The 55,866-nt window shown below is 66.3% G+C and carries 53 protein-coding genes (1 of these 53 running past the window's edge); 27 read left to right on the forward strand and 26 right to left on the reverse strand.

All coding sequences use genetic code 11. The features are described from left to right. Positions 1-18: 18 nt before the first annotated feature. The 3 genes from VSR71_RS03680 to VSR71_RS03690 form a co-directional block, all read right to left on the reverse strand. Entirely contained in the window at positions 19-1,218 is a 1,200-nt protein-coding gene (locus VSR71_RS03680) for a branched-chain amino acid ABC transporter substrate-binding protein (protein WP_342912553.1), read from the reverse strand. 588 nt (positions 1,219-1,806) lie between these two features. Beyond that, a complete protein-coding gene (gene ispH, locus VSR71_RS03685; protein WP_342912554.1) occupies positions 1,807-2,772 on the reverse strand; it encodes a 4-hydroxy-3-methylbut-2-enyl diphosphate reductase in 966 nt (321 codons plus the stop codon). A 37-nt stretch (positions 2,773-2,809) separates the two neighbouring features. After that, positions 2,810-3,298, reverse strand: a complete 489-nt coding sequence (locus VSR71_RS03690) for an FKBP-type peptidyl-prolyl cis-trans isomerase (RefSeq protein WP_029045996.1) — start codon at positions 3,296-3,298, stop codon at positions 2,810-2,812. Positions 3,299-3,418: 120 nt separating this feature from the next. Here VSR71_RS03690 and radC point away from each other — a divergent pair, with 120 nt between their 5' ends. The 4 genes from radC to nadB all read left to right on the forward strand — a co-directional run bounded on the left by radC (position 3,419) and on the right by nadB (position 6,583). Beyond that, positions 3,419-4,105 (forward strand): RadC family protein, encoded by a 687-nt coding sequence (gene radC / locus VSR71_RS03695; RefSeq protein WP_342912555.1) that lies wholly within the window; start codon positions 3,419-3,421, stop codon positions 4,103-4,105. A 190-nt stretch (positions 4,106-4,295) separates the two neighbouring features. Then, positions 4,296-4,529, forward strand: a complete 234-nt coding sequence (gene rpmB / locus VSR71_RS03700; RefSeq protein WP_006575661.1) for a 50S ribosomal protein L28 — start codon at positions 4,296-4,298, stop codon at positions 4,527-4,529. Positions 4,530-4,542: 13 nt separating this feature from the next. Next, complete coding sequence (rpmG, locus tag VSR71_RS03705) at positions 4,543-4,713, forward strand: 50S ribosomal protein L33 (protein ID WP_010814980.1); 171 nt, start codon at positions 4,543-4,545, stop codon at positions 4,711-4,713. Between the two features lie 277 nt (positions 4,714-4,990). After that, the gene (gene nadB, locus VSR71_RS03710; protein WP_342912556.1) at positions 4,991-6,583 is read left to right on the forward strand and encodes an L-aspartate oxidase; all 1,593 of its coding nucleotides are present in this window, start codon (positions 4,991-4,993) and stop codon (positions 6,581-6,583) included. 78 nt (positions 6,584-6,661) lie between these two features. Here nadB and nadC read toward each other — a convergent pair whose 3' ends face one another. The 6 genes from nadC to purN form a co-directional block, all read right to left on the reverse strand. Continuing rightward, positions 6,662-7,525 carry a carboxylating nicotinate-nucleotide diphosphorylase gene (gene nadC / locus VSR71_RS03715; RefSeq protein WP_342912557.1) on the reverse strand — a complete coding sequence of 288 codons (864 nt, stop codon included), beginning with the start codon at positions 7,523-7,525 and terminating at the stop codon, positions 6,662-6,664. After that, positions 7,522-8,676, reverse strand: coding sequence for a quinolinate synthase NadA (gene nadA, locus VSR71_RS03720; RefSeq protein WP_342912558.1), 1,155 nt, complete (start codon positions 8,674-8,676; stop codon positions 7,522-7,524). Before nadA ends, nadC begins: the two co-directional genes overlap by 4 nt. A 125-nt stretch (positions 8,677-8,801) precedes the next feature. Then, positions 8,802-9,992 carry a DesA family fatty acid desaturase gene (locus tag VSR71_RS03725; RefSeq protein ID WP_342912559.1) on the reverse strand — a complete coding sequence of 397 codons (1,191 nt, stop codon included), beginning with the start codon at positions 9,990-9,992 and terminating at the stop codon, positions 8,802-8,804. A gap of 391 nt (positions 9,993-10,383) precedes the next feature. Then, positions 10,384-11,775: a mechanosensitive ion channel family protein gene (locus VSR71_RS03730; protein ID WP_342912560.1), complete on the reverse strand. Its 1,392-nt coding sequence runs from the start codon at positions 11,773-11,775 to the stop codon at positions 10,384-10,386. A gap of 59 nt (positions 11,776-11,834) precedes the next feature. Beyond that, on the reverse strand, positions 11,835-13,253 hold the full coding sequence (locus tag VSR71_RS03735; RefSeq protein ID WP_342912561.1) for an RsmB/NOP family class I SAM-dependent RNA methyltransferase: 1,419 nt from the start codon (positions 13,251-13,253) through the stop codon (positions 11,835-11,837). Next, positions 13,250-13,918 carry a phosphoribosylglycinamide formyltransferase gene (gene purN, locus VSR71_RS03740; protein WP_342912562.1) on the reverse strand — a complete coding sequence of 223 codons (669 nt, stop codon included), beginning with the start codon at positions 13,916-13,918 and terminating at the stop codon, positions 13,250-13,252. The genes VSR71_RS03735 and purN overlap by 4 nt, the downstream gene beginning before the upstream one ends. 266 nt (positions 13,919-14,184) lie before the next feature. Between purN and VSR71_RS03745 the strand changes: the two genes are divergently transcribed. After that, on the forward strand, positions 14,185-14,844 hold the full coding sequence (locus VSR71_RS03745; protein ID WP_011615962.1) for a response regulator: 660 nt from the start codon (positions 14,185-14,187) through the stop codon (positions 14,842-14,844). Between the two features lie 24 nt (positions 14,845-14,868). Here the strand turns inward: VSR71_RS03745 and VSR71_RS03750 are convergent, their stop codons facing one another. Beyond that, on the reverse strand, positions 14,869-16,683 hold the full coding sequence (locus tag VSR71_RS03750) for a hybrid sensor histidine kinase/response regulator (RefSeq protein ID WP_342912563.1): 1,815 nt from the start codon (positions 16,681-16,683) through the stop codon (positions 14,869-14,871). Between the two features lie 263 nt (positions 16,684-16,946). Here VSR71_RS03750 and VSR71_RS03755 point away from each other — a divergent pair, with 263 nt between their 5' ends. From VSR71_RS03755 to dut, 6 genes are all read left to right on the forward strand, one after another. Continuing rightward, positions 16,947-17,942: a bifunctional riboflavin kinase/FAD synthetase gene (locus VSR71_RS03755; RefSeq protein WP_342912564.1), complete on the forward strand. Its 996-nt coding sequence runs from the start codon at positions 16,947-16,949 to the stop codon at positions 17,940-17,942. A 114-nt stretch (positions 17,943-18,056) separates the two neighbouring features. Then, complete coding sequence (gene ileS / locus VSR71_RS03760; RefSeq protein WP_342912565.1) at positions 18,057-20,948, forward strand: isoleucine--tRNA ligase; 2,892 nt, start codon at positions 18,057-18,059, stop codon at positions 20,946-20,948. Further along, positions 20,948-21,478, forward strand: a complete 531-nt coding sequence (lspA, locus tag VSR71_RS03765) for a signal peptidase II (RefSeq protein WP_342912566.1) — start codon at positions 20,948-20,950, stop codon at positions 21,476-21,478. The genes ileS and lspA overlap by 1 nt, the downstream gene beginning before the upstream one ends. Positions 21,479-21,701: 223 nt before the next feature. Next, positions 21,702-22,904, forward strand: coding sequence for a bifunctional phosphopantothenoylcysteine decarboxylase/phosphopantothenate--cysteine ligase CoaBC (gene coaBC / locus VSR71_RS03770; RefSeq protein WP_342912567.1), 1,203 nt, complete (start codon positions 21,702-21,704; stop codon positions 22,902-22,904). 16 nt (positions 22,905-22,920) lie between these two features. After that, positions 22,921-23,940 (forward strand): LLM class flavin-dependent oxidoreductase, encoded by a 1,020-nt coding sequence (locus VSR71_RS03775; protein ID WP_342912568.1) that lies wholly within the window; start codon positions 22,921-22,923, stop codon positions 23,938-23,940. 69 nt (positions 23,941-24,009) lie between these two features. Then, positions 24,010-24,510: a dUTP diphosphatase gene (gene dut / locus VSR71_RS03780; protein ID WP_342912569.1), complete on the forward strand. Its 501-nt coding sequence runs from the start codon at positions 24,010-24,012 to the stop codon at positions 24,508-24,510. Between the two features lie 55 nt (positions 24,511-24,565). Here dut and VSR71_RS03785 read toward each other — a convergent pair whose 3' ends face one another. The 4 genes from VSR71_RS03785 to clpS form a co-directional block, all read right to left on the reverse strand. After that, a complete protein-coding gene (locus tag VSR71_RS03785; protein ID WP_342912570.1) occupies positions 24,566-25,414 on the reverse strand; it encodes a VOC family protein in 849 nt (282 codons plus the stop codon). 46 nt (positions 25,415-25,460) lie between these two features. Then, entirely contained in the window at positions 25,461-26,459 is a 999-nt protein-coding gene (locus tag VSR71_RS03790) for a tripartite tricarboxylate transporter substrate binding protein (protein ID WP_342912571.1), read from the reverse strand. Between the two features lie 178 nt (positions 26,460-26,637). Continuing rightward, positions 26,638-28,932 carry an ATP-dependent Clp protease ATP-binding subunit ClpA gene (gene clpA, locus VSR71_RS03795; RefSeq protein ID WP_342912572.1) on the reverse strand — a complete coding sequence of 765 codons (2,295 nt, stop codon included), beginning with the start codon at positions 28,930-28,932 and terminating at the stop codon, positions 26,638-26,640. Next, on the reverse strand, positions 28,929-29,255 hold the full coding sequence (gene clpS / locus VSR71_RS03800) for an ATP-dependent Clp protease adapter ClpS (protein ID WP_010814998.1): 327 nt from the start codon (positions 29,253-29,255) through the stop codon (positions 28,929-28,931). Before clpS ends, clpA begins: the two co-directional genes overlap by 4 nt. A gap of 531 nt (positions 29,256-29,786) precedes the next feature. On the opposite strand from clpS, the gene VSR71_RS03805 reads away from it, so the two are divergent. Next, positions 29,787-29,993 carry a cold-shock protein gene (locus VSR71_RS03805; protein ID WP_010814999.1) on the forward strand — a complete coding sequence of 69 codons (207 nt, stop codon included), beginning with the start codon at positions 29,787-29,789 and terminating at the stop codon, positions 29,991-29,993. Positions 29,994-30,215: 222 nt separating this feature from the next. Here VSR71_RS03805 and VSR71_RS03810 read toward each other — a convergent pair whose 3' ends face one another. Then, positions 30,216-30,677, reverse strand: coding sequence for a VOC family protein (locus VSR71_RS03810; RefSeq protein ID WP_342912573.1), 462 nt, complete (start codon positions 30,675-30,677; stop codon positions 30,216-30,218). Between the two features lie 149 nt (positions 30,678-30,826). Continuing rightward, a complete protein-coding gene (gene icd, locus VSR71_RS03815; RefSeq protein WP_342912574.1) occupies positions 30,827-32,077 on the reverse strand; it encodes an NADP-dependent isocitrate dehydrogenase in 1,251 nt (416 codons plus the stop codon). A 240-nt stretch (positions 32,078-32,317) separates the two neighbouring features. On the opposite strand from icd, the gene VSR71_RS03820 reads away from it, so the two are divergent. The 3 genes from VSR71_RS03820 to VSR71_RS03830 all read left to right on the forward strand — a co-directional run bounded on the left by VSR71_RS03820 (position 32,318) and on the right by VSR71_RS03830 (position 33,873). Beyond that, positions 32,318-32,959, forward strand: a complete 642-nt coding sequence (locus VSR71_RS03820) for a pseudouridine synthase (RefSeq protein WP_342912575.1) — start codon at positions 32,318-32,320, stop codon at positions 32,957-32,959. A gap of 104 nt (positions 32,960-33,063) precedes the next feature. Further along, the gene (locus VSR71_RS03825; protein WP_342912576.1) at positions 33,064-33,258 is read left to right on the forward strand and encodes a hypothetical protein; all 195 of its coding nucleotides are present in this window, start codon (positions 33,064-33,066) and stop codon (positions 33,256-33,258) included. Positions 33,259-33,411: 153 nt separating this feature from the next. Beyond that, positions 33,412-33,873 carry a DUF192 domain-containing protein gene (locus VSR71_RS03830; protein ID WP_342912577.1) on the forward strand — a complete coding sequence of 154 codons (462 nt, stop codon included), beginning with the start codon at positions 33,412-33,414 and terminating at the stop codon, positions 33,871-33,873. Between the two features lie 54 nt (positions 33,874-33,927). Here the strand turns inward: VSR71_RS03830 and VSR71_RS03835 are convergent, their stop codons facing one another. Then, positions 33,928-34,413: a YajQ family cyclic di-GMP-binding protein gene (locus VSR71_RS03835; RefSeq protein ID WP_342912578.1), complete on the reverse strand. Its 486-nt coding sequence runs from the start codon at positions 34,411-34,413 to the stop codon at positions 33,928-33,930. A gap of 131 nt (positions 34,414-34,544) precedes the next feature. Between VSR71_RS03835 and murB the strand changes: the two genes are divergently transcribed. Next, positions 34,545-35,555, forward strand: coding sequence for a UDP-N-acetylmuramate dehydrogenase (gene murB / locus VSR71_RS03840; protein WP_342912579.1), 1,011 nt, complete (start codon positions 34,545-34,547; stop codon positions 35,553-35,555). A gap of 18 nt (positions 35,556-35,573) precedes the next feature. Here murB and VSR71_RS03845 read toward each other — a convergent pair whose 3' ends face one another. Both VSR71_RS03845 and argF read right to left on the reverse strand, forming a co-directional pair. Next, complete coding sequence (locus VSR71_RS03845; protein WP_133092239.1) at positions 35,574-35,885, reverse strand: pyrimidine/purine nucleoside phosphorylase; 312 nt, start codon at positions 35,883-35,885, stop codon at positions 35,574-35,576. Positions 35,886-35,964: 79 nt separating this feature from the next. After that, the gene (gene argF / locus VSR71_RS03850; RefSeq protein ID WP_342912580.1) at positions 35,965-36,888 is read right to left on the reverse strand and encodes an ornithine carbamoyltransferase; all 924 of its coding nucleotides are present in this window, start codon (positions 36,886-36,888) and stop codon (positions 35,965-35,967) included. Positions 36,889-37,315: 427 nt separating this feature from the next. Between argF and VSR71_RS03855 the strand changes: the two genes are divergently transcribed. Further along, positions 37,316-37,615 (forward strand): DUF3579 domain-containing protein, encoded by a 300-nt coding sequence (locus VSR71_RS03855; RefSeq protein ID WP_010815009.1) that lies wholly within the window; start codon positions 37,316-37,318, stop codon positions 37,613-37,615. A gap of 134 nt (positions 37,616-37,749) precedes the next feature. On the opposite strand, the gene rpsT is transcribed toward VSR71_RS03855, so the two are convergent. Then, positions 37,750-38,016, reverse strand: a complete 267-nt coding sequence (rpsT, locus tag VSR71_RS03860; protein WP_006579059.1) for a 30S ribosomal protein S20 — start codon at positions 38,014-38,016, stop codon at positions 37,750-37,752. Between the two features lie 353 nt (positions 38,017-38,369). Between rpsT and murJ the strand changes: the two genes are divergently transcribed. Together murJ and VSR71_RS03870 are read left to right on the forward strand one after the other, a co-directional pair. After that, positions 38,370-39,920, forward strand: coding sequence for a murein biosynthesis integral membrane protein MurJ (gene murJ / locus VSR71_RS03865; protein WP_342912581.1), 1,551 nt, complete (start codon positions 38,370-38,372; stop codon positions 39,918-39,920). Between the two features lie 52 nt (positions 39,921-39,972). After that, positions 39,973-40,821: a SirB1 family protein gene (locus VSR71_RS03870; protein ID WP_342912582.1), complete on the forward strand. Its 849-nt coding sequence runs from the start codon at positions 39,973-39,975 to the stop codon at positions 40,819-40,821. Positions 40,822-40,849: 28 nt separating this feature from the next. Here the strand turns inward: VSR71_RS03870 and VSR71_RS03875 are convergent, their stop codons facing one another. After that, positions 40,850-41,503: a VTT domain-containing protein gene (locus tag VSR71_RS03875; protein ID WP_209759199.1), complete on the reverse strand. Its 654-nt coding sequence runs from the start codon at positions 41,501-41,503 to the stop codon at positions 40,850-40,852. 164 nt (positions 41,504-41,667) lie between these two features. Here VSR71_RS03875 and mutL point away from each other — a divergent pair, with 164 nt between their 5' ends. The 4 genes from mutL (at position 41,668) to VSR71_RS03895 (ending at position 46,057) form a co-directional block, all read left to right on the forward strand. Then, positions 41,668-43,629, forward strand: coding sequence for a DNA mismatch repair endonuclease MutL (gene mutL, locus VSR71_RS03880; protein WP_342912583.1), 1,962 nt, complete (start codon positions 41,668-41,670; stop codon positions 43,627-43,629). A gap of 30 nt (positions 43,630-43,659) precedes the next feature. Beyond that, positions 43,660-44,628: a tRNA (adenosine(37)-N6)-dimethylallyltransferase MiaA gene (gene miaA / locus VSR71_RS03885; protein WP_342912584.1), complete on the forward strand. Its 969-nt coding sequence runs from the start codon at positions 43,660-43,662 to the stop codon at positions 44,626-44,628. A 56-nt stretch (positions 44,629-44,684) separates the two neighbouring features. Then, the gene (locus tag VSR71_RS03890; RefSeq protein ID WP_342912585.1) at positions 44,685-45,200 is read left to right on the forward strand and encodes a GNAT family N-acetyltransferase; all 516 of its coding nucleotides are present in this window, start codon (positions 44,685-44,687) and stop codon (positions 45,198-45,200) included. Positions 45,201-45,310: 110 nt separating this feature from the next. Continuing rightward, the gene (locus VSR71_RS03895; RefSeq protein WP_342912586.1) at positions 45,311-46,057 is read left to right on the forward strand and encodes a GntR family transcriptional regulator; all 747 of its coding nucleotides are present in this window, start codon (positions 45,311-45,313) and stop codon (positions 46,055-46,057) included. Between the two features lie 61 nt (positions 46,058-46,118). Here VSR71_RS03895 and VSR71_RS03900 read toward each other — a convergent pair whose 3' ends face one another. From VSR71_RS03900 to purM, 5 genes are all read right to left on the reverse strand, one after another. Beyond that, the gene (locus tag VSR71_RS03900; protein WP_029045961.1) at positions 46,119-46,862 is read right to left on the reverse strand and encodes an aspartate/glutamate racemase family protein; all 744 of its coding nucleotides are present in this window, start codon (positions 46,860-46,862) and stop codon (positions 46,119-46,121) included. A gap of 43 nt (positions 46,863-46,905) precedes the next feature. Next, positions 46,906-48,303, reverse strand: a complete 1,398-nt coding sequence (locus VSR71_RS03905; RefSeq protein WP_342912587.1) for an amidase — start codon at positions 48,301-48,303, stop codon at positions 46,906-46,908. A gap of 40 nt (positions 48,304-48,343) precedes the next feature. Further along, positions 48,344-49,780: a dihydropyrimidinase gene (gene hydA, locus VSR71_RS03910; RefSeq protein ID WP_342912588.1), complete on the reverse strand. Its 1,437-nt coding sequence runs from the start codon at positions 49,778-49,780 to the stop codon at positions 48,344-48,346. Between the two features lie 54 nt (positions 49,781-49,834). Further along, positions 49,835-51,166 carry an MFS transporter gene (locus tag VSR71_RS03915; protein WP_342912589.1) on the reverse strand — a complete coding sequence of 444 codons (1,332 nt, stop codon included), beginning with the start codon at positions 51,164-51,166 and terminating at the stop codon, positions 49,835-49,837. Between the two features lie 332 nt (positions 51,167-51,498). Next, entirely contained in the window at positions 51,499-52,551 is a 1,053-nt protein-coding gene (purM, locus tag VSR71_RS03920; RefSeq protein WP_342912590.1) for a phosphoribosylformylglycinamidine cyclo-ligase, read from the reverse strand. 206 nt (positions 52,552-52,757) lie between these two features. Between purM and VSR71_RS03925 the strand changes: the two genes are divergently transcribed. The 4 genes from VSR71_RS03925 to pcnB all read left to right on the forward strand — a co-directional run. After that, the gene (locus VSR71_RS03925) at positions 52,758-53,828 is read left to right on the forward strand and encodes an AI-2E family transporter (RefSeq protein WP_342912591.1); all 1,071 of its coding nucleotides are present in this window, start codon (positions 52,758-52,760) and stop codon (positions 53,826-53,828) included. A gap of 57 nt (positions 53,829-53,885) precedes the next feature. After that, entirely contained in the window at positions 53,886-54,596 is a 711-nt protein-coding gene (gene hda / locus VSR71_RS03930; protein WP_133092253.1) for a DnaA regulatory inactivator Hda, read from the forward strand. Between the two features lie 61 nt (positions 54,597-54,657). Next, entirely contained in the window at positions 54,658-55,332 is a 675-nt protein-coding gene (locus tag VSR71_RS03935; protein WP_342912592.1) for an HAD family hydrolase, read from the forward strand. Position 55,333: 1 nt separating this feature from the next. Further along, positions 55,334-55,866: the beginning of a polynucleotide adenylyltransferase PcnB gene (gene pcnB / locus VSR71_RS03940; RefSeq protein WP_342912593.1), read on the forward strand. 1,009 nt of this gene lie beyond the right edge of the window; only the first 533 of its 1,542 coding nucleotides appear in the window; the start codon lies at positions 55,334-55,336; the stop codon falls past the right edge of the window.

Consider the following 55,866-nt stretch of genomic DNA (forward strand, 5'->3'; position numbering starts at 1 on the left):
TGGGCCGGTAAGCCCAGATTACATCTTCACCACGTCGAGGACGGACTTCTTCTTGTCCTTGTACTCGTACAGCGTGATGGTGCCTTCCTTCATGTCGCCCTTATCGTCGAAGGCGATGTTGCCGATCACGCCCTTGTAGTTGGTCTTGGGCATTTCGGCCAGGATGGCTGCCGGTTCGGTCGAGTTGGCGCGCTTCATGGCATCGACGATGACCATCACCGCGTCATACGTGAATGGCGCGTAGATCTGCACCGGGGCGTTGAAGCGCGCCTGGTAGCGTTTGGAGAAGTCCGCGCCCTGCTCCATCTTCGACAGTGCCAGGCCGGCCTCGGAGCAGATGATGTTGGTCACGGCATCGCCCGCCAGCTCGGCCACCTTGTCGGTACAGACGCCGTCGCCGCCGACGATCTTGGCGCCGATGCCCAGTTCCTTGGCCTGCTTGGCGAACGGGCCGCCCGTGGCATCCATGCCGCCGTACATGATCACGTCCGGCTTCTTGCCCTTGATCTTGGTCAGAATGGCCTTGAAGTCGGTGGCCTTGTCGTTGGTGGCTTCGCGCGCCACCACGTTCACGCCGGCGGCCTTGGCGGTCTTCTCGAACTCGTCGGCCAGACCCTTGCCGTAAGCGGTGGCATCGTCGACGATCGCCACGCTCTTGGCATGCAGGGTCTTGCTGGCATAGTTGGCCAGTGCCGGGCCCTGCTGGGCGTCAGTGGCCACCACGCGGTAGGTGGTCTTGAAGCCCTGCTTGGTGTAGTCCGGGTTGGTGGACGAGGGCGAGATCTGCACGATGCCGGCATCGCTATAGATCTTGGAGGCCGGGATCGACGTGCCCGAGTTCAGGTGGCCGACCACGGCCACGACCTTGGCGTCGACCAGCTTCTGCGCCACGGAGGTGCCGGTCTTCGGATCGGCGGCGTCGTCTTCACCGACCAGTTCCAGCTTGATCTTCTTGCCACCGACCTCGAGGCCGGCCTTGTTGACTTCTTCCACGGCCAGGCGGGCGCCGTTTTCGTTGTCCTTGCCAAGGTGCGCGATACCGCCGGTCAGCGGGGCCGCGTGGCCGATCTTGACGACGGTCTCGCCACCGCCCGCGGCAGGGGCTGCTGCGGCCGGCGCCGAGGCCGCATCCGCCGGCTTCTCTTCCTTCTTGCCGCAAGCTGCTACCAGCGCCACTGCGGCCGCGATCGGCAGAATCTTGGCAAACGTGATTTGCATGAGTGATCTCCTAGGATTCACAAAAACAGGGATTTGCAACGCCTCCCGGACGTTTCCCTGGACCGCCGTTGTTTAGTTTCAATTTGAAACGCGCGCATTGTATCCCCTTTCTTTGCAGATGCAATACGCGACGCAACAAGTCGACCGATTTACCCTTCAAATGAGCTAGGGAATTTCCCCAATGCACAAATTGGGGCAATTCCCGCTCACAAGGCGGGACCGTCTCACATACTCACAAGAATCGTGCCCGCACCGCCTTGGCAGCAGGATTAGGCGCGCGGTGCGCCACTATAATAGGCCCTAATTAATTAGGTATTTCATTTCAAATGCAACTCACCGATCTCTAATGTGCAGAATGTAGCGCCGCACCATAATAGGGAAAACCCCAGTTACGGGGATTACCCCTATTTGTCGGTTCGCCAAACACGCAGGTTATACAGCACCAATGGCATTGCACCGATAATGTGCATTGCGCGTCATAAGCTCCCAAGTCGTCGCCGCGCGGGCAAACGCAAAAAAAAAGCGCCGCATTGCGCGGCGCCTTTGTCATTGGCGTATGGAGGCTCGGGCCTGGCCCGCTGTCGCAGCTCAGGCGGCGACGCTGGCTGGCATCAATCCCCGCGGCAGGGGGAACGCCATGTTTTCCTCGATGCCCTCCAGCGCCCGCACCTGGCGGGCACCGAGCGCGCGCAGGCGGTCGACGATCGACTGCGCCAGCGCCTCGGGCGCCGAGGCCCCGGCGGTCAGGCCGATGCGGCGCTTGCCGGCGATCCATTCGGGGCGCACCTGCTCCGGCGCATCGACCATGTAGGCCGGCACGCCCAGGCGCTGCGCCAGTTCACGCAGGCGGTTGGAGTTGGAGCTGTTGGGGCTGCCGACCACGATCACCACCTCGACCTGCGGCGCCATGAACTTGACCGCGTCCTGGCGGTTCTGCGTGGCATAGCAGATATCCTGCTTCTTCGGCTCGCGGATCTGCGGATAGCGCGCCTTCAGCGCGGCGACGATCTCGCGGGTCTCGTCCACCGACAGCGTGGTCTGGGTCACGTAGGCGAGCCGCGCCGGGTCAGCGATCTGCAGCGTGGCGACGTCGTCGACCGTCTCGACCAGCACCATGCCGCCGTTGGCCTGGCCCATGGTGCCTTCGACCTCGGGGTGGCCGCGATGGCCGATCATCACGATCTCGCAGCCTTCCGCACGCATCTTGCCGACTTCGACATGCACCTTGGTCACCAGCGGGCAGGTTGCATCGAACACGTGCAGGCCGCGCGCGGCGGCGTCGTCGCGCACTTCGCGCGACACGCCATGCGCACTGAAGATGACGGTGGCGCCGGCTGGCACTTCGTCCAGCTCGCGCACGAAGACCGCGCCCTTGCTGCGCAGGTCGGCCACCACGTAGGCGTTGTGCACGATTTCGTGGCGCACGTAGATCGGCGCGCCAAAGCGCGCGAGCGCACGTTCGACGATCTCGATGGCGCGATCCACGCCGGCGCAGAAGCCGCGTGGCTGGGCCATCAGGATTTCGGCGTCGGGTGCGGTGGTCAGGTCAGGCATGCTGCGTATCTGGACGGGAGTCGGCACGTTGGCGCAATCAGAGGATGCCGATCAGCTGCACGTCGAACAGGATGGTCTGTCCGGCCAGCGGATGGTTGAAGTCGAACAGCGCCGCGGTCTCGCCGATTTCCTTCAGCACGCCCGCGTACTTGCCGCCGCCGGGCGCATTGAACTCGACCAGGTCGCCCGGGTTGTAGTCCTCCTCGAACGAGCTGTTCTCGCGCAGCGTGGCCAGCGACACCCATTGCAGCAGTTCGGGATTGCGCGGCCCGAACGCGTGCTCCGGCGCGAGACGGTAAGTCATGCGCTCGCCTTCCGGCATGCCCAGCAGCGCCTGCTCCAGCGTGGGCGCGAGCTGGCCCTGGCCGAGCAGCAGCGTGGCGGGCTTGTCGTCGAAGGTGCTGACGACCTCGGTGCCGTTCTCCAGCGAGATGCTGTAGTGCAGGGTCAGGAAGGAGTCGGCCAGGACAGTCTTGCGGCCAGCCGTGCCGCCGTCGGCTTCCGACGCGAAAGTTTGCAAATTCATGGGTGATCAACCGAGGAACAACCCGTATTGTATTCGACTGGCCCATCGCTCGCCGTGCCGAAGCCGTATACCCCTTCTACCCTTCCAGTTCTCCGGCCGGCGGTCCAACCCCGAATGCCCATGACCATAGCCAATTGGCCTGCCTGCGAGCGGCCGCGCGAAAAATTGCTGGAATGCGGCCCCGCCGCCCTGTCCGACGCCGAACTGCTGGCGGTGTTCCTGCGCGTCGGCGCGGCCGGCAAAAGTGCGGTCGACCTCGCCCGGGAGCTGATGCACCGCTTTGGCTCGCTGACTGCCTTGTTCGCGTCCGAACCCGGTGCGCTAACCGGCATCAAGGGCATGGGCGCAGCCAAGTACGCACAGCTGCAAGCCATTCCCGAACTGGCGCGGCGCGCGCTGGCCGAATCACTCCGGCTGCCGACCGGCTTCGACTCGCGCGCGGCCGTGCACAACTACCTGCGCCTGACGCTGGCATCGCTGCCGCATGAAGTATTCCTGTGCCTGTTCCTCGATCCGCGCAACCGCATGATTGCCTGCGAGGAACTGTTCCGGGGCACCCTGACGCGCACCGTCGTATATCCGCGCGAAGTCGCGCGCCAGGCGCTGGTGCACAATGCCGCCGGCGTGATCGTGGCGCACAACCATCCCTCCGGCACCACTGCGCCCAGCCAGAGCGACGTGCACCTGACCCGCGAGCTGGCACGGACGCTCGAACTGATCGACGTGCATCTGCTCGACCATTTCATCGTGGCCGGCCAGGAAATCCGGTCGCTGGCCGATGGTTGCGAATGCCTGCCAGGACTGTGACGCCTGCCGCACAGTGCTGCACGAGACACAACACACGACCCGTCAGCGCACGGAAGGCATTGATTCGCCGGAGGATTCCGGTCTATAATTTACGTTTCACTGAAGTCCCATCCGCTGCAGTCCGGGCCCGCGCGCCTTTTGTTGATCTGTTGCGAACATTGTCCACGAAAAGAAGATTTAGGAGTGCTTCATGGCACGCGTCTGTCAAGTGACCGGGAAAGCGCCGATGGTCGGCAACAACGTTTCCCACGCAAACAACAAGACCAAGCGCCGTTTTCTGCCCAACCTGCAGAATCGTCGTTTCTTCGTTGAATCCGAAAACCGCTGGGTGAGCCTGCGCGTCTCGAACGCCGGCCTGCGCCTGATCGACAAGAAAGGCATCGACTCCGTGCTCGCCGACCTGCGCGCACGTGGCGAAGTCTAATTAGGAGCACATCATGGCAAGCAAGGGCGGCCGCGACAAGATCAAGCTGGAATCGACCGCAGGTACCGGTCACTTCTACACCACGACCAAGAACAAGCGCACCATGCCCGAGAAGATGGAGATCATGAAGTTCGATCCCGTCGCTCGCAAGCACGTCGCTTACAAGGAAACCAAGATCAAGTAATTGATCCGGTATCCCGACAGAAAGCCCCGCCTGGTTGCGGGGCTTTTTGTTGTCCGCTCGATTTGCAGCTCGTTTTGCCTGTGGCCCTGCACGCGCAACGTTGACGCCCGCAGACGGCAAGAAGCGCGCCGTACGGCACACCACGGCGGGCGTCGCGCCCTTCCGGCGCGATCACCGCCCATCCCGCCCGGCGCATTGGGCCACGGTATGGCGCGCACGGTGTAGACTTTCCTGTTTCCCCCATCAGCATGGCGCCCTGCAGCGCTCTCTCCGCATCATGAATTTCGACGTCGCCATCGTCGGCAGCGGGCTGGCCGGCCTTACGGTCGCGCTGCAACTGGCCGACACCCACCGGGTTGTCATCCTCAGCAAGCGCGCCATGACGCAGGGCGCCAGCGATTGGGCGCAGGGCGGCATCGCCGCCGTGCTGGATTCCGGCGACAGCCATGACGACCACACGCAGGACACGCTCGTCGCCGGCGCCGGACTGTGCGACGAAGAGGCGACCCGCTTTATCGTGGAGCACGGGCGCGAAGCGATCCAGTGGCTGATCGACCGCGGCGTGCCGTTCACGCGCGACGAGCAGGCCGAACTGGGCTTCCACCTGACCCGCGAAGGCGGCCACAGCCGCCGGCGCATCATCCACGCGGCCGATGCCACCGGACACGCGGTGGTCAGCACGCTGCTGCAGCAGGCCACGCAGCATCCGAACATCACCATCCTGGAAGACCATTTCGCGATCGACCTGATCACGTCGCGCAAGATGGGGCTGCCGGGCAACCGGTGCTATGGCCTTTACGTGCTCGACGACAACACCGGCGCGGTGCACACCCTCACCGCCACGCACACGGTGCTGGCCGCGGGCGGCGCGGGCAAGGTCTACCTGTACACCACCAACCCTGACACCGCCACCGGCGACGGCATTGCCATGGCGTGGCGCGCGGGCTGCCGGGTGTCGAACATGGAATTCATCCAGTTCCACCCGACCTGCCTGTACCACCCCTATGCCAAGTCGTTCCTGATTTCCGAGGCGGTGCGCGGTGAAGGCGGGCTGCTCAAGCTGCCCGACGGCACCCGCTTCATGCCCGAGCACGACGAGCGTGCCGAACTGGCGCCGCGCGACGTGGTCGCACGCGCCATTGACTTCGAGATGAAGAAGCGCGGCCTGGACTGCGTCTACCTGGACGTCAGCCACCAGCCCGAAGCCTTCCTGAAGGAACACTTCCCGACGATCTACGCGCGCTGCCTGGAACTGGGCATCGACATCACGCGCGAGCCGATCCCGGTCGTCCCGGCTGCTCACTACACCTGCGGCGGCGTGGTCACCGATACCGCGGGCCGCACCGATATCGGCAACCTGTACGCAGTGGGCGAGTCTGCCTGCACCGGCCTGCATGGCGCCAACCGGCTGGCCTCCAATTCGCTGCTCGAATGCATGGTGATCGGCCGCGCCGCGGCGGAAGACATCGCCTCGAAGGACAAGGCCGGCGCGCCCAACATCACGCTGCCGGCGTGGGACGAGAGCCGCGTGTCCGATGCCGACGAGGAAGTCGTGGTGTCCCACAACTGGGATGAACTGCGCCGCATGATGTGGAACTACGTCGGCATCGTGCGCACCAGCAAGCGGCTGGAACGCGCGCAGCACCGCATCGGCCTGCTGCGCGAGGAAATCGCCGAGTACTACGCCAACTTTCGAGTCACGCGCGACCTGCTGGAACTGCGCAACCTGGTGGAGGTGGCCTCGCTGATCGTTGACAGCGCGTACTCGCGGCATGAAAGCCGCGGGCTCCATTTCAGCCGTGACTATCCGGATTCGCTGCCAAAGGCGCTGCCTACGGTGATGCAGCCGCCCGCCGGCCGCAAGCGCTGAGCGCCGTCCGGTAAAAAAAAACGGGGTGCGAGCCAGATGGCTCCACCCCGTTTTCTTTGACTTCGTGCTGGCGATGCGTCAGCCGATGATACGCAGCGAGTAGTCCGTCGCGCGCACATCCTTGGTCAATGCGCCCACCGAGATACGGTCCACGCCGGTCTCGGCGAAAGTGCGGATGGTCTCGGCATTGACGCCGCCCGACACTTCCAGCAGCGCCCTGCCCTGGTTGATCTTCACCGCGTCCTGCATCATCGGCACGGTGAAGTTATCGATCAGTACCGACTTCGCGCCCGCGGCCAGGGCTTCTTCCAGCTCAGCCAGCGACTCCACCTCGACCTGCACCGACGCATCGGTATCGAGCGCCTGCGCCGCCTGCAGCGCCGCGGTGATGCTGCCTGCCGCGGCGATATGGTTTTCCTTGATCAGGATGCCGTCGTACAGCGCCAGCCGCTGGTTCTCGCCACCACCGATGCGCACCGCGTACTTCTGCGCCAGGCGCAGGCCCGGCAGCGTCTTGCGCGTATCCAGGACGCGCGCGCGGGTGCCGGCGATCAGGTCGGCATAGCGGCGCGTCACGGTGGCCACGCCGGACATCAGTTGCAGGAAGTTCAGCGACGGGCGTTCGGCAGTCAGCAGCGAGCGCGCCGGGCCGGTGATTTCGCACACCACCGAGTCCGGCGCCATCCGCGCACCCTCTTCCTGCAGCCAGCGCACTTCCAGCGCCGGGTCGACCGCTCGCATGCAGGCATCGAACCACGGCTGTCCGCACAGCACCGCCGCTTCGCGCACGATCACGCGCGCGTGCGCGGCCTTGCCCGCTGGCACCAGCAGCCCGGTCAGGTCGCCGCTGCCGACATCCTCGGCGATGGCGGCCTGCACGTTGGCCTGCAGCGCTGCTTGCAGCGCGGCGCCGTAGCTGTCGAAAATCGGATTCACGCTCATGCCGGACCGATCCCCTGGAACAGCGCCTGTTCCTTCGCCAGGTCGGACGACGGACGGACATTGCGCTTCTGCGCCGCGGCAAAATCGAGCATGCGGTTGATGCAGGTCACCGCCTTGGCGCCGATGGCCGGGTCGACGTGGATCTCGTTGCGCCCGGTCTCCAGCACCTCGGCCAGGTTGGTCAGCGCGTTCATCGCCATCCACGGGCAGTGCGCGCAGCTCTTGCAGGTTGCGCTGTTGCCGGCAGTCGGCGCCTCGATGAAGTGCTTGCCAGGCGCGGCCATGCGCATCTTGTGCAGGATGCCGTTGTCGGTGGCGACGATAAACTCGGTCGCGTCCAGCTTCTGCGCCGCTTCGATCAGTTGCGAGGTGGAGCCGACCACGTCGGCCTGCGCCACCACGTTTTCGGGCGATTCCGGATGCACCAGGATCTTGGCGTTGGGGAATTCGCGGCGCAGCAGGTCCAGCTCGATGCCCTTGAACTCGTCGTGCACCAGGCACGAGCCCTGCCACAGCAGCATGTCGGCGCCGGTCTGCTTCTGGATATAGCTGCCCAGGTGCTTGTCGGGTGCCCACAGGATCTTCTTGCCCTGCGCGTGCAGGTGCTCGACGATCTTCAGCCCGATGCTCGACGTGACCATCCAGTCCGCACGTGCCTTCACCGCCGCGCTGGTGTTCGCGTAGACCACCACGGTGCGGTCCGGGTGCGCGTCGCAGAAGGCGGCGAATTCGTCGGCCGGGCAACCCAGGTCGAGCGAGCAGGTCGCATCCAGATCCGGCATCAGCACGGTCTTTTCGGGACTGAGGATCTTGGCGGTCTCGCCCATGAAGCGCACGCCGGCCACCACCAGGGTCTTGGCTTCGTGGTCGCGGCCGAAGCGGGCCATTTCGAGCGAGTCGGAGACGCAGCCCCCGGTTTCTTCGGCGAGGTCCTGCAGGTCGGCGTCGACGTAGTAGTGGGCCACCAGCACCGCGTTGCGTTCCTTCAGCAAGCGGCGGATACGCGCCTTCAGCGACTGCCGCTCATCGGGCGACAACACCGGCGGCACCTTGGCCCAGGCATGGGCCACGCAGCTGCCACCAGTGGCGTTTTCGGCACCCGCGAGGTTCGGCTTCTCGAACTCGACGGTCTTGATCGATTGTGGGGTCATCTCCGGTACTCCTCTAGACCTCCGCCAACAGGGTGCGGCCGGCCAGAACATGGGGGAGTTTATCTAAAACAAAAGCCCCGCCATGGGCGGGGCTTTGTCAAACCATACGGCGCGGCCGAATTGTATCAGGCGTAGCGGCGCAGGCGCAGCGAGAAATCGTGCAGCGCCTGGATACCGCTGGCCTCGGCACGGTGGCACCAGGCCTGCAGCTGCTGCAGCAGCTGCTCGCGCGTCAGGTTGGAACGGCCCCAGATGGCGGCCAGTTCACGGCGCATTTCGACGAAGGTCTGCAGCGCCTTGTTCTGCTCGACGATGCTCGCCAGCTGCTCGCGCTGCTGCGCGGCCAGCTTGGTCTCCTCGCGGTGGAACCACTTGCTGGCGGGCTTGAAGCTGCGGTACTCGGCCACGCCGCCTTCCTTGAGCTTGTCCAGTTCCTGGCGGAACGCGCCCTTGACGGCCTTGGCGTAGCGCGCCATCACGTCATAGCGGTTGGCGATGATGGCTTCCAGCGTGTTGTGGTCGACCGGACGGGCTTCCACCAGGCGCGCCTTGGGCGGGGTCTTCTTGACCTTGGCCAGGCCGACCGCCTGCATCGCGCGGATATAGCCCCAGCCCACATCGAATTCATACCACTTGATCGAGAACTTGGCCGAGGTCGGGTAGGTGTGGTGGTTGTTGTGCAGCTCTTCACCGCCGATGATCAGGCCCCACGGCGACACATTGGTCGACGCGTCTTCGCAATCGTAGTTGCGGTAGCCCCACCAGTGGCCCAGGCCATTGATGATGCCGGCGGCATGGATCGGGATCCACAGCATCTGCACCGCCCACACCGACATGCCGATCACGCCGAACAGCGCCAGGTCGATGATCAGCATCAGGCCAACGCCCTGCCAGGTGAAGCGCGAGTACACATTGCGCTCGACCCAGTCGTTCGGGCAGCCATGGCCGAACTTGGAAACGGTTTCCTTGTTCTTGGCCTCGGCGCGATAGAGTTCAGCGCCCTCCAGCAGCACCTTGCGGATGCCGCGGGTCTGCGGGCTGTGCGGATCATCCTCGGTCTCGCACTTGGCGTGGTGCTTGCGATGGATCGCGGTCCACTCCTTGGTGACCATGCCGGTGGTCAGCCACAGCCAGAAGCGGAAGAAATGCTGGGCGATCGGGTGCAGGTCCAGCGACCGGTGCGCCATGCAGCGGTGCAGGAAGATGGTGACGCCAGCGATGGTGATGTGCGTCATCACCAGCGTGTAGATGACGATCTCCCACCAGGCCCAATTGGCAAGGCCGTTGGCGGCCCAGTCAAGAATAGTGTCGAACAAACTGTTCTCCGTCGGTTAAACAGGGACTTCCCGTGCAGGCCGGCGGGGCCGGTGCACACAACGCGCAGAAAAAATAGCTGCGAATCTATTGATTGCGATAGCTGTCTGGCGCTTGCCTCGGGACCCGAAGTCGCTCCGGGCTCCCTGGCACGCGAGTCTGGCGCCGGCCATGGCAGGCGGGACAAGGTACGAGCCGCTGCAATCTGGCGGCTGTCTGATGTGGGAGCGGGATGTCTCAACCCGCGACAACCCGGCATTCTACCGGATTGGCGAGGGCGCAAGCATACGCTATTTCCCGGATTTGGACGGGGTCCAACGGTTTTCGTTCCGTGGGTGCCGAACTCGCCGCCTGGCTGGCATCCGCACGGTCTAGTGACGCCTACGTGACAGTCTAGGTGGCGTTGGCGGCTTCCGGCAAGGTACTCGCCTTGGGGGCACCTGGCCCGGGCATTGGCGTCTCGTGCAACACACGCAGCTCACGCTGGGGATAGGGGATCGAAATGTCGTGATCGCGCAGCGTGCGCCAGATGGCGCGGTTCATCGCCGATTGCACCCCAAGCTTGCCGTTCTGCGGATCGGCGACGTAGACCGCGACTTCGTACTCGATGCCGCTGTCGGCGAACAGCACCAGGAAGGCCGCAGGCTCCGGATCCGTCAGCACGCGCGGCAAGTCGCGCACGCATTCGGTCAGCAGTGCGATCACGGTCTCGGGATCGGCGCTGTAGTCGGCCTGCACGCGCGTCGCCACGCGCACATTGGTATTCGAGAACGAATGGTTCTGCACCGCCTGCGCCACCAGCTGCTCGTTCGGCACCAGCGTCTCGCCGTCGCCATTGCGCACCACGGTGTAGCGGGTGCGGATCTGCGACACGATGCCGGTGTACTTGTCCACCGTGATCTGGTCGCCCAGCTTGACCGAACGGTCCAGCAGAATGATGAAGCCCGAGATGTAGTTGCTCGCGATCTTCTGCAGACCCAGGCCCAGGCCCACGCCCAGCGCGCCGCCGAACACCGACAGCACGGTCAGGTCGATGCCGACCAGCGACAGGCTCAGCAGCAGCGACACCAGCAACAGCAAGGCCTTGGAGATGCGGGTCAGCACCACCTTGAGGTTGACGTCGAGGTTGGCGGAGCGCATCAGCCGCTCTTCCAGCCAGGATCCGAACCACATTGCCACCAGCACGGTCAGCAGGATCCAGACCCCCGCCATCAGCGTGTCGGCGAGACTGATCTTCTGCTTGCCGCCGATCGAGAAGCGCACATTCTGCATCCACCCGACCACGTCCGACAGCACCCCCACCACATAGAGCGCCATGCCGAGCCACACCAGCGTGGTCAGCACCTTCTCCACCAGCAGCAGCATGCCGTGCAGCTGCCCGCTGCCGGACATGACCCGCCGCAGGATATAGAAGACGACATTCAGCGCAGTGATGCCGAACAGCGGCACCAGCGCCAGCCGCAGCACGCTGATCGGGATCAGCGGCTCCAGCGCGAAGCGCGCGATCATCACCAGCACCCAACCTGCCAGCGGGAACATGGCCCGCTCCAGGCTGGCCGCGGCAAAGCGCAGCGAGAAGCTGGAACTGGCATAGCGCGCCTCGAGCCTGCGCACCACGTAGCGCCCCAGCGGCCACGCCACCGCGAGGCAGCCGGCCAGCACCAGCAGTTGCCAGAAAAAGCCCGGGCCGCCGGCATCGCGGATCAGGTCGTCCAGCATCCTGCCGAACATCGAATGGGAGGCCTTCAGCTCGCCGCCGAGGCCGGACAGGGTTTCACCGTTCATCGGGGAGACTCAGGGTTGGACCGCCAGCCAGCTGCATGCGCCAGCGGCGGCCACAGGCGTCAACTGGTGCGTTCCAGCACTGCGGCGAAGAAGCCGTCGGTCTGGTGCAGATGCGGATACAGCGCGAACATGCCGCTATCCTGGGGCAATGCGGGCACTTCGATCTTCTGGTCGGCCAGCGCCTCGCTGGCCGGAACCAGGCGGAAATTGGGATGCGCGGCGAGGAAATCGCGCACGATGGCCTCGTTCTCGGCTTCGAGCACGGAGCACGTGGCGTAGACCACGCGGCCGCCGCCCTTGACCAGGCGCGCCGCCGATTCAAGGATCGCGCTCTGCTTGGCGGTCAGTTCCAGCACCGACTCCGGCGTCTGGCGCCACTTCAGGTCGGGGTTGCGCCGCAGCGTTCCCAGCCCGCTGCACGGCGCGTCCACCAGCACCCGGTCGACCTTGCCGGCCAGGCGCTTGATCTTGGCGTCTCGTTCGGAGTCGATCAGGACCGGATGGACGTTGGACAGGCCGCTGCGCGCCAGGCGAGGCTTCAGGTTGGCCAGGCGCTTTTCCGACACGTCGAAGGCGTACAAGCGGCCCGTGGAGCGCATCGCGGCGCCCAGCGCCAGCGTCTTGCCGCCCGCGCCGGCGCAGAAGTCGACCACCATCTCGCCACGCTTGGGCGCCACCAGGTTGCACAGCAGCTGGCTGCCTTCGTCCTGCACCTCTACCAGCCCGTTGACGAAGATCGGCAGCTGGTTCAGCGCGGGCTTGCCAGCCATGCGGATGCCGGCGGGCGCCATCGGCGTCGGCTCGGCGCCCAGGCCGGCTGACTGCAGCTCGGCCAGCGCTGCGTCGCGGCTGGTCTTGCCAAGGTTGACGCGCAGGTCAAGCGGCGCCGGGCGCAGCCAGGCATCGCCCAGCGCCGCGGTAAATTCTTCACCATGGCGGCGCACCAGCTCGTCGTACAGCCATTCGGGCAGATTGGTGCGTACGCGCGGGGCCAGGCTGGAACGTTCGATCGTGGTCAGGCGGTCCAGCCATTCGGCCTCTTCGGGGTGCAGGAACGGCGTCAGCACGTCGCGTCCCAGGGTGGCCGCCAGGCCCAGCAGCGCCAGGCGGCGCGAGCTTGCGCCGGTGCCGCTTTCGGCAAACTGCGCGAACTCTACGCGCCGGCGCAGCACCGCATAGATGGCCTCGGCGATGATGCCGCGCTCGCGATGGCCCAGCTTGCTGTTCTCGCGGAAGTAATAGCTCACCACGGCATCGGCCGGGCGCGCGAACAGCATGACCTTCCCGAGCAGGCGGTCGATATGCTGGATATGCGCGGCATGCAGCCCGCCGTGCATGCGCGGCGCGCCGTCGTGGCCGGCATTGCCGTTGGCGGGCCTGCGGATGGGGCTGCCCTTGCCCTTGCCCTTGCTCTTGCCGCGCGGAGGCGCGTGGCCCTCGCTGCGGGTGGGACGGGTTCCTGCCTGGTTGCGGCTCATGCCTTGACTCCTGCCGCCAGGGTATTGGCGGAGATGGCCATCAGCAATTGCGGCTCGGCCGGGTTGATAACGTTGACCACGCCGTCCTGCAGTTGCAGGCGGTCCTCGACGAACCAGCGTACGGCGCGGGGATAGATCTGGTGCTCGCAGTCGAGCAGGCGCTCGGCCAGGCTTTCAGGCGTGTCGGACGGCAGCACGTCAAGTGCCGCCTGGATCACGATCGGACCATGGTCGAGTTCCGGGGTAACGAAATGCACAGTGGCGCCGTGCAGCTTGACGCCGGCGTCCAGCGCCTGCTTGTGGGTGTTCAGCCCCGGGAAGCACGGCAGCAGCGACGGGTGGATATTCAGCAACCGGCCCGCATAGCGGTCGACGAAAGCCGGCGTCAGGATGCGCATGAAGCCGGCCAGCACCACCAGGTCGGGCGCGTGGGCATCGATGGCCTCGGCCATCGCGACGTCAAACGAGGCGCGGTCGGGGAACTGGCGATGGTCGACCACGCCCGTGGCAATGCCTTGCTGCTGCGCGAACTGCAGCCCGGCGGCATCGGGCCGGTTCGACAGCACCGCTGCCACGCGGGCCGGCCAGCCGCCTCCCGCGCAGGCCCGGACGATGGCTTCCATGTTGGAGCCACGCCCGGAAATCAAGATGACAATTTTTTTCATCGCGCAATTCTACCAAGGCGAGGCACTAAACTCCGGTAAAGCGAACCCATTAGGTGCTTAATTCACTAGATCGGGACAGGGCGCAATGTCTCTAACATGTGACGGTGGTGCCGTATACCCCCGATTGATGGATTGTGACGCTTCGCCCCCTCTGCTAGAGTGGGCGCTACGTCCACGCGCCAATCCTGTGCAGGGTTTCAACGACACAGTGCTCCGAGCGAGCGGGTGACAACAAGGACGAAACGGGAAATTAGACGGGAATTCGCATGTCGAACGCTGCACCGACGTTGTTGGTGGTCGATGATCATCCTATGGCCTTGTCAGGCACCACGGCCTTCCTTGCCGAAGTCATGCCGGATGTCGCGGTACACGCCGCCGGCAGTGCCCGCGAAGCCCTGACGAGCCTTCAGCAGGGGCTGCGCCCCGATATCGTGCTGCTCGATATCTGGCTGAATGACGGCACCGGCTTCGATGCCATGCAGTCGTTCAAGACCGTCATCCCCGGGGCGCGCTTTATCTTTATGTCCGCGGAAGCCACGCCCGAAATCGTCGGCCGCGCCCGTGCGCTGTCGGCATGCGGCTTCGTCGGCAAGCATCTCGATGCCAATGCCTTCACTGCCGCGGTGCGCAAGGTGCTGGCGGGCGACACCTCCTTCCCTACCGATGAAGCCCTGAACGGGCGGGCCCAGTCCTTTGGCCCCGCGCACGGCATCCCGGTTACGCCGGCCGAGTTGGGCCTGACGCCGCGCCAGGGGTCCGTGCTGGCCCTGGTGCTCGAAGGCCTGCCGAACAAGGTGATCGCGCGCCGGCTTGGGCTGACCGAGAACACGGTCAAGGAGCACGTCTCGGCGATCCTGCAACGCCTGGGCGTGCGTACCCGGATGCAGGTGATGTCCCGGATGGAACGGTTCCGTCTGCGCCAGTAAGGCGCAGCGCTTGACCTCCCCAGCCTAAGCCGGGCGCAGCCAGCGCCGCAGCAGCAGCCGCAGCGATGCCGGGTCCACCGGCTTGGGCAGCACGAAATACCCCGCCTCTTCCGCCGCCGCCAGCGCGGCCGATTTCAGGTCGCCGGTCAGCAGCGCGCTGCGTGCCTGCGGCTGCGTGTTCTGCCAGCGCTCCAGCAGGTCCAGGCCGTTCTCGCTGCCGGGCAGCCGCAGGTCGCAGAAGATGATGTCCGGGCGCAGGCCCTTGGCAAACAGCTTGTCGGCCTCGGCGCCGTGCGCGGCGCAGGCCACGTGGATGCCCCACGCTTCCATCAGCGCGATCCACGCCTTGCGGATCTGGCTGTCGTCGTCGACCACCAGCACCGTGCCCTGCAGCCGGTCAGGCTTGGCTTCCTGGGCCTGCGCCATGGCGCGCATCTCGCGCACGCTGGCGACCGTCTCGGCCGGCACCGGGGCCAATGCAAACCAGAACACCGAACCCTTGCCCGGCACCGAGCGCACGCCATAGGTGCCGCGCATCAGCCGCACGCATTCCTTGAAGATCGCCAGGCCAAGGCCAAGGCCCTGAGACGGATCGCGCTGCGGGTTGTTGACCTGGTAGTAGGGCGAGAAGATTTCGGGCAGGTGCTCGGGCGTGACGCCGGCGCCGGTGTCCCACACCTCCAGCCGCACGTGCTTGCGGCGCTGGCGCGCGGTCACCAGCACGCCGCCGCGCTGGGTATAGCGCAGCGCGTTCTGCACCAGGTTGAACAGCGCGCGGCGAAGCAGCACCGGCTCGGCCATCGCGTACAGCTCGTCGGGCACGCGCGGGGTCAGCATCAGGCCGCTTTCGCGGGCGTCGGCGGCAAACTGGCTCATCACGTCGCGGATCAGGGCACCGAGCTCGCACGGCTCCAGCGTCGGCAGGACCTTGCGGCCCTCGAGCTTGGACAGGTCCAGCAGCGAGCGGAACAGCAGGTCGATGGTCTGCGTGCCCGCGGCCACCTGCTCCACCAGCGGATGAAGCGCCGACGACTGGTTGCGCGCGCGCAGCGCCTCCACCAGCATCACCAGCGCATGTACCGGCTGGCGCAGGTCATGGCTGGCGGCGGCGAGGAAGCGCGATTTCTCTTCGCTGGCATGCAGCGCGCGCTCCTTTTCTTCCTGGAACTGCTTGGCCAGGCGGCGGCTGTCACCCTCGAGCTGGATCGCGCGCACCAGCGTGACCTGCAGGTTGAAGGCATGGCGCGACAGCATCAGCGCGTAGATCACCAGCAGGCCCTGTACATAAGCGCCATGCCCGGGGAAGGCAAACTCCGCCATCAGGATGCTGGGCACCAGGATCGGCACGCCGGCGTACACCAGGTTGGACGGCACCGGCGCCTGCGATACCGCGCCGCCGGCCAGCACGCCCAGCGTCAGCAGGTACAGCACGCTGGAGAAGACCACCGAGTCCGTATACAAATGCAGCAGTGCCGAGGTGCCCCAGGTCACCCCGGTCAGCATCGCCAGCACGCGCATGTTGTTCCACCATTTGCGCGTATGCGCGGAACGGCTCATCGAAGCGCCGTCGCGCTGATAGCCGAAATGGAACCACAGCCCGCCCGCGGTCAGCAGCAGCATGATCCCGCACCAGCCCAGCAGCGCCGCGTGGCTGACATCGCCCCAGAATCCCAGCGTGGTCAGCGCCGGCAGCAGCACGGCAGCGACGATGGCGGTCGGCGCGTTCTTGTGCACGATGGCCATCAGCTTGGCGCGGGTCTCGACGTCAAGCTCGCCGCTGGATTGCGGCAGGAAACGGGGGAGAAGCCGGGACAGGAACCGGTTGGGCAGCGCGTTCAAATGTGGCTGGATTGAGATAACGGATGCAATGGAGAGAAAAGCGGCAAAAAATGTCGCGTCCCGCGCGTTTTAGCTTCATGTGACGCCGGCGTGACACCCAAGTCGTGCATATCATGCCGCCTTTTGCCGCATCGCGCCATGCCGGGCTGGCCGGCTGCGGCACAAAAACAGCAGCTTAATGCACATGGGGGCGCCGGCAGCGGCAAGCCGACCCATTCGCCTTATAATGCTCGCTTTACCCGAAACATTTCCCCGCCGTCCCCGTGAAAGTCTTCCGCGGCCTGCCCAACGCCGAGAGCCGGGCGCCCTGCGCGCTCACCATCGGCAATTTCGACGGTGTGCATCGCGGCCACCAGTCGCTGCTCGCCCGTGCGCGCGCGGCGGCAGACGCGCGCGGCCTGCCGCTGTGCGTGATGACCTTTGAGCCGCATCCGCGCGAGTTCTTCACACCGGACAAGGCGCCTACCCGCATCGCGCTGCTGCGCGACAAGCTGGAAAGCCTGCGCCGCAACGGCGTGGACCGCGTCGTGGTCGAGCACTTCAACGCCCACTTTGCCGGCCAGTCTCCGCAGGAATTCGTTGAAAACGTGTTGTGGCACGGCCTGCACACGCGCTGGCTGCTGGTCGGCGACGACTTCCGCTTCGGCGCCAGGCGCGCCGGCGACTTTGCCTACCTGCAGGACGCCGGGCGCCGCTTCGGCTTCGATGTCGAGCAGATGGGCTCGGTCTCCGAAGGCGGCATCCGCATTTCCAGTTCGGCGGTGCGCCAGGCCCTGGCCGATGGCGACCTCGAGCACGCGCGGCGCCTGCTAGGCCACGGCTATGCCATCAGCGGCCATGTGATCCACGGCCGCAAGCTCGGCCGCGACCTGGGCTTCCCGACGCTGAACCTGCGCATCTCGCACAAGCGCCCCGCGGTCAACGGCATCTTTGTGGTGCAGGTGCACGGCATCGCCGACCACCCGCTGCCCGGCGTGGCCAGCATCGGCGTGCGCCCGACCATCGAGGACGCCGGCCGCGTGCTGCTGGAAGTCCACCTCTTTGACTTCAACGAAAACCTGTACGGCAAGCTGGTACGGGTCGAGTTCATGAAGAAGCTGCGCGACGAAGCGCGCTTCGACAACCTGGAAGACCTGACCGCGGCGATCGCCAAGGACAGCGCCGACGCGCGCGGGTTCTTCGGCCTGACCGCGCCTGGCGCTGCCGATGGCACCGGTGGCCGCGACTTCGCCACCTCCGCCACCGACCGAATTAGCTAGCGGCCGGTGCCCGCCAGTGTGCGCGGGCCCGGTTCGCATGCCCCGCCCAGTCTTCCCGCGCGCGCCCCGGCCTGCTGCCGGCCGCGCGCCAAACGAATTGCTTCGAGAATCGAAATGTCCGACGACAAACGCGCCAAGCCCGAGAAAAACAAGTATCCCGTCAACCTGCTCGACACGCCCTTCCCCATGCGTGGCGACCTGCCCAAGCGCGAGCCGCAGTGGGTCAAGCAGTGGCAGGAGAAGCAGATCTACAAGAAGATCCGCGCGGCGCGCAAGGGCGCGAAGAAGTTCGTGCTGCATGACGGCCCGCCGTATGCCAACGGCGACATCCACATCGGCCACGCCGTCAACAAGGTGCTCAAGGACATGATCATCAAGGCGCGCGGCCTGAGCGGCCTCGACGCCGTCTACGTGCCGGGCTGGGACTGCCACGGCATGCCGATCGAGATCCAGATCGAGAAGAAGTTCGGCAAGGGCCTGCCGGTGCAGGAAGTCCAGGCCAAGGCGCGCGCGTACGCCACCGAGCAGATCAAGCGCCAGATGGTGGACTTCGAGCGGCTGGGCGTGCTGGGCGACTGGGACCATCCCTACCTGACCATGAACTACAGCAACGAGGCGGACGAACTGCGCGCGCTCGGCAAGATCATGGAAAAGGGCTATGTGTTCCGCGGCCTCAAGCCGGTGAACTGGTGCTTCGACTGCGGCTCGGCGCTGGCCGAGGCGGAAGTCGAGTACAAGGACAAGGTCGACCTGTCGATCGACGTGGGCTTCCCGTTTGCCGAGACCGACAAGCTGGCGCACGCCTTCAAGGTGCCGTTCGATCAGCTCAACGCCAAGCCGGGCTGGATCGTGATCTGGACCACCACGCCGTGGACCATCCCGAGCAACCAGGCGCTGAACGTGCACCCGGAGGTGGAGTACGCGCTGGTCGACACGCCGCGCGGCTACCTGATCCTGGCCACCGAGCGCGTCGAGGATCAGCTGAAGGTCTACGCCCTGGAAGGCAAGGTGGTCGCCACGGCCACCGGCGCCGCGCTGTCGGAAATCCGCTTCCACCACCCGCTGGCCAAGATGGACGCGGGCTATGACCGCCTGTCGCCGATCTACCTCGGCGACTACGTCACCACCGACACCGGCTCCGGCATCGTGCACTCGGCGCCCGCCTATGGCGTGGAAGACTTCCAGTCGTGCAAGGCGCACGGCATGCCCGACAGCGACATCATCAGCCCGGTGATGGGCAACGGCGTCTACGCCGGCACCCTGCCGCTGTTCGGCGGGCTGTCGATCTGGGATGCCAACCCCAAGATCGTCGATGCGCTGCAGGAATCGGGCAACCTGTTCAATTCGCACAAGTACACCCACAGCTACATGCACTGCTGGCGTCACAAGACGCCGATCATCTACCGCGCCACTTCGCAGTGGTTCGCGGGCATGGACGTGGATCCGGCCGAGGAGAACGGCAAGACCGTGCCGACGCTGCGCGAGACCGCGCTGGCCGGCATCGAGGCGACCGAGTTCTACCCGTCGTGGGGCAAGCAGCGACTGCACAACATGATCGCCCACCGGCCGGACTGGACCCTGTCGCGCCAGCGCCAGTGGGGCGTGCCGATGGCCTTCTTCGTGCACAAGGAAACCGGCGCGCTGCATCCGCGCACGCCTGAACTGCTGGAAGAGATCGCCAGGCGCGTCGAGCAACAAGGCATCGAGGCCTGGCAGACGCTGGATCCGGCCGAACTGCTGGGCGACGAGTCCAGCCAGTACGAGAAGAACCGCGACACGCTCGACGTCTGGTTCGACTCCGGCACCACGCACTGGACCGTGGTGCGCGGCTCGCACCAGGACGACCTGTACGACCCGGCCGCCGACACGCCCGAGGGCCGCCTGGCCGACCTGTACCTGGAAGGCTCCGACCAGCACCGCGGCTGGTTCCACTCGTCGCTGCTGACCGCGTCGATGCTGTACGGCAAGCCGCCCTACAAGGCGCTGCTGACGCACGGCTTCACGGTCGACGGCGAGGGCCGCAAGATGTCCAAGTCGGTCGGCAACACCGTGTCGCCGCAGGACATCTCCAACAAGATGGGCGCCGAGATCATCCGCCTGTGGGTGGCCTCGACCGACTACTCGGGCGAGCTGTCGATCTCGGACGAGATCCTCAAGCGCGTGGTGGAAAGCTATCGCCGCATCCGCAACACGCTGCGCTTCCTGCTGTCGAACCTGTCCGACTACGACCATGGCAAGCACGCGCTGCCGGCATCGGAATGGCTGGAGATCGACCGCTACGCCGTGGCGCTGACCGACCGGCTGCAGAAGGAAGTGCTATCGCACTACGAGGCCTACGAATTCCACCCGGTGGTGGCCAAGCTGCAGACCTTCTGCTCCGAAGACCTGGGCGGCTTCTACCTGGACGTGCTGAAGGACCGCCTCTACACCACGTCGGCGGACTCCAAGGCGCGCCGCGCGGCGCAGAACGCGCTGTACCACATCACCCAGGCGATGCTGCATTGGATGGCGCCGTTCCTGTCGTTCACCGCCGAGGAAGCATGGCAGGTCTTTGTCCACGGCACCGAACACACCGACACCATCTTCACCAGCACCTACTACCCGGTGCCGGAAATGGACGACGCCGACGACCTGCTGCAGAAATGGCATACGCTGCGTGAAGTGCGCGCCGAAGTCACCAAGCAACTGGAAGCCGTGCGCGTGGAAGGCGAGATCGGCTCGTCGCTGCAGGCAGAGCTGACCATCCAGGCCGGCGGACCGGTGCTGCAGGCGCTGCAGAGCCTGGGCGACGACCTGCGCTTCGTGCTGCTGACTTCGTCGGCCAAGGTCACTGCCGCGCCGGAAGCCGGCGACCTGCTGGTGACGGTAACGCCGTCGGCGCATGCCAAGTGCGAGCGCTGCTGGCACTACCGCGCCGATGTCGGCCACAACCCGGACCACCCCACCCTCTGCGGCCGCTGCGACAGCAATCTGTTCGGCGCCGGCGAACACAGGAGCCATGCCTGATGGCATCGACCACATCCCGATCCGCCCGGCCGGCGCGCCGCGGCAGCAAGGCCGCCGGCAACACCACGCCACTGCTGTGGCTGGCGTTCGCGCTGCTGGTGGTGCTGCTTGACCAGTTCTTCAAGATCGTCATCGTGCGCAGCTTCACCTACGGTGAGTCGCGCCCGGTCACGAGCTTCTTCAACCTGGTACTGGTCTACAACAAGGGCGCGGCGTTCAGTTTCCTGGCTGACGCCGGCGGCTGGCAGCGCTGGTTCTTTACCGGGCTGGGCATCGTGGTCGGGGCGTTCATCGTGTGGCTGCTGTATCGCCACACCGGGCAGCGGCTGTTCTGCTTCGCGGTGTCGCTGATCCTGGGCGGCGCCGTCGGCAACGTGATCGACCGCGTGGTCTACGGCCACGTGGTCGACTTCCTCGATTTCTACGCGGGCAGGTATCACTGGCCGGCTTTCAATGTCGCGGATTGCGCGATCACGGTCGGCGCCGTGCTGCTGATCGTGGATGAATTGCGGCGGGTGCGAAAGCACTGAGCATAGCGATTACGCTAAGCAAACCGATGGTGTTCCGCTCCCCCCTCATGGGGAGAGGGCTGGGTGAGGGGCGGTTTGCCAAGGCACCACGCCAATCGAGGGTCCCGCCCTCACCCCCGCCCCTCTCCCGCCGGGCAGGAGAGGGGAGCAACCCTCAGGGGGGCAAACCCCCAGCCGGCTTCCCCGGTATCATTTCCCTTTCTCCCCAGCCAGGTTTCCCACCATGGATTTGCGCGGCAAGCACATCGTTCTCGGCCTGACCGGCGGCATCGCCTGCTACAAGTCGGCCGAGCTGGTCCGTCTGCTGACCAAGGCCGGCGCCACCGTGCAGGTGGCCATGACCGAGGCGGCGACCCACTTCATTACCCCGGTGACAATGCAGGCCCTGTCCGGCCGCCCGGTGTTCCTGTCGCAGTGGGACGCCCGCATCGACAACAACATGGCGCATATCGACCTCTCGCGCGAGGCCGACGCCATCGTCATCGCCCCGGCTTCCACGGATTTCATGGCGCGCCTGGCCAACGGCCTGTGCGACGGCCTGCTGAGCACCCTGTGCATCGCGCGCGACTGCCCGCTGCTGGTGGCACCGGCGATGAACCGCCAGATGTGGGCCGCGCCGGCAACCCAGCGCAATGCCGCGCAGCTGCGTGCCGACGGCGTGGCGATCCTGGGCCCCGGCAGCGGCGACCAGGCCTGCGGCGAGGTCGGCGACGGCCGCATGCTCGAACCGGAAGAACTGCTCGACGACATCATCGCCTTCTTCCAGCCGAAGCCGCTGCAAGGCAAGCGCGTTCTGATCACCGCCGGGCCGACTTTCGAGGCAATCGATCCCGTGCGCGGCATCACCAACCTGTCGTCGGGCAAGATGGGCTTCTCGATCGCGCGCGCGGCGCGTGAGGCCGGCGCCGAAGTCCTGCTGGTGGCCGGGCCGACCGGCCTGCCGACGCCGCGCGGCGTGGTGCGCACCGACGTGCGCAGCGCGCAGCAGATGCATGACGCGGTGCTGGCACAGCTGCCCGGCGCCGACGTCTTCGTCGCCGTGGCGGCGGTGGCCGACTGGCGCCCCGCCGAGGTGGCCCAGCAGAAGCTGAAGAAGGCCAACGACACCGATACGCCCACGCTGCAGTTCGTGCAGAACCCCGACATCCTCGCCACCGTGGCGGCGCGCACGGATGCGCCCTACTGCGTCGGTTTCGCGGCCGAAAGCGAGAACCTGGAGCAGTACGGCGAACAGAAGCGCCAGCGCAAGGGCGTGCCGCTGCTGGTCGGCAATATCGGCCACCATACCTTTGGCCTGGACGACAACGAGATCGTGCTGTTCGATGCCGCCGGCATGACGCGGCTGCCGCGCGCCGACAAGCTGTCGCTGGCACGCCAGCTGGTAGCCGCGATCGGCCAGCGGCTGCCGGGCCGCGCGCGGCCCTGAGCGCGGAGCGGATCCGATGTCCAAGCCACGCCTGCGCCTGTCGGTACTCGACCAAAGCCCAGTCATCGCCGGCCACAGCGCCCGCGACGCGCTCGCCGCCACCGTGGAACTGGCGCAGATGGCCGACGCGCTGGGCTACACCCGCTACTGGTGCGCCGAGCACCACGGCCTGCGCGGGGTCTGCAATCCCGCACCCGAAGTCATGCTGGCCCGCATCGGCAGCGTCACGCAGCGCATCCGCCTCGGCTCCGGCGGCGTGATGCTGCCCTATTACAGCCCGTTCAAGGTTGCCGAGCAGTTCCGCATGCTCGAAGGCCTGTTCCCGAACCGGATCGACCTTGGCGTCGGCCGCGCGCCTGGCGGCGACCTGCGCACCGCGCAGGCGGTGGCGATGGGCCAGTACGACCGCGGCGCGCAATTCGAAGAGCAGGTGCGCGACCTGTCGGCATTGCTGCGCGGTGAGGTGCCGCCCGGCCATCTGGCCGAAGGCGTGCTGCTGCAGCCGGAGATCGATACCCGGCCCGAGCTGTGGGTGCTCGGCTCCAGCGACTACGGCGGCGCGCTGGCCGCGCGGCTGGGCCTGCGCTTCGCCTTTGCCCACTTTATCAATGCGCATAGCGGCCACCTTGTGGCGCAGCAGTACCGCGACGATTTCACGCCGGGCTACGAGGCCAGACCGTACAGCGCGGCAGCCATCTTTGTCATCTGCGCCGATACCGATGCCGAAGCAGCCGAACTGGAGCGCGCCGTCGACCTGCGCCGCCTGCAGATGGCCTATGGCGTGAACGCGCCGATCCCGTCGATGGCACAGGCCGCGGAGTTCTCTCCCACCGAGCGTGACCGGCTCGTGATCGAGCGCGAGCGCCCGCGCACGCTGTGCGGCACGCCCGAGCGCGTGGCCGCGCGCATGGAAGCACTGCGCGAGCAGTTTGCCGCCGATGAGCTGGTCGTGCTGAGCGTCACGGCCAGCTACGCCGCGCGGCTGCGCACCTACGAACTGCTGGCACAGGCATTTGACCTCGGCGGCGCGGCCTGAGCCCCGTCCGTCCGGTATCATGCGCCGCTGCCAACCGATCTGTTTGAACCGAATTCCCCCAGGATGCCCATGACCCAGCCCCTGAACCCCACCGTCGAAATCAAGGTGCTCGATGCCCGCCTGAACGAATGGGGCCTGCCTGCCTACCAGAGCGAAATGGCCGCCGCCATCGACCTGCATGCCTGCGTCGACACGCCGGTGTCGATCGCCCCGGGCACGCCCGCGCAACTGGTGCCGGCCGGCATCGCCGTGCACATGGGCAACCCCTACATGGCCGCGACCATCGTGCCGCGCTCGGGCCTGGGCCACAAGAAGGGCCTGGTGCTGGGCAACTCGATCGGCGTGATCGATGCCGACTACCAGGGCCAGATCATGGTCAGCGTGTGGAACCGCAACGCGCCGGGCACCGAGCCGATCGTGATCCAGCCAGGAGAGCGCATCGCGCAGATGATGTTCGTGCCGGTGCTGCGCCCGGTCTTCACGACGGTGGACGAGTTCAGCGAAGACAGCGAGCGCGGCGCCGGTGGCTTCGGCTCGACCGGCGTGCATCACGCCAAGGCCGGCGCCTGACGCGCCGCGGCAAACCGCAAAGCAGAACTGGCGCGCCGCGGCGCCAGTTTGCATTTCAGCCGCGCTGCTCGAACAGCAACGCCACGCCGCCGGCCGCCTCGGCCGGTACCAGCGTTTCGCGGGGGCCGAGGTCGTGGGTCGGCACGCCGGCGTTGCGCCAGAGCGCACGCGCCGCGGCCAGGTCGCTTGTACGCAGGCGCATCGCGGCATATCCCGGCACCTCCCTGCGCACATGCGCGGTGCCGGTCGCCGAGGCCAGCGCCTGCGGCGTGCTGACCACCAGCGCGGCGTCATCCAGCGCCAGGCTGCTGACATGCTCGCTCAGTTGCGTCAGCTCGCCGCCGGTCAGTTCGGCGTAGGCCCGCGCGGCGGCATCGACCAGCGCGGGCGCCACCACCAGGAACATGGTCGCGATGCTGTCGGCGCCGTTGGCGTGCGACATCCATTCCGGTCGCCACAGCAGCTCTGGCGTGCGATGCTCGCAGACGAAATAGCGCGCACCTGGTGCATCGTCCAGCGCGGTCACGCGGAAGGTGGCGGGATGTTCGCTGCCATCGTCCAGCCGCACCGGGCGCGAGAACTCGATCGGATCAGAGGTGTACCAGCCGGACGCGCGCAGCCGTGCGGCCGTGCCGAAGGCGTCGTCGCTCTTGCATGACATCGCCGCACAGCCGCCGCCGCGCGCCTGCGCGTCCCAGTAGTACTGGCGGCTTGGGGTAGGCGCGGTGACGTGCAGCAGCTCGACGTAGTCGTGCCGCAGCATGATGCAATGGTTCTGCGAACCCAGCGTGTGATAGCCGCGCGGCGTCAGGGTAAAGCCGAGCCGTTGCCAGGCCTGCACCCCCGCATCGAGGTCGGGACACACCACCACCGCGTGGTCGAACATTTCCGCTTGGCTTGCCATCGACATCACCTCAGTCTGCGCGGCGGGCGCGTCCGCCCGGCCGCCGTCATTCGAACTGGATATTGGCCTTGCGCGCCACGGCCTGCCACTTGTCGTGCTCCTGGCGCACCAGCTTGCCGAGTTCGGCCGGGCTGCCGCCGACGATCTCGAAGCCTTGCGCGGCCAGCGCATCGACCACGCGCGGCTGGCGCAGCGATTCGACCAGCGCCTGGTGGATCCGCGTGACCGATGCCGCGGGCAGGTTGGCGGGCCCGAACACGCCGATCCAGGAATAAGCTTCAAAGCCCTTGAGCCCCTGCTCGGCCACGGTCGGCACCTGCGGCAACTGGCGCAGGCGGCTGGTGCCGGTCACGCCCAGCACCTTGATGGTCCGCGCGGCCACATGCGCCTGCACTGCGGCATAGCTGCTGAAAAAAAGATCGACCTCGTTGGCCAGCACCGCCTGCACAGCCGGGCCGCCACCCTTGTAAGGTACATGGAGCATGTGCATGCCGGCTTCGGTCGCCAGCGCCTCGGCCGCAAGCTGGTTCAGGCTGCCGATACCGGAGGAGGCATAACGCACGCTATCGGGCCTCGCCTTGGCCAATGCCACCAGCTCACGCACATTGGCGGCCGGCAGCGAAGGATTGGCGGCGATTACCAGCGGGAAGCGCACCAGCTGCGAGATCGGCGTGAAATCGTGGAAGGTGTCGTAGGGCAGCTGCTTGTAGGCAAACGGGTTGATGGCGTGCGTATCGAAGGCCATCAGCAGCGTGCTGCCGTCCGGCCTGGCGCGCGCCACGGTGCTGGACGCGATCAGGCCGCCGGCGCCCGGCTTGTTGTCGACCACCACGGTCTGCCCCAGCGCCGCCTTCAGCCCCGGCTGCAGCTGGCGCGCAACGATATCGACGCTGCCGCCCGGCGGGAACGGCAGCACCAGCGCCAGTGGACGGTTGCCGGCCGGCGCCTCGGCGGCGGCGGCGTGCATCATCGGGACAGGCATGGCGCCCAGCGGCAGGATCTTGAGCAGCAGGCGGCGGCGCCGCGTGCGTTCGGCAGAGGACATCGGGTATTCGGGCGTTGGCGGCCGCAATGCCGGTGGCCGCCGGGACAAAAAAGAAGGGGCGGCATCACTGCCGCCCCCTGTATTTTGCCCGATGATCGGCCGCGTTGCAGGCAAACCCCGCCGAACCTCGCCCGGGTCGCCACGATCCGGTGCGATTTTCGGCCGGCGCGGTTGCCGCTCAGGCCTCGGCGCGCTGCTCTTCCGGCGCCTCGGGCGGTTCCGGCTCGATCTCGGAGAAATCGAGCTTGATCTGGTCCTGCTCGTCCAGGTCGACCACGACCTTGCCGCCGGACACCAGCCTGCCGAACAGCAGCTCGTCGGCCAGCGCCTTGCGGATCATGTCCTGGATCAGGCGTTGCATCGGGCGCGCGCCCATCAGCGGGTCGAAGCCCTTGTGCGCCAGGAACTTGCGCAGCTTCTCGCTGAAGCTGGCTTCCACCTTCTTCTCGTGCAGCTGCTCTTCCAGCTGCATCAGGAACTTGTCGACCACGCGCAGGATGATCTCCTCATCCAGCGACCGGAAGCTGATCATGGCATCCAGACGGTTACGGAATTCCGGCGTGAACATGCGCTTGATGTCGGCCATCTCGTCGCCCTGCTCGCGCGAGCTGGTGAAGCCGATGGTGGCGCGGTTCATGGTCTCCGCTCCCGCGTTGGTGGTCATGATGATGATCACGTTGCGGAAGTCGGCGCGCCGGCCGTTGTTGTCGGTCAGCGAACCATGGTCCATCACCTGCAACAGGATATTGAAGATATCCGGATGCGCTTTCTCGATTTCATCCAGCAGCAGCACGCAGTGCGGCTTCTTGGTGACGGCCTCGGTCAGCAGGCCGCCCTGGTCGAAGCCGACGTATCCCGGCGGCGCGCCGATCAGGCGGCTGACCGCGTGGCGCTCCATGTATTCGGACATGTCGAAGCGCAGCAGCTCGATGCCCATGATGAAGGCCAGCTGCTTAGCGACCTCGGTCTTGCCCACGCCGGTGGGACCCGAGAACAGGAACGAGCCGATCGGCTTGTCGGTCTTGCCCAGGCCGGCGCGCGACATCTTGATCGCCGAGGCCAGCGCCTCGATCGCCGGATCCTGGCCGAACACCACCGACTTCAGGTCACGTTCCAGCGTCTGCAGCTTGCTGCGGTCGTCCTGGTTCACGCTCTGCGGCGGGATGCGCGCGATGCGCGAGACGATGTCCTCGATCTCGCTCTTGCCGATGGTCTTCTTCTGCTTGGACTTCGGCAGGATGCGCTGCGCCGCGCCGGCCTCGTCGATCACATCGATCGCCTTGTCCGGCAGGTGGCGGTCGGTGATGAAGCGGGCCGACAGCTCGGCCGCGGCGGTCAGCGCCGAAGCCGCGTACTTGACGCCATGGTGCTCCTCGAAACGCGACTTCAGGCCGCGCAGGATCTGCACGGTCTGGTCGACCGACGGCTCGACCACGTCGATCTTCTGGAAGCGCCGCGACAGCGCCGCGTCCTTCTCGAAGATGCCGCGGTATTCCGTGAAGGTGGTCGCGCCGATGCACTTGAGCTGGCCCGACGACAGCGCCGGCTTGAGCAGGTTGCTGGCGTCCAGCGTCCCGCCCGATGCGGCGCCCGCGCCGATCAGCGTGTGGATCTCGTCGATGAACAGGATCGCGTTGGGATTGTCCTTGAGCGACTTGAGCACGCCCTTCAGCCGCTGCTCGAAATCGCCGCGGTATTTGGTGCCGGCCAGCAGCGCGCCCATGTCGAGCGAGTAGACGGTGGCCTTTTCCAGGATGTCCGGGACTTCGTTCTTGGTGATGCGCCAGGCCAGGCCCTCCGCAATGGCGGTCTTGCCGACGCCGGCCTCGCCCACCAGCAGCGGGTTGTTCTTGCGCCGGCGGCAAAGCACCTGCACCACGCGCTCGACTTCGCTTTCGCGGCCGATCAGCGGATCGATCTTGCCGGCCTTGGCCAGCGCGTTCAGGTTCTGGGTGTATTGCTCGAGCGGGCTTTCCTTGCCGTCGCCGCCCTCGCCTTCGCCGGCATTGTCGCCGTGCTTGGCGGGCTCGGACTGGTCCTTGCGGATGCCGTGGCTGATGAAATTGACCACGTCCAGGCGCGTCACGCCCTGCTGCTGCAGGTAGTAGACCGCGTGCGAATCCTTCTCGCCGAAGATGGCGACCAGCACGTTGGCACCTGTCACTTCCTTCTTGCCGTTGGAAGTGGACTGGACGTGCATGATCGCGCGCTGGATCACGCGCTGGAAGCCGAGGGTGGGCTGGGTATCGACCTCGTCGGTCCCCGGCACCACCGGTGTGTTATCCGCGATGAAGTTCTTAAGGCTGGTGCGCAGGTCCTCGATATTGGCCGCGCAGGCGCGCAAGACTTCAGCTGCCGTGGGATTGTCGAGCAATGCCAGCAGCAGATGCTCCACGGTAATGAACTCGTGGCGTGCCTGCCGGGCTTCGACAAAAGCCATGTGCAGGCTCACTTCCAATTCTTGCGCAATCATGCTTCCTCCATCACGCACTGCAAGGGGTGCCCCGCCTGCCGCGCGTGCGTTGACACCAGCTCGACTTTTGTCGCCGCGATATCTCTGGTGTAGATACCGCAGACGCCCTTTCCTTCCCGGTGGACGGTCAGCATGATCTGCGTCGCCGTTTCCCGGTCCCTGCTGAAATACTGCTGCAGGATCATCACGACAAACTCCATCGGAGTGTAGTCGTCGTTAAGCAGCACCACCTTGAACATGGCAGGCGGCTTGAGCGCCTGCTCTTTCCGCTCCAGGATGGTGCCCGCTTCGCGTTGTGGGACATTCGCAAGCCGTGTAGCCATGGCTTTATTCTAACCCTTACTCGCAACTCTGCAATTTGGGGAAAAGGCGCCGGATTCAAGGGCCGGGTCACCTGTTTCCGGTTATGAAAAAGCGCGGAACCGCACGCCAGAGGCATTGCAATGCACGTGACGGGAGCCCGCAGGACTGATCCGGACAATACCCGATGCTTGCCGCCAAGGTACCATCCCGCGCCGTCCGTTTCCCACCACACCCTGCCCGCAGTGGGGATTCCGCCAGCTTGACAGTATCTTTGTTTGACAGAAGAATCGGCCGCACACCCGCCTGAAGCCAGTGAGCCAAAGCAAAAGGCCAATGCGCGGGTGATCCGTGAGCAGGGAGGCCCACGGCCCGGCGGCGGCGAGTCAGCATCCAGACTGGCCGCCACGCGATTGCACCTCGCCGCGCGTCATCGCCGGCCGCACCTCGAAACGCGGCCGGTCATGGCGTCGCAGTGCGTGCGCCGCAGTCCGTATCATCCGGCCGGCCTCGGCTTCCCCGCTTTGAAATGTGCTATTTCGTTGGGGGAGTATATGGCAAGCGGTATCGTCAAATGGTTCAATGACGCCAAGGGTTTCGGTTTTATCAAGCCGGACGAGGGCGAAGAAGAACTGTTTGCGCACTTTTCGGCTATCCAGATGTCGGGCTTCAAGACGCTGAAGGAAGGTCAACGCGTCTCGTTCGAGGTGGTCCAGGGCCCCAAGGGCAAGCAAGCCACCAACATCCAGGACGCCAGCTAAGCTGCGCCGCGACCGCATCCCGGCCGGCAGAGCCGTGGAGCGGTCTAAGAGGGTGCGGGGGGAACTCCCCCGGGACGGGATCGGCGCCAGTGCCCGCCAGGCTGCCTCAGGCGGCCGGGCAGCTGCTGGCGCATATCAGCTGCACGCACCGCATCCGACGGAAAGCCCGGCCTCGTGCCGGGCTTTCTGGTTTTCACGGGCCGGCCGTGGAGGCTGGCCAGCTCAGGCCCAGCCGTCGATCTTCAAGCCGCTGGCCTGCTCGGCCTCTTCCTTTGTGACCTGCCGCACAGTCTGGCCGAAGGTCCAGACATGGCCTTCCGGGTCCCTGGCGGTGTACGAGCGGTCGCCATAGAACTCATCCTGCGGCTCCCGCACGATCACTGCCCCAGCGGCACGGGCCCGCTCGCAGTGCTGGTCGATCCCGTCCCGCAGGTGCACATGCACCGTCTGCGTATTCTTGCCGCCGATGGACGCCGGGCTGGCGGTAAAGTCCGCCCACTCGCTGCCGACCATCAGGTAGCTGTCGCCAAAGCGCATTTCCGAGTGCACCAGCTGGTCCTGCTGGTCCCGGATCACCATGACCCGCTGGAAGCCGAAGGCGCGCTCCAGCCAGTCCAGTGCGGCCAGCGGGTCCTTGTAGAAGATGGCCGCGCCAAAGGCTGTGCGGCGGAAAGGATCGTCCATGGCAGTCTCCGCGGGCCACCGGCCCGTCCGTTGCAATCCCTGAAGTTCTAGGCAACGGCGTAGCCGGGCGCAAGAAGAAAACCCCGCAGCCGGGGCACGGTTGCGGGGTCTCTTCAAGGCAGGCTGCCCGCCGCAGCGGGAGTCTGTGCTTACATATTTTCGATCATCACCTGGCCAAAGCCCGAGCACGAGACCTGGGTCGCGCCTTCCAGCAGGCGCGCGAAATCGTACGTAACCTTTTTGGACAGGATCGACTTTTCCATCGACGCAATGATCAGGTCCGCGGCCTCGGTCCAGCCCATGTGGCGCAGCATCATTTCCGCCGACAAGATTTCCGAGCCCGGGTTGACATAGTCCTTCCCGGCGTACTTGGGCGCGGTGCCGTGGGTGGCTTCGAACATGGCGACGGAGTCGGACATGTTGGCGCCCGGGGCAATGCCGATGCCGCCGACCTGCGCCGCCAGTGCATCCGAAACGTAGTCGCCGTTCAGGTTCAGCGTGGCGATCACCGAGTATTCGGCCGGACGCAGCAGGATCTGCTGCAGGAAGGCATCGGCAATCGCATCCTTGATGACGATATCCTTGCCGGTCTTCGGGTTCTCGAACTTGCACCACGGGCCGCCGTCCACCAGCTCGGCGCCGAATTCCTTCTGTGCCAGTTCGTAGCCCCAGTCACGGAAGCCACCCTCGGTGAACTTCATGATGTTGCCCTTGTGCACCAGCGTCACCGACGGCTTGTCGTTGTCGATGGCGTACTGGATCGCCTTGCGCACCAGGCGCTCGGTGCCCTCGCGCGAAACCGGCTTGACGCCGATGCCCGACGTGGCCGGGAAGCGGATCTTCTTCACGCCCATCTCGTCCTGCAGGAACTTGATGAGTTTTTTCGCCTGCTCGCTCTCCGCGGCCCATTCGATGCCGGCGTAGATGTCTTCCGAGTTCTCGCGGAAAATCACCATGTCGGTCTTCTCCGGCTCGCGCACCGGCGAAGGCACACCCTTGAAGTAACGCACCGGCCGCAGGCAGACGTACAGGTCCAGCTGCTGGCGCAGCGCCACGTTCAGCGAGCGGATGCCGCCGCCCACCGGCGTCGTCAGCGGGCCCTTGATCGAGACCACGTATTCCTTGAGCACATCCAGGGTTTCGTCCGGCAGCCACACGTCCGGGCCGTAGACCTTGGTCGACTTCTCGCCGGCGTAGATCTCCATCCAGGCGATCTTGCGCTTGTCGCCATATGCCTTGGCCACGGCCGCGTCAACCACCTTGATCATCACCGGCGTGATATCGACGCCCGTACCGTCGCCTTCGATATAGGGAATGATGGGGTTGTCCGGGACATTCAGCGAAAAATCCTGGTTGACCGTGATCTTTTCGCCGGCCGGAACCTTGATGTGTTGATACATGACGTCTCCAGTACGGAACGGTTTAGACGGCCGCCGGTGTGCTTGGCCGACGGCGAGATTCGGGAGATGGCGCTGGCATTGTAGCGGCCATCGCGGCCCACCCAGTAGTGCATTGCACCACCCTGGCCTGCATTCAGGCAAGTCTTGGTCTTATATAAGACACAAGACTGATTTCGTATTATGCAGCAATCTTTCATCATCCGCCAACCGCGGCGCGCGGCTGCGGCATACTTGCGCCCCATGACCCTGATCGCCCTGAACAAGCCTTACGGCACCATGAGCCAGTTCTCGGAGCATCCCACGCGTCCCACGCTGGCCGCTTGCGTGGGTGTGCCGGGCGTGTACCCGGCAGGCCGGCTCGATGCGGACAGTGAAGGCATGCTGCTGCTGACCGACGACGGTGCACTGCAGGCGCGCATTGCCGATCCGCGCCACAAGCTGGAAAAGACTTACCTCGCCCAGGTCGAGGGCATTCCCGACGCGGCCGCCCTGGCGCGGCTGCGCGCCGGGGTCGACCTTGGCGACTTCGTCACGCAGCCGGCGCGGGCGCGTGCGATCGGCGAGCCCGACTGGCTCTGGCCGCGCCAGCCGCCGGTGCGCTATCGCGCCGCGATCCCCACCTCATGGCTGGAGCTGAAGATTCGCGAGGGCAAGAACCGGCAGGTGCGGCGCATGACCGCGGCCGTCGGCTTCCCAACGCTGCGGCTGGTCCGAGTGGGCATCGGGCCGCTCGATCTGCGCACGCTCGGTCTTGCACCCGGAGAATCGTGCGAGGTCGAGCCAGGTGTGCTGGGCTTGCCGGCGGCACGCGCGCCGGCCACCCATGTCTCAAAGACCAGACAGGCGAACGACGTCAAGCGGCGTTTTCGTTACAAAAGCTAACAAATGGCGCGTCAACGGGCGATCCGAACGCCTCGTTCTTGTCGGTGACACGTCTAATCACGCGTCGCAACTTCCGACTGTTCTTATCCTTCGAGGTAATCGCCATGAAAAAACTGATCGCTGCTCTGGTTGTGGGCCTGTTCGCCACCGGCGCCTTCGCCCAGGCTTCGGCACCCGCCGACGCTGCAGCGCCCGCGGCCACCAAGGAAGCCCCGAAGGCCGCCAAGAAGAAGACCAGCCACAAGAAGCACAGCAAGAAGAAGGCGGCCGACGCCGCTTCGGCCCCGGCCGCGCAGTAAGCCGCTGGCGCTCCGTGCCGGCCCTGCGTCGGCGCAAGAAAAGGCAGGCTGCCACCAGGCGCCTGCCTTTGTCATTTTGGCCTCCGCCATCCATCGGCGCTGCGCGTGCGCTATGCTTGCGGCTGCCGTCCGCGCCCTTCCACACCGAACACCATGTCCTTCCCGCCCAAGACGCCGTTGTCACGCCGCTTCCAGATTGCCGCGGCGCTCGCCGTGCTGGCCGCCAGCCAGGCCCAGGCACAAGCCGCGCTGCCGGTAGTGCCGCTGACCGCGGGCATGTACGCGATCCAGGCCGAGGTTGCCGCCACACCGGCGGCGCGCGAACAGGGACTGATGTACCGCAAGAGCATGCCGGTCAACGGCGGCATGCTGTTCGTGTTCGAGCAGAAGGCCGGGCACTGCTTCTGGATGCGCAATACCGAGCTGCCGCTGTCGATCGCCTTCCTGGCCGACGACGGGACCATCGTCAATATCGAGGACATGGCGCCGCGCACCGAGAACAACCACTGCCCGAAGGCGGCGATCCGCTATGCGCTGGAAATGAACCAGGGCTGGTTCGCGCAGAAGGGCATCCGCGCCGGCGCGAAGATCAGCGGGCTGCCGCAGGCGCGCTGAGCGCCGCGGCGGCAGGCGGGGCCGGCATGGGCGCCGGCCCGGAGTGGGTTCCGCTCAGTCGCGGAAGTTGTTGAAGTCCAGCGGCGCTTCCGAGACGTCCTTGCGCAGCATGGCAATCACGTTCTGCAGGTCATCGCGCTTGGTGCCCGACACGCGCACCGCATCGCCCTGGATGCTCGCCTGCACCTTGATCTTGCTGTCCTTGATCATGCGCACGATCTTCTTGGCCAGGTCGCCGGTCACGCCCTTCTTGATGGTGATGACCTGCTTGACCTTGTCGCCGCTGATCTTGTCAGTCTTGCCGTAGTCCAGGAAGCGCACGTCGACATTGCGCTTGGCCATCTTGTTGATCAGCACGTCCTTCACCTGGTCCAGCTTGAAATCGTCGTCGGCAAAGGCGGTCAGCTCGTTTTCCTTCTGCTCGACCCGGGCGTCCGAGCCCTTGAAATCGAAACGAGTCGAGATTTCCTTGTTGGCTTGCTCGACGGCGTTCTTCACCTCGACCATGTTCGCTTCGCACACTACGTCAAACGACGGCATTGCATTCTCCTTGTGATCCATATGCCCGGAAGACGGCCGTTGGCGACGCCTTCCGTATAATTCAGGCCTACCTCGCAGCCAGGGGCCGCAACGCTCACCAACAGCGGCGGCCGCGTCACCTATCCCCTTGCATGGCAGATTTCCACGAATTTTATCCCCTGCGCCGCCACAATACATTTGGATTCGATGCAAGCGCGCGCTACGCCGTGCATGTGCGCACCGAAGCCGACCTGACCGAGGCCCTCGCGGACCCGCGCGCCAATGGCCTGCCGCTGGTGGTGCTGGGCGGCGGCAGCAACGTGGTGCTGACGCGCGACCTCGACGCGCTGGTGCTGCTGATGGAGATCCCGGGCTACCAGGTCGAGGATGCCGATGACGCCTGGCTGGTCACCTCCGGCGCGGGCGAGAACTGGAATGCGCTGGTCAACCGCACCATCGCCGACCGCATGCCGGGGCTCGAGAACCTGGCACTGATTCCCGGCACCGCGGGCGCCGCGCCGATCCAGAATATTGGCGCCTACGGGGTCGAACTGCGTGACCGCTTCGAAGGCGTGCGCGCCTATGACCGCCATGCCGGCGTGTTCGTCTGGCTGGACCTGCGCGCATGCGGCTTTGGCTACCGCGACAGCCTGTTCAAGCAGGCGGGCGCCGGCCGCTACATCATTACCTCGGTGACGCTGCGTTTGCCCAAGGCCTGGCAGCCGGTCCTGTCCTACGGCGAACTGGCGCGCGAACTGGCCGGCAATCCCGCCCCGGATGCCGCTATGGTCCGCGACGCGGTGGTGGCGATCCGCACGCGCAAGCTGCCCGACCCCGCGCAGATCGGCAACGCCGGCAGTTTCTTCAAGAACCCGCTGGTCGGCGCGGCGCAGCGCGACGCGCTGCTGCGGGCCAATCCCGACCTGGTCAGCTATCCCCAGCCGGATGGCAGCTACAAGCTGGCCGCGGGCTGGCTGATCGACCGCTGCGGATTCAAGGGCGTCAGCGACGGCCCGGTGGGTGTCTATGGCAAGCAGGCGCTGGTGCTGGTGCACCATGGCGGCGGCACCGGCGCGATGCTGCTGGCGCTGGCAAACCGCATCGCGGATACCGTCGAAGCGCGCTTCGGCGTGCGGATCGAGCCCGAGCCGGTGGTGCTGTAGCGCCTGCTGGCCTGGCGATCAGCCGAAGTGGCACACGTAGTCCAGCGTCTCCAGCACCTCGATGTCGAAGCTGCTGTTGCCTGGGACGTCGAACTGCTGGCCAGCGCCGTATGTCTGCCAGTCTTCCGCGCCGGCCAGGCGCACGCGGCAACTGCCGCCATTGATTTCCATGATTTCCGGCGCGCCGGTGTTGAACGTCAGCGAAGCCGGGAAAATCACGCCCAGGGTCTTGCGGGTGCCGTCCGGGAACAGCACGGTGTGGCTCACGCACTTGCCGTCGAAATACAGGTTGGCTTTCTTGACGACCGATACATTGTCGAACTGGCTCACTTCCATCTCCTTCACTGTCTTGAATCAGACGTAAAAAGAGGGGCCATCGCGGCCCCTCCCTTGTTCACTCCGCGCGCGCTCAGTAGCGGCCGCAGAGCAGGTATTCCATCAGCGCCTTCTGCACGTGCAGGCGGTTTTCCGCCTCGTCCCAGACCACGCTCTTGGGGCCGTCGATCACGGCGGCCTCGACTTCCTCGCCGCGATGCGCCGGCAGGCAGTGCATGAACAGCGCGTCGGGCTCGGCGCGGTTCATCATCGCGGTGGTGACCATCCAGTCCTTGAAGGCGCGCTTGCGGGCTTCGTTCTCGGCCTCGAAGCCCATGCTGGTCCAGACGTCGGTGGTGACCAGGCTCGCGCCCTGGCAGGCGGTGAGGGGATCCTCGAAGACCTTGACCAGGCCGGCGGCAGACGCCGGCACCATGGCCGGATCGAGCTGGTATCCCGGCGGCGCCGAGAAATGGAAGTTGAAGCCCAGCCGCTCGGCCGCCTGGATCCAGGTATAGGCCATGTTGTTGGCATCGCCGATCCACGCCACCGTCTTGCCGCGGATGCTGCCGCGCTGTTCGATGTAGGTGAAGATATCGGCCAGCACCTGGCACGGGTGGTATTCGTTGGTCAGCCCGTTGATCACCGGCACGCGCGAGTGCGCGGCAAAGCGGTCGATGATGTCCTGGCCGAAGGTGCGGATCATGATGATGTCGACCATGCGCGAGATCACCTGCGCCGCATCCTCGATCGGCTCGCCGCGGCCCAGCTGCGAGTCGCGGGTGTTCAGGAACACTGCATGGCCGCCCAGCTGGTGGACGCCCGCTTCGAACGACAGGCGCGTACGCGTGGAATTCTTCTCGAAGATCATGGCCAGCGTGCGGTCATGCAGCGGGTGCCAGGTCTCGTAGTTCTTGAACTTGGCCTTCAGGATCCGCGCGCGGTCCAGCAGGTACTCGTACTCGTCGGGAGTGAAGTCGCTGAACTGGAGGTAATGCTTGATCGGGGTTGGGCTCATAAAACAAAGAAGGCGGCTCGGTGGGGGCGCGCCGTCACGAAGTCTCATGACCTGAGCGCGCCGCGGAGCCGCCTTTCGCGTCGCATACGCAATTTAACTGCAAGAATCATAAGGGATTATTTCTGCTTTGCCCAGCCCGGGACAACCCGTGACAGGCGGCGCGCCGGCCGCGTTGACAGGTTCCTGACAGGATTCTGCCCTTATGCGCAAGTCTTATATAAGATATAATACTGGCTGATTCACGCGGGGCCCCGGCATACCCTTGCCGCTGCGCGCCGCCGGCATCAAAAGTGCCCCCGCAGACACCGACGCCCCGCCTTCCCGGCCGGAAAAAGCGCGAACCAAACGCGCCCCAGCCGCGTCAAACGGGCGCCCGTTTCGCGGGTTTAACCGTCGAGTCGTCGCCTCACCCGCAGTGTCCAGCCTCATGAACCCCAACGTTCGCGAATTCTTTATCCAAGGCATTACCAAGGAAGGCAAGACCTTCCGCCCGAGCGACTGGGCCGAGCGACTATGCGGCGTCATGGCGCAGTTCCGCCCCGAAGGCGACAGTGGCGATCCCCGACTCACCTATTCCCCTTACGTGCGCCCTATCTTCGCCGGCAACGTCAAATGCGTGGTGGTGGATGTGCGGCTGCGCGATATCGAACCCAAGGCGCTGGATTTCGTGCTGAACTTTGCGCGCGACAACAACCTGCAACTGGTCGAGGCCTGCTCGCTCGAATGACATCGCAACAAGGCGCCGGAAGACAGGCGCCGGAAGATGGACACCAGAAAAGCAAAAAGCTCGTCGGATGACGAGCTTTTTGTTTGGCGGAACCGAAGCTCCGCCGCTGGGCCGCCGCAGCGGCCCGGCAACTATCAGGCAGCCATGGCCTTGATAGCGGCCGACAGGCGCGACTTGTGACGTGCAGCCTTGTTCTTGTGCACGATCTTCTTGTCGGCGATGCTGTCGATCACAGCTTGCGAGTTCTTGAAGATCTCAGCAGCAGCAGCCTTGTCGCCGGCATCGATGGCCTTGCGGACGGCCTTGACTGCGGTGCGCAGACGCGAGCGCAGGCTGGAGTTGTGAGCGTTCTGGGCAACGGCCTGGCGGGCGCGCTTGCGGGCTTGTGCGGAATTTGCCATGTCGAAAAATATCCTGAATTCAGATGCGTGCCGCGGGGGACACAACAATTAAGTCATATCGAGCGACCCGGGATGCACTGACACACGAATCCGGAACGCAACTGTCCTTGTGAATCGGCAATTATACACAGATGCTGACTCGCGGCGCAAGGGCGCTGGGACTTTACCGACGCGTGCGGGGGCCCGTGACAGGCGATCCGTATAATATGCGCCACATCGCGCCGGTACGCGTGGCGAGCCGGCAACTTCACCGCCTTGCCCACGTCTGAAAGGCGTCCTGGGCGCCACGCCTTGCGCGAGCCGACCGGCGGCATGCGCCCGCACCGATCCACCGTCCCGCTTCGATCCACACCTTGAACCTGCTCAAAGCGCTCGCCACCATCAGCAGCCTGACGATGCTGTCGCGCATCACCGGCCTCGTGCGCGAGATCCTGATCGCCCGCGCCTTCGGCGCGTCGGAGATGACCGATGCGTTCAACGTCGCCTTCCGCATCCCCAACCTGCTGCGCCGCATCTTCGGCGAGGGCGCATTCTCGCAGGCGTTTGTGCCGATCCTCGGCGAATACCACAGCAAGCGCGGCGAGGAGCAGACCAAGGCGCTGATCGATGCCGTCGCCACGGTGATGACCTGGGTACTGATGGGCGTGTCGCTGCTGGGCGTGATCGGCGCGCCGCTGGTGATGACGGCGGTTGCCACGGGCTTCCGCGGGCAGAGCGAGACTTACACCGCCGCGGTCTTCATGACGCGGGTGATGTTCCCGTACATCGGCCTGATCTCGCTGGTGGCGCTGGCCTCGGGCATCCTGAACACCTGGCGCAGGTTTGCCGTGCCGGCGTTCACGCCGGTGCTGCTGAACCTGTGCCTGATCGTGGCCGCCCTGTTCGTCGGCCCGCACATGGACCAGCCGATCTACGCGCAGGCGTGGGGCGTGCTGGTCGGCGGCGTGCTGCAGCTGGCGATCCAGGTGCCGGCGCTGCGCCGCCTGGGCGTGATGCCGCGCCTGGGCTTCAACGTGCGCGCTGCCTGGTCCGATCCCGGCGTGCGCCGCATCCTGCGCCAGATGGGACCGGCGCTGCTGGCGGTGTCGGTGGCGCAGATCAGCCTGATCATCAATACCAACATCGCCTCGCACCTGGCCGCGGGCAGCGTCTCGTACCTGACCTATGCCGACCGGCTGATGGAATTCCCGACCGCGCTGCTGGGCGTGGCGCTCGGCACGATCCTGCTGCCGAGCCTGTCGAAAGCGAGCGCCAAGGAAGACCACGCCGAGTACTCCGGCCTGCTCGACTGGGGCCTGCGGCTGACCTTCCTGCTGGCGGTACCCTGCGCGGTGGGGCTGTTCGTGTTCGGCGCGCCGCTGACCGCGGTGCTGTTTCACTACGGCAAGTTCGACGCCCACGCCGTCGAGATGACGCGCCAGGCGCTGGTGTCCTACGGCACCGGCCTGCTGGGGCTGATCGCCATCAAGATCCTGGCGCCGGGCTTCTATGCGCGCCAGGACATCCGCACCCCGGTCAAGATCGCGCTGCTGGTGCTGGTGATCACGCAGGCATGCAACGTCGCGTTCGTGCCCTGGCTCGGCCATGCGGGCCTGGCGCTGTCGATCAGTGCCGGCGCCACCATCAATGCGCTGCTGCTGTGCTTCGGCCTGCGCCGGCGCGGCCTCTACAAGCCGGCGCCTGGCTGGTGGCTGTTCCTGGCGCAGCTGGGCACCGCGGTGCTGCTGTTGTCGGGCATGCTGCTCTGGTTCACGCGCAATTTCGACTGGATCGGCCTGGGCGCCACGCCGCTGCTGCGCATCGCGCTGCTCGCGTCGTGCCTGGTACTTGCAGCGGTGGTCTACTTCGGTACACTGTGGCTCATGGGACTGCGCTATTCCGCCTTCAAGCGGCGCGCCGCCTAGGCGTGGTGACCCACGCCGGGCGCGGCGCCCTTGGCCGCACCGGGAATCCGATATGACATCCACCAAAGTCCTGGATTACTTCGCCAGCCTCGTGGCAGACGAAAACGGCATCCCGCTGACCGAGACCGCGCTGTCCATCGCGCAGGATGCCTATCCGGACCTGGACCTGCAGGCCGAGCTGGCCGCACTCGACGTGCTGGCGCTGCGCCTGAAGCGCCGGATCGCCGAAGGCACGCCGGCAATCCAGCGGCTGCGCCTGCTGAATCATTTCTTCTATCGCGACCTGGGCTTTGGCCCGAACGCCAACGACTACTACGATCCGGACAACTCGTACCTGAACGTGGTGGTGCGGCAGCGTCGCGGCATCCCGATCTCGCTGGCGGTGCTGTTCATGGAGCTGGGCCAGCAGATCGGCCTGCCCCTCAAGGGAGTGTCGTTTCCCAATCATTTCCTGCTGCGCATGACCATCCCGGCGGGCGAGGTGATCCTGGACCCGCTGAGCGGCGAAACGCTGTCGAAGGAGCAGCTGCAGGAAATGCTGGACCCGTACCTGGAGCGTGAAGGCATCACCGATAGCGGCCAGGTGCCGCTGGGCCTGTTCCTGCGCGCGGCCAGCCATCGCGAGATCATCGCGCGCATGCTGCGCAACCTGAAGGCGATCTACCTGCAGGAGTCACGCTGGCAGCGGCTGCTGGCGGTGCAGAACCGGCTGGTGATCCTGCTGCCGGGTTCGATCGAGGAAGTACGCGACCGCGGCCTGGCGTACGCCAACCTGGAGTGCTTCCGGCCAGCGCTGGCCGACCTGGAAGCCTATGTGCAGGCGCGCCCGGATGCCGCCGATATCGGCCAGATCCGCGAGCGCATGCCGGCTCTGCGCATGATGAGCCGCAGCGTCAACTGACGAGGCTGCGCCAGATCAGGCAGGCGCTTCAGCGCTCCACGCGCGAAGGCCGGCGGCGATTGCCGCGCACCAGCTTCCACAGCCCGCCCAGCAACAGCGGCACCACCGCCGCGCCGATCCCCGCCAGCACGATCAGGTTGAGATACTGCTTGATGAACGGCAGGTTCCCGAAGAAGTAGCCGGCAAAGACCAGCCCCACGACCCAGGCCAGCGCGCCGAGCACGTTGAACATCTGGAAGCGCGCGAACGTCATCTGCGACACGCCGGCAACGAACGGCGCGAAGGTGCGCACGATCGGCACGAAACGCGCCATCACCAGGGTCTTGCCGCCGTGCCGCTCATAGAAATCATGGGTGCGGCGCAGCGCATCCTGATCCAGGAAGCGCCACTTGTGGTCGAACACCTTGGGCCCAATCCAGCTGCCCACCCAGTAGTTGACGGTATTGCCGGTGATGGCCGCCACCAGCAGCAGGCCCACCAGCGCCCATTCGTTCATGGCGCCGGTGGCACAGAACGCACCGGCGATAAACAGCAGCGAGTCGCCCGGCAGGAACGGCAGGACCACCAGCCCGGTTTCGGCGAACACGATCAGGAACAAGATGGCATAGACCCAGTGGCCATACTGGTCGATGACGGTGCCGAGGTATTTGTCGACATGGACCAGCATGTCGATGAGCTGCAAAGCGAATTCCAAGTCGTTCCCCGATATGGTTGGTTGACTGCACACAGGTCCACGCGGCGCGTGCCGCCTTGGCCTGAATCATACAAGAGCCGGCGCGCCCTTCCGCCACTTGTCGCGAGACCAGTGGCGCCGACTCTGCGTGGACGGCCACGTATAATCGCCGGATGCCCGATTCCGCCAGCCAAAGCCCCCTTCGCACCACCCAGCTGCCGCGTCCGATCCGTCCGCTGCCGGACCAGCTCATCAGCCAGATCGCCGCCGGCGAAGTGGTGGAGCGCCCGGCCTCGGTGGTCAAGGAGCTGCTGGAAAACGCGCTGGACGCCGGTGCCACGCAGCTGGGCATCCGGCTGGAAGAAGGCGGCGTGCGGCGCATCGTCATCACGGACAACGGCTGCGGCATCCCCGCCGCCGAGCTGCCGGTGGCGCTGATGCGCCACGCCACCAGCAAGATTGCCTCGCTCGACGAGCTGGAATCGGTGCTGACGCTGGGCTTCCGCGGCGAGGCGCTGGCCTCGATCGCTTCAGTTTCCCAGCTTGCGCTGACCAGCCGCACCGCGGCCGATGCCCATGCCACGCAGGTCAATGCCGATACCGGCACCGTGCAGCCCGCGTCTGGCGGGATCGGCACCACGGTCGACGTGCAGCATCTCTACTTCAACACGCCGGCGCGCCGAAAGTTCCTGAAGTCGGAGCAAACCGAACTCGGACATTGCCTGGAGATGGTGCGCCGGGCGGCACTGGCACGGCCCGACGTGGCCATCTCGGTCCACCACAACGGCAAGCCGCTGGAACACTGGAACGCCGGCGACGTCGCCAACCGCACCGCGCAGGTGCTGGGCGCCGACTTCGCGCGGGCCCGGCTGCCGCTGGACGAGCAGGCCGACACGCTGCGCGTGTATGGCTTTGCCGGCCTGCCCACCGCGTCGCGCGGGCGGCCCGACCAGCAGTACTTCTTCGTCAACGGCCGCTTCGTGCGCGACAAGCTGCTCAACCACGCGGTGCGCAGCGCCTACCAGGACGTGCTGCACGGCGACCGTTTCCCGTCGTACGTGCTGTGCCTTGACCTGCCGCCGGAGATGGTCGACGTCAACGTGCACCCGTCCAAGATCGAAGTGCGCTTCCGCGAATCGCGCGCGGTGCACCAGTTCATCTATCACGCGGTGCAGCGCAGCCTGGCACGCCAGGCCGGCGAGAATGGCGACAGCCTGCATACCGATGACGACGGCGAGATCCGGCTGCCGGCCGTGGCGCCTTCGGGCGCGCGCCCGTCGTTCGGCAGCGGCGGCGGCGGTGGCAGCCAGTGGGTCAACTACTCCGCGGCGCGTCAGACCGAGCTCGGCATTGCGCAGCCGCGCCAGGCCTACCTTGGCATGGTGCGCGACGCGACCGCGCCGACGCCGCGTCCGTACGGCGCTTTTCCGGGCACTTCGGCGCAGCCGCCCGCCTGGCTGGCCGATGCACAGGCCGCGCGCGCCGACGAGCCGCCGGGCCTGCTCGACCGCCTGCCGCCGGCCTCCACCGACGCGGCAGACGCCACTGACGACCACCCCCTCGGCTACGCTATCGCCCAACTGCACGGCATCTATGTGCTGGCGCAGAATGCGCGCGGACTGGTGCTGGTGGACATGCACGCCGCGCACGAACGCATCCTCTACGAGCAGATCAAGGCCGGCCTGGATGCGCGCGACCTGGCCGTGCAGCCGCTGCTGATCCCGGTCACGCTGCCGGCCAGCCCGGTGGAGATCGGCGCGGCAGAGGAGCACCAGGAAACGCTGGCGCTGCTCGGCTTCGACATCACGCCGGTATCGCCAACCGCGCTGGCAGTGCGCGCGGTGCCCGCGCTGCTGCAGCAGGCCGACACCGAAGCGCTGGCGCGCGACGTGCTGCGCGACCTGCACGCCTACGGCGGCTCGCGCGTGCTGGCCGAGCGGCGCAACGAACTGCTGGCCACGCTGGCCTGCCACAGCGCAGTGCGCGCCAACCGCAAGCTCACCGTCGAGGAAATGAACGCACTGCTGCGCCAGATGGAGCAGACCGAGCGCGCCGACCAATGCAACCACGGCCGCCCGACCTGGGTGCAACTGACCGTGACCGAGCTGGACCGTCTGTTCCTGCGCGGCCAGTAAGTGCCCCGCCCCTTCACATTTCTGCCGACGATGTCCGCCGTCCCTGACGATCCCGCCACGCCACCGCCCGTAATCTGCCTGCTCGGGCCCACCGCCTCGGGCAAGACCGCCGCCGCGCTGGCGCTGGCGGCCGACGCGCCGGTGGAGATCATCAGCCTGGACTCCGCGCTGGTGTACCGCGAGATGGACATCGGCACCGCCAAGCCCACCTCCGAAGAACTGGCCGCGGCGCCGCACCACCTGATCGACATCATCGACCCGGTCGAAAGTTATTCCGCCGCGCAGTTCGTCACCGATGCCGAGCGGCTGATCGGCGAGATCCGCGCGCGCGGCAACGTGCCGCTGATCGTGGGCGGCACCATGCTCTATTACAAGGCGCTGACACAGGGTCTGAACGACTTGCCACAGGCCGACGCCGCCGTGCGTGCCGAGCTGGACCAGCTCGCCGCCGAGCGCGGCTGGCCGGCGCTGCATGCGATGCTGGCGCAAGTCGACCCCGTCACCGCGGCGCGCCTGGCGCCCAACGATGCGCAGCGCATCCAGCGGGCTCTCGAAATCCATCGTCTTTCCGGCCAGCCGATGTCGGCGCTGCTGGCGCGCCAGGCCGAGGGCCGCACCTTTGCCGGTGCCGCCGACCAGCGCTACCGCGTGATCGCGCTCGAGCCCTCGGACCGGCTGGCGCTGCATGCGCGCATCGCGCAGCGCTACGACGCCATGCTGGCCAACGGCTTTATCGACGAAGTCCGCCGCCTGCGCACACGCGAGGACCTGCATCCGGGGCTGCCGTCGATCCGCTGCGTCGGCTACCGTCAGGTGTGGGAATACCTCGACGGCGAGTGCGATTTCGACACCATGCGCGAGCGCGGCATCGCCGCCACGCGCCAGCTGTGCAAGCGCCAGCTGACCTGGCTGCGCAGCACGCCGGAGCGGCTGGTGGTGGACTGCCTGGCGCCAAGCTATGTCGACGAGGTACGCAAGCTGGCTGACTTCGGCCGCTGACGGCAATGTGATGCGCAGGCGATAATCGCGGATCCTGCCCCTGCCTGCTTACAGACATGTCCAGCCCCCCCTTCACCCTGCGCCCCGCCACCGCTGCCGACAGCGAAACCCTGTTCAACCTCATCCTGGCACTGGCCGACTACGAGAAGCTGACGCATATCGTCGAAGCCACGCCACAAAAGATCGAGGAAGCGCTGTTCGGCGCCACGCCGCGCGCCGAGGCGGTGCTGGTTGAAGTGGAAACCGAAGTCGAGGCCAAAGGTGCGCGCAAGGCGGTCGGCTTCGCCCTGTTCTTCCACAACTTTTCCACTTTCCTCGCCAAACCCGGCCTGTATCTGGAAGACCTTTACGTCGACCCGGCGTGGCGCGGCCATGGACTGGGCAAGGCATTGCTGCAGCACCTCGCCGCGCTGGCGGTAGAGCGCGGTTGCGGCCGTTTCGAGTGGTCGGTGCTGGACTGGAACCAGCCGTCGATCGACTTCTACCAAGCCATGGGCGCCGACGTGCTGCCCGACTGGCGTATTTGCCGCGTCACCGGCGACGCGCTGGCCAGGCTGGGCCAGGCGAAGTAAATCCGCCGGCTCGGCAACCGGTCCGGCGCCGGTGTTATACACTTGAAGGCAAGCCGCCATACAATGACGGCACCGAATGTCTTTTTTCGGACCACCCGCGCCGACCCGCCATGCCACGAACCAAAGCCGACCAGCCCGCCGCGCCCGCCCTGGGCAACGCCAACGAAAACGATGCGGACAACGCGCGCGGTGCCTCGGTGGAAGAAATCGCCGACCGCATCCTGACCGCGATCTGGGAACACCGACTGCCGCCCGGCACCAAGCTGGTCGAAGAAAAATTGGGGGGCGTATTCGGCGTCAGCCGCACCAAGGTGCGGCTCGCCTTCGGCAAGCTGGCCCACGAAGGCGTGCTGACGGTGCACCCGAACCGCGGCACCTTCGTATCGAGCCCGAGCGTGGCCGAAGCGAGGCAGGTGCTGCATTCGCGCCGCCTGCTTGAACCGGCGCTGGTGCGCGACCTTGCCGGCGCGATCGATCCGGCCGGGCTGAAGGCGCTGCGCGCGACCACGCGCGAGGAAGCGCAGGCGCGCGACAGCAACGACCGGCGCGCCATCATCCGGCTGTCAGGTGAATTCCACTGCAGATTGGCCGAGCTGACCGGCAACCAGTACCTGGGCAAGTACATGCGCGAGCTGTGCTCGCTGACGTGCCTGATCATCGCGCTGTATGACGCACCCGGCGTGCCGTCGTGCCCGCATCACGAGCATGACGATATCGTCGATGCGCTGGAAGCCGGCGATGGCGAGCGCGTGGCGCGGCTGATGGACGAGCACCTCGGGCATGTCGAGAGCACGCTGCGGCTGGAATTGCCGGCTGAAGAGAAAGTGGACCTGGAGGCGGTGTTCGCCGCGGTATAAGGCCGGCGTCATTCCCGCGGACGCGGGAATGACGCGGTGGTGATGAGGTGTTGGACAGCGCTCAGCGGTGCTCGATGCGCGCCGCCAGCGCCTGCGCCAGGCCGATCGTCGGCTTGGCGTCCGGACGCCGGAACGTGCCCGCGGTGGCCTTGCGCGGCTGCAGCGCGACCAGCGCCTCGGCCTGCTTGACCGCGGCGGCCATCTGGTCGACCACGGGCACCGGAATGCGATCGCGCACGCGCGCGGCAAGGCCCGCCAGCGGCGCGCCGGCCAGGATCACCACATCGGCCTCGTCCTCCACCACGGCTCGGTTGGCCAGCTCGACCAGCACCGCTTCCTTTTCTTCCTGCACGTCCGAGACCGAGGCAAAGCTGCCGTCGAGCATGCGGATGCCGGCCAGCCGGCCGCGCAGGCCGTGCATGTCCACGCATTCCTCGTACCACGGCCCGAGCGCGCGCGCGAAGGTAACGATCGAAAAGCGCCGGCCCAGCATGCAGGCCGACAGCATGGCCGCCTCGGCCATGCCGACCACCGGCAGGTCGAACAGCTCGCGCGCGCCCATCAGGCCGGGATCGCCAAAGGCAGCGATGATCGCGGCATCGAATTCCGTGTGGCGTTCCGCCAGCATCTCCAGCGCAATGGCGCCGCCGATCTGCGCCTCGGCGCGCGTGGCGATATAGGGCACACCCCGGCTGGCGGTCAGCGGCACCAGCTCGGTGCCGGGCGATGCCACCGGCGTGGCCGCGGCCATCAGCCGGGCGGTGATGCCTTCGCTGGTATTGGGATTGAGGACAAGGATTCGCATATCGTTGTTATCCGTAGTTTTCCGTAGTTGGCCGTAGCCGTAGTTAGCCGTTGGCGACGCCGGGCCGCGCCGCGAGCACGCGTTCGGCGAGCCGGGCCGCGGCCAGCACGGTGCGGTCGGCGCCGCGCGGGCCGGCAATCTGCAGGCCCACCGGCAGGCCGTCGCGGCCGCTGCCGCAGGGCACCGAGATCGCCGGTGCCAGCGCATGGTTGAAGAAAGGGGTGAAGACCGCATGGGCGCGCGGCTCGACGGCAACGCCGCCGATCCGTTCGGGCCCGAGCCGGTCGTTGCGCCACGCCACGCACGGCGTGGTCGGGCACAGCAGCAGGTCATAGCGGGTAAAGAACCCGGCCATGGCCAGCGCGATCTGGTGGCTGGCTTCGCGCGCACGCGCCACGTCGGCGCCGGTCCACGTCAGCCCGCGCTCGATCTGGCGCGCGATATCCGGATCGAACACATCGGGATCGCGGCGCCAGGCCTCGCCGTAGAGATTGGCCAGTCCAACGTGCTGCAGCGGCATCAGCGCTGCCTCGTCGGCGCCTTGGGGCCAGACCGGGTCGGCCAGCTCGATGCTCAGGCCCGCCGCCTGCAGCCGCGCCACGGCCTGCGCGCAGGCTTCGGCGACGTCATCGTCGACCGGCGTATCGAGCCCCAGCCGCGGACTCAGCGCGATCCTGAGCGTATGCAGCGGGCGCTCGGCCGCCAGGCTGAAGCCGAGCGTATCGGGATCGCGCGCATCGGCGCCGGCCAGCGCCTCGAACATCAGCGCCGCATCGGACACGGTACGCGTGATCGGCGCGACCACCTGGATGCCATTGAAGGCGTGGGCAAAGCCGATCGAATCGGGAATCGCGCCATAGGACGGCTTGAAGCCGACCACGCCGGCATGCGCGGGCGGGCGCCGGCTGGAGCCGCCGCCGTCGGTGCCCAGCGCCAGGGGCGCCATGCCAGCCGCCACCGCCACCGCGCAGCCGCCTGACGATCCGCCGGCGGTCAGCGTGGCGTCGAGCGGATGGCGCGTCAGGCCGTAGACCTTGTTGGTGGTCAGGCCCTTGCAGGCAAACTCCGAGGTATTGCCCATGCCGAGCACGATCGCGCCGGCGCGGCGCAGGCGCTCGACCGCAATCGCATCGGCCGGGGCGATAAAGTCGCGGTACAGCTGCGAGCCCTGCGTGACGCGGCGGCCCTGGCTCCAGATCACGTCCTTGACGATCACCGGCACGCCCGCCAGCAGCGGACGCTCGCCCTGCGCCAGCCGTACGCGCAGCTGCGCCAGGTCGGCGTCAACCAGCTCCTGGCGTTGTTCGAAGACGGCATTGAGCTGGTCGTTGCGCGCCGCGATGCGGGCCTGGAACGCGGCTACCACCTCGGCGGGATCGAGCCGGCCGGCGGCCACGCGGCCGGCGATGGTGGCGGCGTCCAGGCTGTTGGTCAGTTCCATATCGGCAGTGTCAGTCAGATCATCGGAAAAACCGGCGCCGTCACAGGCTGCCGCCCGAGGTGCGGTAGCGCGGCCGTGCCATCTCCGGCAGCGCGCACGGCAGGAACTCGCCATGGCCGGCCTCGGCGAGCACTTCACCCTCATGCGCGACGACCTTGCCGCGCACCAGCGTGGTCACCGGCCAGCCGGTCACGCGCAGCCCTTCATACGGCGTGTAGTCGACCGCATGGTGCAGGTCGGTATTGCGGATCTGCACTTCGCGCTGCGGGTCCCACAGCACCAGATCGGCATCGGCGCCGATGGCAATGGTGCCCTTGCGCGGGTGCAGGCCGTACAGCTTGGCGGGGTTGGTCGAGGTCAGCGCCACGAACTGGTTCACCGAGATGCGTCCGCCGTTGACGCCCGCCGAGAACAGCAGCGGCAGGCGCGTCTCGAGTCCCGGGATGCCGTTGGGGATGTACTGGAACGGCACTTCCTTTCCACCGGGCTTCTTGCCCTCGGGATCGTCGTAGCGGAACGGCGCGTGATCGGACGAGAAGATCGTGAACAGGCCGTCGGCCAGCCCGTCCCAGATCACCTCCTGGTTGCTGCGGTCGCGCGGCGGCGGGCTGCAGACGCACTTGGCGCCGTGGTAGCCGGGCTGGTCCAGGTCTTCGGCGGTCAGGAACAGGTACTGCGGGCAGGTCTCGGCAAAGATCTTCATGCCGCGGTTGCGTGCCCAGCGGATCTGCTCCACCGCTTCCTTGCCGGAGACGTGGACGATCAGGATCGGCACGTCGACCAGCTCGGAGAAGGTGATGGCGCGGTGCGTGGCCTCGCGCTCGATCGCCATCGGCCGGGCCAGCGCATGGAATTTTGGCGCGGTGTTGCCGGCGGCCTCCAGCTTGTCGGTCAGCCAGGCGATGCAGTCGGAATTCTCGGCATGCACCATCACCAGCGCGCCTTCCTGGCGCGCCACCGACAGCACCTCGAGGATCTGGCGGTCGTCGAGCTTGAGGTCGTCGTAGGTCATGTAGATCTTGAACGACGAATAGCCCTCGCGGATCAGCCCCGGCAGCTCGTCCTGCAGCACCGCATGGGTCGGGTCGGCAACGATCAGGTGGAAGGCATAGTCGACCACCGACTTGCCGCCGGCGCGGCGATGGTAGTCGTCCACCGCTGCGCGCAGCGAATGGCCCTTTTCCTGCGCGGCGAACGGGATCACGGTGGTGGTGCCGCCGCACGCGGCCGAGACCGAGCCGGTGCGGAAGTCATCGGCCATCCTGAGGCCGTCCGGCATGGGCTGGTCCAGGTGGCAGTGCGCATCGACGCCGCCCGGCAGCACCAGCTTGCCGCTGGCGTCGATGACCTGCGCGGCATCGCCCAGGTCAAGGCCGAGCTGCACGATGCGGCCGCCGTTGATGGCGATGTCGCACTGCATGGTGTCGCTGGCGGTCACTACGGTGCCGTTGCGGATGATCAGGTCGAACTGTTTCACGATGTTGGTCACGAAGGAAAATGAAGGAGCGCGCGCGGGCGCGCCCCAGGCTGGTTATCGGCGGTCCGCGTCGGACAGATGCATGCGTGCGGTTTCGCGTGCCGCGGCCGCGGCGACCGCGATCAGCGCGCACACCACCGCCAGGTAGATCGCCACCGGCGCGGTGCTGCCGAAGCGGTCGAGCAGGCCGATTGCGATCAGCGGGGCCAGCGCGCCGCCGAACACGCCGGCGAACTGAAAGCCGAGCGAGGCACCGGTGACGCGCACCCGGGTGGCAAACAGCTCGGGCAGGAACGAGGCCAGCGGCGAGAACATGAACGACACCAGCACCATGCCGACGAACGAGGCCAGCATGATCAGCGCCGGGCTGCCGGTCTTGACCATGGCGAAGAAGACAAAGGCCCACACCGCGCCGCCGATGCCGCCGATCATCAGCACCGGACGGCGGCCGATGCGGTCGGCCAGCAGCCCAGCGATCGGGATGAACAGGATCTGCGCCACCGCGCCCAGCAGCACGGCATTGAGCGCGATGCTCTTGGGCAGGCCCAGCTTGGTCGGCACGAAGTACAGCAGGAACAGGGTGAACACGTAGAAGGCGATGTCGCCGCCCAGCCGCGCGCCGAAGGCGATCAGCAGTTGCTTCTTGTAGTTGCGCAGCACTTCCATGATGGGCGCGCGCGCTTCGGCATGCGATTCCTCCAGCTTCTCGAACATGCCGGATTCCTGCACGTTGGAGCGGATATAGAGCCCGACGCCGACCAGCAACGCCGACAGCAGGAACGGCACGCGCCAGCCCCAGCTGAGGAAGGCTTCTTCGGACACCTGCCACGTCACCAGCGCAAAAATGCCGTTGGCCAGCAGCAGGCCGATCGGCGCCGCCAGTTGCACCAGGCTGCCGAGGATGCCGCGCCGCTTACCTTCGGGATCGAGCTCGTTGACCATGATCGCGGCCCCGCCCCATTCGCCGCCCAGCGCCAGGCCCTGCACCACGCGCAGCAGCACCAGCAGCAGCGGCGCCAGCGCGCCGGCCGCGGCATAGGTCGGCAGCAGGCCGATGCCGAAGGTGGCCAGGCCCATCATCAGCAGCGTGATGATCAGGATCGACTTGCGGCCCATCTTGTCGCCGTAATGGCCAAAGATGGCCGCGCCCAGCGGCCGCGCCACGAATGCCACGCCATAGCTGGCGAAAGACAGCAGCGTCGCGGTCAGCGGATCGCTCTGCGGGAAGAACAGCTTGGGGAAGACCAGCGCGGCGGCCGATCCGTAGATGAAGTGGTCGTAGAACTCCAGCGTGGTGCCGGCCAGGCTGGCCCCGGCGACGCGCGCGACTGACTGTTTCTTGGCCGACGCGCCTTTATCCGCGGCGTCGATGCTGACTGCTTGCATGGTGGTCCTCCAATGGTCCCTGGCCTGCCCGCCGCGCACCGGTCGCCGGCTGCGCGCTGGGTTGTCTCCGGACGGGGCATGCGTGCGCCTCGCCTTTGCTCAGTACATTAGGCCATAAACCGCCATACAATCAAGCAAAATATTGTTTGTCAGAAATGGTGCATATGCACACTGGGTTCTGGTGCAATGCACGAAATCGGGCATCGGAAGGCGAAGCGGCACAGCGCGCCGGTGTTGATCGGGGTAAACACCTAAGCATTGCGCAGGGGCGAAAAAAAACGGCGCATGCCCGAGGCATGCGCCGTTTTCCGTGTGGAACGCTGGGAGTCGCGTCAGATCACGATGGTCTGGGCCTCGCCCTCGGCACGTTCGCGGATCTCGCCGATCTGCCATACGGCTTCACCAGCGGCCTGCAGGTGGCGGATGGCACGTTCGGCGTCGTCCTTGGCCACGATCACCACCATGCCGATACCGCAGTTGAACACGCGGTGCATTTCGTCGTCGGCCACGCGGCCCTGCGCCTGCAGCCACTGGAACAGCGGCGGCAGGGTCCAGGCATCGCGCTGCAGCACGGCCGTCACGTTCTGCGCCAGCACGCGCGGCACGTTCTCGGTCAGGCCACCGCCGGTGATGTGGGCCATGCCCTTGACCGGCAGGGTCTCGATCAGCGACAGCAGCGGCTTCACGTAGATGCGCGTCGGCGCCATGATCGCGTCCTGCAGGCGCTGGCCGTGGAAGTCGGCATTCAGGTCCGGCTTGGCCACCTCGATGATCTTGCGCACCAGCGAATAGCCGTTGGAATGCGCGCCCGACGACGCCAGGCCCAGCACCACGTCGCCCGGGGTGATGGTGCTGCCGTCGATGATCTTCTTCTTCTCGACCGCGCCGACGGCAAAGCCGGCCAGGTCGTATTCGCCATCCGGGTACATGCTCGGCATTTCAGCGGTCTCGCCGCCGATCAGCGCGCAGCCGGCCAGTTCGCAGCCGTGGGCGATGCCCTGGATCACGGTGGCGGCGGTGTCGACGTCCAGCTTGCCGCAGGCGAAGTAGTCCAGGAAGAACAGCGGCTCGGCACCCTGCACCAGGATGTCGTTGACGCTCATCGCGACCAGGTCCTGGCCGACGGTGTCGTGGCGGTTCAGCTGGAACGCCAGCTTGAGCTTGGTGCCCACGCCGTCGGTGCCGGACACCAGCACGGGCTCCTGGAATTTCTTCGACAGCTCGAACAGCGCACCGAACCCGCCGATGCCGGCCATCACGCCTTCGCGCATGGTGCGCTTGGCAAACGGCTTGATGCGGTCGACCAGCGCGTCGCCCGCGTCGATGTCAACACCGGCGTCGCGGTAGGAAAGGCCGGCCTGGCCGTCGGTCGGGGATGCGCTCATGGGAACCTGCTTGTCCTGGAGGAATAAAGGGAGGAACTAAAGTGACAAATCCGGCGCTCGCGCAGTCGGGGCTTCCGTCGCTTGGCATCGGAAGGCGGGCGCGAGTCCAGTAGAATCGCAATTTTAACGGATAGAGGCCCCCGGCTTCCAGTTTCCGGCACACTTGGGCCGCAAACCGGCCCGACCGCCTCGTCGCTCCCTTATTGATGAACGCCCCGCTGCTGAACCAAGAGACCAAACGCATCCTGCTCTGGATCGCAGTAGCCGCCGCGCTGTTCGCCGCGATCATCGCGCTGGCGCCGGTGCTGACGCCGTTCCTGTTCGCGTTCATCTTCGCCTATATCCTGAATCCCGGCGTGGACTGGCTGCAACGGCGCCGGGTGCCGCGCGCAATCGGCGTGGCGCTGATGATCCTGCTGCTGACGGTGATCTGCGTGATGCTGATGCTGCTGCTGATCGCGGTGCTCCAGCGCGAGATCCCGCAGGTGCGCGAGCAGTTGCCGCTGCTGCTGAAGAAGCTCAATTCCGTGGTGGCGCCGCGGCTGGCGGAGTTTGGCGTGCGTGTGCGCTTTGACTTCCCCGGCCTGCGCAACATGCTGTCGGACCGCTTCGCGGCCAGCCCGGAAGACCTGCTGGTAGTGTTGCTGAACTACGTCAAGATGTCGGGTTCGGCGCTGCTCGAGGTGGCTGGCATCATCTTTATCGTGCCCATCGTCATGTTTTACCTGATGATGGACTGGCACATGGTGATGCGCCGCATCGAGGGCGTGGTGCCGCGCCGCTGGGTGCCCAAGGTGCGCGAACTGACCAACGAGACCGATGCCCTGCTGTCGCAATACCTGCGCGGCCAGATCCTGGTGATGGTGATCCTGGCTGCGATCTACTCGATCGGGCTGACCATTGCCGGCTTCGATATCGGCGTGCCGGTCGGTGTATTCACCGGGCTGGCGGTCTTTATCCCCTATATCGGCTTCGGCGTCGGGCTGGTCATGGCTATCCTGGCGGCGATGCTGCAATTCGGCAACTGGTATGGACTCGGCGCGGTGGCGGTGGTGTACGGTTTCGGCCAGTTCATCGAGAGCTTCTACCTGACGCCCCGGCTGGTGGGCGAGCGCATCGGGCTGCACCCGCTGGTGGTGATCTTCGCGCTGCTCGCCTTCGGCCAGCTGTTCGGCTTCTTTGGCGTGCTGCTGGCGCTGCCGACGTGCGCGGTGCTGCTGGTCGGCGCGCGCCAGTTGCGCCGGGTTTACCTGGCCAGCGACCTGTACCGAAAATAACGGCTGCCAACATTCCGACGCCGCCCCCAGACGCCACCCGCAAGTTAGTCATACGTCATGTCCCCGCGTCCCAACAAGCAACTGTCGCTCGAGCTGGGCAGTCCGCCGCCTTCGACCTTCGAGAATTTCGTGGTGGCGGCCAACCGCGAGCCGGTCCAGCGCCTGCAGGAGCTGCCCGCCGCGGTCGCGCAGGAGCGCGCCACCGACCGGCTGGTCTATCTGTGGGGCGAGGTCGGCTGCGGCCGCACCCACCTGCTGCACGCGGTCTGCGAGGCCGCGCCACAGCATGGCATCCGCTCGCGCTACCTGAGCCCGCACCACCCGCTGTCCGACTTCCTGTTCGACCCTTGGTGCCAGCTCTACACCGTCGACGACGTCGAGCTGCTGGACGAAGCGCGCCAGATCGCGGTGTTTTCGCTGTACAACGAGGTGCGCGCCCACGTGCGCACCGCGCTGGTGGTCGCCGGCGGCCTGGCCCCGCGCGCCATGCCGGTGCGGGAAGACCTGCGCACCCGGCTGGGCTGGGGCCTGGTGTACCAGGTCGCGCCGCTGTCCGACGACGACAAGAAGGCTGCAGTGCTGCAAGCGGCACGCGAGCGAGGCCTGCAGCTGTCGCCCGAGATCACGCACTGGCTGGTGACACGCCACTATCGCGACATGCCCAGCCTGATGGCGCTGCTCGACGCGCTGGATACATACTCGCTGGAACGCAAGCGGCCGGTCACGCTGCCGCTGCTGCGCGAGATGTTCGCTGAATTCCGGGACTAGGCGACGGCCCCGGCCCGCCCGCTCCCTTACCCCATCCTGCCTTAAGGTAAAATCGCGCCCCATGAATCTGGCACTCTTTGACCTCGACCACACCCTGATCCCGACCGACAGCGACCACGAATGGGGCCGCTTCCTGGTCCGCCTGGGCATCGTCGACGAGGAAATTTACCGGCAGAAGAACGACGAGTTCTACAACCACTACAAGGCGGGCACGCTGGACATCCAGGCGTTCCTGCGCTTTGCGCTGGGGCCGCTGGCGGCCAATCCGCGCGACAAGCTCGACGCCATGCGCCTGCAGTTCATGCGCGAGGTGATCGACCCGGTGATCACGCCGCAGGCGCGCGCGCTGGTCTACAAGCACATCGAGGCCGGCGACCTGTGTGCGGTGGTGACCGCCACCAACAGCTTCGTCACGGCGCCGATCGCCGCCGCCTTCGGTATCAAGCACCTGATCGCGACCGAGCCCGCCACCGTCGACGGCAAGCCGGAAAGCCAGTTCACCGGCGATGTCTTCGGCGTGCCGAGCTTCCGCGAAGGCAAGATCACCCGCGTCGAAGCCTGGCTCAAGGCGCAGGGCGCGACCTGGGACAACTTCGAGACCACCACCTTCTACAGCGACTCGGCTAACGACCTGCCCCTGCTGGAAAAGGTCTCCGAGCCGATCGCCACCAATCCGGACGATCGCCTGCGCCACCACGCCGCCGCGGCCGGCTGGCGCATCATGGATCTGTTCTGACGTGATCAAGAAGCTCATTACCCGGCTGCTGGGCAAGCCCGGCCCCAAGCAGCGCCGCACCGGCCGCGCCCATACGCCGCGCATCGTCAACGTGGACGAGCACCAGATCGACCCCACGCTGCTGTCGCGCAATGCCGTCAAGGTCACTTCCACGCTGCAGCAGGCCGGCTACCAGGCCTATATCGTCGGCGGTGCCGTACGCGACCTGCTGCTTGGCATCAAGCCCAAGGATTTCGACGTCGCGACCAATGCCACGCCCGAGCAGGTGCAGTCGCTGTTCCGGCGCTCGCGCATCATCGGCCGCCGCTTCCAGATCGTGCACGTAACCTTCTACGGCGGGCGCGAGCAGGAAATCATCGAAGTCTCGACCTTCCGCGCGCTGGTCGACGCCATCGCCAGCGAGACCCTGCCCGAAGGCCGGCGCCTGAAGCGTGCCGAGCTCGACAGCAAGACCCATGCGATCGACGCCTCGGGCCGCGTGCTGCGCGACAACGTGTGGGGCTCGCAGGCCGAAGACGCGGAACGCCGCGACTT

This window comes from Cupriavidus oxalaticus (assembly GCF_038900635.1).
In the GTDB taxonomy this organism is placed as follows: Bacteria; Pseudomonadota; Gammaproteobacteria; order Burkholderiales; family Burkholderiaceae; genus Cupriavidus; species Cupriavidus oxalaticus_B.

What these genes read in the sequence shown, in the direction of transcription:
- VSR71_RS03680 (WP_342912553.1), bottom strand. Translation starts at nt 1,218, where the DNA reads ATGCAAATCACGTTTGCCAAGATTCTGCCGATCGCGGCCGCAGTGGCG.
- ispH (WP_342912554.1), bottom strand. Translation starts at nt 2,772, where the DNA reads ATGCCTGACCTGACCACCGCACCCGACGCCGAAATCCTGATGGCCCAG.
- VSR71_RS03690 (WP_029045996.1), bottom strand. Translation starts at nt 3,298, where the DNA reads ATGAATTTGCAAACTTTCGCGTCGGAAGCCGACGGCGGCACGGCTGGC.
- radC (WP_342912555.1), top strand. Translation starts at nt 3,419, where the DNA reads ATGACCATAGCCAATTGGCCTGCCTGCGAGCGGCCGCGCGAAAAATTG.
- rpmB (WP_006575661.1), top strand. Translation starts at nt 4,296, where the DNA reads ATGGCACGCGTCTGTCAAGTGACCGGGAAAGCGCCGATGGTCGGCAAC.
- rpmG (WP_010814980.1), top strand. Translation starts at nt 4,543, where the DNA reads ATGGCAAGCAAGGGCGGCCGCGACAAGATCAAGCTGGAATCGACCGCA.
- nadB (WP_342912556.1), top strand. Translation starts at nt 4,991, where the DNA reads ATGAATTTCGACGTCGCCATCGTCGGCAGCGGGCTGGCCGGCCTTACG.
- nadC (WP_342912557.1), bottom strand. Translation starts at nt 7,525, where the DNA reads ATGAGCGTGAATCCGATTTTCGACAGCTACGGCGCCGCGCTGCAAGCA.
- nadA (WP_342912558.1), bottom strand. Translation starts at nt 8,676, where the DNA reads ATGACCCCACAATCGATCAAGACCGTCGAGTTCGAGAAGCCGAACCTC.
- VSR71_RS03730 (WP_342912560.1), bottom strand. Translation starts at nt 11,775, where the DNA reads ATGAACGGTGAAACCCTGTCCGGCCTCGGCGGCGAGCTGAAGGCCTCC.
- VSR71_RS03735 (WP_342912561.1), bottom strand. Translation starts at nt 13,253, where the DNA reads ATGAGCCGCAACCAGGCAGGAACCCGTCCCACCCGCAGCGAGGGCCAC.
- purN (WP_342912562.1), bottom strand. Translation starts at nt 13,918, where the DNA reads ATGAAAAAAATTGTCATCTTGATTTCCGGGCGTGGCTCCAACATGGAA.
- VSR71_RS03745 (WP_011615962.1), top strand. Translation starts at nt 14,185, where the DNA reads ATGTCGAACGCTGCACCGACGTTGTTGGTGGTCGATGATCATCCTATG.
- ileS (WP_342912565.1), top strand. Translation starts at nt 18,057, where the DNA reads ATGTCCGACGACAAACGCGCCAAGCCCGAGAAAAACAAGTATCCCGTC.
- lspA (WP_342912566.1), top strand. Translation starts at nt 20,948, where the DNA reads ATGGCATCGACCACATCCCGATCCGCCCGGCCGGCGCGCCGCGGCAGC.
- coaBC (WP_342912567.1), top strand. Translation starts at nt 21,702, where the DNA reads ATGGATTTGCGCGGCAAGCACATCGTTCTCGGCCTGACCGGCGGCATC.
- VSR71_RS03775 (WP_342912568.1), top strand. Translation starts at nt 22,921, where the DNA reads ATGTCCAAGCCACGCCTGCGCCTGTCGGTACTCGACCAAAGCCCAGTC.
- dut (WP_342912569.1), top strand. Translation starts at nt 24,010, where the DNA reads ATGACCCAGCCCCTGAACCCCACCGTCGAAATCAAGGTGCTCGATGCC.
- VSR71_RS03785 (WP_342912570.1), bottom strand. Translation starts at nt 25,414, where the DNA reads ATGGCAAGCCAAGCGGAAATGTTCGACCACGCGGTGGTGGTGTGTCCC.
- VSR71_RS03790 (WP_342912571.1), bottom strand. Translation starts at nt 26,459, where the DNA reads ATGTCCTCTGCCGAACGCACGCGGCGCCGCCGCCTGCTGCTCAAGATC.
- clpA (WP_342912572.1), bottom strand. Translation starts at nt 28,932, where the DNA reads ATGATTGCGCAAGAATTGGAAGTGAGCCTGCACATGGCTTTTGTCGAA.
- clpS (WP_010814998.1), bottom strand. Translation starts at nt 29,255, where the DNA reads ATGGCTACACGGCTTGCGAATGTCCCACAACGCGAAGCGGGCACCATC.
- VSR71_RS03805 (WP_010814999.1), top strand. Translation starts at nt 29,787, where the DNA reads ATGGCAAGCGGTATCGTCAAATGGTTCAATGACGCCAAGGGTTTCGGT.
- VSR71_RS03810 (WP_342912573.1), bottom strand. Translation starts at nt 30,677, where the DNA reads ATGGACGATCCTTTCCGCCGCACAGCCTTTGGCGCGGCCATCTTCTAC.
- icd (WP_342912574.1), bottom strand. Translation starts at nt 32,077, where the DNA reads ATGTATCAACACATCAAGGTTCCGGCCGGCGAAAAGATCACGGTCAAC.
- VSR71_RS03820 (WP_342912575.1), top strand. Translation starts at nt 32,318, where the DNA reads ATGACCCTGATCGCCCTGAACAAGCCTTACGGCACCATGAGCCAGTTC.
- VSR71_RS03825 (WP_342912576.1), top strand. Translation starts at nt 33,064, where the DNA reads ATGAAAAAACTGATCGCTGCTCTGGTTGTGGGCCTGTTCGCCACCGGC.
- VSR71_RS03830 (WP_342912577.1), top strand. Translation starts at nt 33,412, where the DNA reads ATGTCCTTCCCGCCCAAGACGCCGTTGTCACGCCGCTTCCAGATTGCC.
- VSR71_RS03835 (WP_342912578.1), bottom strand. Translation starts at nt 34,413, where the DNA reads ATGCCGTCGTTTGACGTAGTGTGCGAAGCGAACATGGTCGAGGTGAAG.
- murB (WP_342912579.1), top strand. Translation starts at nt 34,545, where the DNA reads ATGGCAGATTTCCACGAATTTTATCCCCTGCGCCGCCACAATACATTT.
- argF (WP_342912580.1), bottom strand. Translation starts at nt 36,888, where the DNA reads ATGAGCCCAACCCCGATCAAGCATTACCTCCAGTTCAGCGACTTCACT.
- VSR71_RS03855 (WP_010815009.1), top strand. Translation starts at nt 37,316, where the DNA reads ATGAACCCCAACGTTCGCGAATTCTTTATCCAAGGCATTACCAAGGAA.
- rpsT (WP_006579059.1), bottom strand. Translation starts at nt 38,016, where the DNA reads ATGGCAAATTCCGCACAAGCCCGCAAGCGCGCCCGCCAGGCCGTTGCC.
- VSR71_RS03870 (WP_342912582.1), top strand. Translation starts at nt 39,973, where the DNA reads ATGACATCCACCAAAGTCCTGGATTACTTCGCCAGCCTCGTGGCAGAC.
- mutL (WP_342912583.1), top strand. Translation starts at nt 41,668, where the DNA reads ATGCCCGATTCCGCCAGCCAAAGCCCCCTTCGCACCACCCAGCTGCCG.
- miaA (WP_342912584.1), top strand. Translation starts at nt 43,660, where the DNA reads ATGTCCGCCGTCCCTGACGATCCCGCCACGCCACCGCCCGTAATCTGC.
- VSR71_RS03890 (WP_342912585.1), top strand. Translation starts at nt 44,685, where the DNA reads ATGTCCAGCCCCCCCTTCACCCTGCGCCCCGCCACCGCTGCCGACAGC.
- VSR71_RS03895 (WP_342912586.1), top strand. Translation starts at nt 45,311, where the DNA reads ATGCCACGAACCAAAGCCGACCAGCCCGCCGCGCCCGCCCTGGGCAAC.
- VSR71_RS03900 (WP_029045961.1), bottom strand. Translation starts at nt 46,862, where the DNA reads ATGCGAATCCTTGTCCTCAATCCCAATACCAGCGAAGGCATCACCGCC.
- VSR71_RS03905 (WP_342912587.1), bottom strand. Translation starts at nt 48,303, where the DNA reads ATGGAACTGACCAACAGCCTGGACGCCGCCACCATCGCCGGCCGCGTG.
- VSR71_RS03915 (WP_342912589.1), bottom strand. Translation starts at nt 51,166, where the DNA reads ATGCAAGCAGTCAGCATCGACGCCGCGGATAAAGGCGCGTCGGCCAAG.
- purM (WP_342912590.1), bottom strand. Translation starts at nt 52,551, where the DNA reads ATGAGCGCATCCCCGACCGACGGCCAGGCCGGCCTTTCCTACCGCGAC.
- VSR71_RS03925 (WP_342912591.1), top strand. Translation starts at nt 52,758, where the DNA reads ATGAACGCCCCGCTGCTGAACCAAGAGACCAAACGCATCCTGCTCTGG.
- hda (WP_133092253.1), top strand. Translation starts at nt 53,886, where the DNA reads ATGTCCCCGCGTCCCAACAAGCAACTGTCGCTCGAGCTGGGCAGTCCG.
- VSR71_RS03935 (WP_342912592.1), top strand. Translation starts at nt 54,658, where the DNA reads ATGAATCTGGCACTCTTTGACCTCGACCACACCCTGATCCCGACCGAC.